Annotated in this window: 44 protein-coding genes; 13 read left to right on the forward strand and 31 right to left on the reverse strand. The window is 59.8% G+C overall.

Translation table 11 applies throughout. The features are described 5' to 3' along the window. Positions 1–138: 138 nt before the first annotated feature. The 16 genes from rfbB to JGZ97_RS17365 form a co-directional block, all read right to left on the reverse strand. On the reverse strand, positions 139–1,197 hold the full coding sequence (gene rfbB, locus JGZ97_RS17290; protein ID WP_207063956.1) for a dTDP-glucose 4,6-dehydratase: 1,059 nt from the start codon (positions 1,195–1,197) through the stop codon (positions 139–141). A 2-nt stretch (positions 1,198–1,199) separates the two neighbouring features. Then, positions 1,200–2,312, reverse strand: coding sequence for a DUF1972 domain-containing protein (locus tag JGZ97_RS17295; protein ID WP_207063957.1), 1,113 nt, complete (start codon positions 2,310–2,312; stop codon positions 1,200–1,202). After that, entirely contained in the window at positions 2,309–3,478 is a 1,170-nt protein-coding gene (locus JGZ97_RS17300; protein ID WP_207063958.1) for a glycosyltransferase, read from the reverse strand. The genes JGZ97_RS17295 and JGZ97_RS17300 overlap by 4 nt, the downstream gene beginning before the upstream one ends. A 6-nt stretch (positions 3,479–3,484) precedes the next feature. Continuing rightward, a complete protein-coding gene (locus JGZ97_RS17305; protein ID WP_207063959.1) occupies positions 3,485–4,165 on the reverse strand; it encodes a DapH/DapD/GlmU-related protein in 681 nt (226 codons plus the stop codon). Positions 4,166–4,174: 9 nt separating this feature from the next. Continuing rightward, the gene (locus tag JGZ97_RS17310) at positions 4,175–5,281 is read right to left on the reverse strand and encodes an EpsG family protein (RefSeq protein ID WP_207063960.1); all 1,107 of its coding nucleotides are present in this window, start codon (positions 5,279–5,281) and stop codon (positions 4,175–4,177) included. Next, positions 5,271–5,873: a sulfotransferase family 2 domain-containing protein gene (locus JGZ97_RS17315; RefSeq protein ID WP_207063961.1), complete on the reverse strand. Its 603-nt coding sequence runs from the start codon at positions 5,871–5,873 to the stop codon at positions 5,271–5,273. The genes JGZ97_RS17310 and JGZ97_RS17315 overlap by 11 nt, the downstream gene beginning before the upstream one ends. Before the next feature lie 137 nt (positions 5,874–6,010). Continuing rightward, the gene (gene cysD, locus JGZ97_RS17320) at positions 6,011–6,916 is read right to left on the reverse strand and encodes a sulfate adenylyltransferase subunit CysD (RefSeq protein ID WP_207063962.1); all 906 of its coding nucleotides are present in this window, start codon (positions 6,914–6,916) and stop codon (positions 6,011–6,013) included. A 44-nt stretch (positions 6,917–6,960) separates the two neighbouring features. Then, positions 6,961–8,367: a sulfate adenylyltransferase subunit CysN gene (gene cysN / locus JGZ97_RS17325; protein ID WP_207063963.1), complete on the reverse strand. Its 1,407-nt coding sequence runs from the start codon at positions 8,365–8,367 to the stop codon at positions 6,961–6,963. 41 nt (positions 8,368–8,408) lie between these two features. Beyond that, positions 8,409–9,377: a DHH family phosphoesterase gene (locus JGZ97_RS17330; RefSeq protein WP_207063964.1), complete on the reverse strand. Its 969-nt coding sequence runs from the start codon at positions 9,375–9,377 to the stop codon at positions 8,409–8,411. 3 nt (positions 9,378–9,380) lie between these two features. After that, positions 9,381–9,980 (reverse strand): adenylyl-sulfate kinase, encoded by a 600-nt coding sequence (gene cysC / locus JGZ97_RS17335; protein WP_207063965.1) that lies wholly within the window; start codon positions 9,978–9,980, stop codon positions 9,381–9,383. 230 nt (positions 9,981–10,210) lie between these two features. Further along, the gene (locus JGZ97_RS17340; RefSeq protein ID WP_207063966.1) at positions 10,211–11,293 is read right to left on the reverse strand and encodes an LPS O-antigen chain length determinant protein WzzB; all 1,083 of its coding nucleotides are present in this window, start codon (positions 11,291–11,293) and stop codon (positions 10,211–10,213) included. A gap of 32 nt (positions 11,294–11,325) precedes the next feature. After that, on the reverse strand, positions 11,326–11,949 hold the full coding sequence (locus JGZ97_RS17345; protein WP_207063967.1) for an L-threonylcarbamoyladenylate synthase: 624 nt from the start codon (positions 11,947–11,949) through the stop codon (positions 11,326–11,328). 184 nt (positions 11,950–12,133) lie between these two features. Beyond that, positions 12,134–13,885: an SLC13 family permease gene (locus tag JGZ97_RS17350; protein ID WP_207063968.1), complete on the reverse strand. Its 1,752-nt coding sequence runs from the start codon at positions 13,883–13,885 to the stop codon at positions 12,134–12,136. Positions 13,886–13,998: 113 nt separating this feature from the next. Continuing rightward, on the reverse strand, positions 13,999–14,967 hold the full coding sequence (locus JGZ97_RS17355) for a DHH family phosphoesterase (protein ID WP_207063969.1): 969 nt from the start codon (positions 14,965–14,967) through the stop codon (positions 13,999–14,001). Positions 14,968–14,971: 4 nt separating this feature from the next. Continuing rightward, on the reverse strand, positions 14,972–15,991 hold the full coding sequence (gene galE / locus JGZ97_RS17360; protein WP_207063970.1) for a UDP-glucose 4-epimerase GalE: 1,020 nt from the start codon (positions 15,989–15,991) through the stop codon (positions 14,972–14,974). Further along, on the reverse strand, positions 15,988–16,842 hold the full coding sequence (locus tag JGZ97_RS17365; RefSeq protein ID WP_207063971.1) for a PHP domain-containing protein: 855 nt from the start codon (positions 16,840–16,842) through the stop codon (positions 15,988–15,990). The genes galE and JGZ97_RS17365 overlap by 4 nt, the downstream gene beginning before the upstream one ends. Before the next feature lie 242 nt (positions 16,843–17,084). Here JGZ97_RS17365 and JGZ97_RS17370 point away from each other — a divergent pair, with 242 nt between their 5' ends. Continuing rightward, positions 17,085–17,636, forward strand: a complete 552-nt coding sequence (locus JGZ97_RS17370; RefSeq protein WP_207063972.1) for a septation protein A — start codon at positions 17,085–17,087, stop codon at positions 17,634–17,636. A gap of 6 nt (positions 17,637–17,642) precedes the next feature. Further along, positions 17,643–17,942, forward strand: coding sequence for a YciI family protein (locus tag JGZ97_RS17375; RefSeq protein WP_207063973.1), 300 nt, complete (start codon positions 17,643–17,645; stop codon positions 17,940–17,942). 115 nt (positions 17,943–18,057) lie between these two features. Here JGZ97_RS17375 and galU read toward each other — a convergent pair whose 3' ends face one another. Genes galU through pgi form a run of 3 tightly spaced genes read right to left on the reverse strand, consistent with a single transcriptional unit; the run spans position 18,058 to position 21,913 of the window. Then, positions 18,058–18,894 carry a UTP--glucose-1-phosphate uridylyltransferase GalU gene (galU, locus tag JGZ97_RS17380; RefSeq protein WP_207063974.1) on the reverse strand — a complete coding sequence of 279 codons (837 nt, stop codon included), beginning with the start codon at positions 18,892–18,894 and terminating at the stop codon, positions 18,058–18,060. A gap of 46 nt (positions 18,895–18,940) precedes the next feature. Then, positions 18,941–20,254, reverse strand: coding sequence for a UDP-glucose/GDP-mannose dehydrogenase family protein (locus JGZ97_RS17385; RefSeq protein WP_207063975.1), 1,314 nt, complete (start codon positions 20,252–20,254; stop codon positions 18,941–18,943). Positions 20,255–20,266: 12 nt separating this feature from the next. After that, positions 20,267–21,913, reverse strand: coding sequence for a glucose-6-phosphate isomerase (gene pgi / locus JGZ97_RS17390; protein ID WP_207063976.1), 1,647 nt, complete (start codon positions 21,911–21,913; stop codon positions 20,267–20,269). Positions 21,914–22,004: 91 nt separating this feature from the next. Here pgi and JGZ97_RS17395 point away from each other — a divergent pair, with 91 nt between their 5' ends. Beyond that, positions 22,005–22,583, forward strand: a complete 579-nt coding sequence (locus tag JGZ97_RS17395) for an acyloxyacyl hydrolase (protein WP_207063977.1) — start codon at positions 22,005–22,007, stop codon at positions 22,581–22,583. A 49-nt stretch (positions 22,584–22,632) separates the two neighbouring features. Here JGZ97_RS17395 and argS read toward each other — a convergent pair whose 3' ends face one another. Together argS and purL are read right to left on the reverse strand one after the other, a co-directional pair. Beyond that, positions 22,633–24,369, reverse strand: a complete 1,737-nt coding sequence (argS, locus tag JGZ97_RS17400; RefSeq protein ID WP_207063978.1) for an arginine--tRNA ligase — start codon at positions 24,367–24,369, stop codon at positions 22,633–22,635. Positions 24,370–24,584: 215 nt separating this feature from the next. Continuing rightward, positions 24,585–28,487 (reverse strand): phosphoribosylformylglycinamidine synthase, encoded by a 3,903-nt coding sequence (gene purL, locus JGZ97_RS17405; protein WP_207063979.1) that lies wholly within the window; start codon positions 28,485–28,487, stop codon positions 24,585–24,587. A gap of 127 nt (positions 28,488–28,614) precedes the next feature. On the opposite strand from purL, the gene mltF reads away from it, so the two are divergent. Continuing rightward, a complete protein-coding gene (mltF, locus tag JGZ97_RS17410) occupies positions 28,615–30,066 on the forward strand; it encodes a membrane-bound lytic murein transglycosylase MltF (protein ID WP_207063980.1) in 1,452 nt (483 codons plus the stop codon). Here the strand turns inward: mltF and tadA are convergent. After that, entirely contained in the window at positions 30,049–30,573 is a 525-nt protein-coding gene (gene tadA / locus JGZ97_RS17415) for a tRNA adenosine(34) deaminase TadA (protein ID WP_207063981.1), read from the reverse strand. The two genes, mltF and tadA, sit on opposite strands and share 18 nt — an antisense overlap. A 235-nt stretch (positions 30,574–30,808) precedes the next feature. On the opposite strand from tadA, the gene JGZ97_RS17420 reads away from it, so the two are divergent. The 4 genes from JGZ97_RS17420 (at position 30,809) to JGZ97_RS17435 (ending at position 35,526) form a co-directional block, all read left to right on the forward strand. After that, positions 30,809–32,050 (forward strand): HDOD domain-containing protein, encoded by a 1,242-nt coding sequence (locus tag JGZ97_RS17420; protein WP_207063982.1) that lies wholly within the window; start codon positions 30,809–30,811, stop codon positions 32,048–32,050. Between the two features lie 105 nt (positions 32,051–32,155). Beyond that, positions 32,156–33,469 (forward strand): CinA family nicotinamide mononucleotide deamidase-related protein, encoded by a 1,314-nt coding sequence (locus JGZ97_RS17425; RefSeq protein WP_207063983.1) that lies wholly within the window; start codon positions 32,156–32,158, stop codon positions 33,467–33,469. After that, entirely contained in the window at positions 33,466–33,780 is a 315-nt protein-coding gene (locus tag JGZ97_RS17430; RefSeq protein ID WP_207063984.1) for a hypothetical protein, read from the forward strand. The genes JGZ97_RS17425 and JGZ97_RS17430 overlap by 4 nt, the downstream gene beginning before the upstream one ends. Before the next feature lie 84 nt (positions 33,781–33,864). Then, complete coding sequence (locus JGZ97_RS17435; RefSeq protein WP_207063985.1) at positions 33,865–35,526, forward strand: ATP-binding protein; 1,662 nt, start codon at positions 33,865–33,867, stop codon at positions 35,524–35,526. Here JGZ97_RS17435 and JGZ97_RS17440 read toward each other — a convergent pair. After that, positions 35,518–36,102, reverse strand: coding sequence for a hypothetical protein (locus JGZ97_RS17440; protein ID WP_207063986.1), 585 nt, complete (start codon positions 36,100–36,102; stop codon positions 35,518–35,520). The two genes, JGZ97_RS17435 and JGZ97_RS17440, sit on opposite strands and share 9 nt — an antisense overlap. 290 nt (positions 36,103–36,392) lie before the next feature. Between JGZ97_RS17440 and JGZ97_RS17445 the strand changes: the two genes are divergently transcribed. After that, on the forward strand, positions 36,393–37,766 hold the full coding sequence (locus tag JGZ97_RS17445) for an L-serine ammonia-lyase (protein ID WP_207063987.1): 1,374 nt from the start codon (positions 36,393–36,395) through the stop codon (positions 37,764–37,766). On the opposite strand, the gene JGZ97_RS17450 is transcribed toward JGZ97_RS17445, so the two are convergent. Further along, on the reverse strand, positions 37,763–38,872 hold the full coding sequence (locus JGZ97_RS17450) for a hypothetical protein (RefSeq protein ID WP_207063988.1): 1,110 nt from the start codon (positions 38,870–38,872) through the stop codon (positions 37,763–37,765). The two genes, JGZ97_RS17445 and JGZ97_RS17450, sit on opposite strands and share 4 nt — an antisense overlap. Before the next feature lie 202 nt (positions 38,873–39,074). Further along, the gene (locus JGZ97_RS17455; protein WP_207063989.1) at positions 39,075–39,644 is read right to left on the reverse strand and encodes a helix-turn-helix domain-containing protein; all 570 of its coding nucleotides are present in this window, start codon (positions 39,642–39,644) and stop codon (positions 39,075–39,077) included. Positions 39,645–39,940: 296 nt separating this feature from the next. Here JGZ97_RS17455 and JGZ97_RS17460 point away from each other — a divergent pair, with 296 nt between their 5' ends. The 3 genes from JGZ97_RS17460 to JGZ97_RS17470 all read left to right on the forward strand — a co-directional run bounded on the left by JGZ97_RS17460 (position 39,941) and on the right by JGZ97_RS17470 (position 42,725). Further along, positions 39,941–40,369 (forward strand): Hsp20 family protein, encoded by a 429-nt coding sequence (locus tag JGZ97_RS17460; protein WP_207063990.1) that lies wholly within the window; start codon positions 39,941–39,943, stop codon positions 40,367–40,369. A 126-nt stretch (positions 40,370–40,495) separates the two neighbouring features. Further along, positions 40,496–41,836 carry a DegQ family serine endoprotease gene (locus tag JGZ97_RS17465; RefSeq protein ID WP_207063991.1) on the forward strand — a complete coding sequence of 447 codons (1,341 nt, stop codon included), beginning with the start codon at positions 40,496–40,498 and terminating at the stop codon, positions 41,834–41,836. A 10-nt stretch (positions 41,837–41,846) separates the two neighbouring features. Then, positions 41,847–42,725, forward strand: a complete 879-nt coding sequence (locus JGZ97_RS17470) for a zinc metalloprotease HtpX (RefSeq protein ID WP_207063992.1) — start codon at positions 41,847–41,849, stop codon at positions 42,723–42,725. Between the two features lie 157 nt (positions 42,726–42,882). On the opposite strand, the gene JGZ97_RS17475 is transcribed toward JGZ97_RS17470, so the two are convergent. From JGZ97_RS17475 to JGZ97_RS17495, 5 genes are all read right to left on the reverse strand, one after another. Next, the gene (locus JGZ97_RS17475) at positions 42,883–43,899 is read right to left on the reverse strand and encodes a TIGR01620 family protein (RefSeq protein ID WP_207063993.1); all 1,017 of its coding nucleotides are present in this window, start codon (positions 43,897–43,899) and stop codon (positions 42,883–42,885) included. Next, positions 43,896–45,338: a YcjX family protein gene (locus JGZ97_RS17480; protein WP_207063994.1), complete on the reverse strand. Its 1,443-nt coding sequence runs from the start codon at positions 45,336–45,338 to the stop codon at positions 43,896–43,898. The genes JGZ97_RS17475 and JGZ97_RS17480 overlap by 4 nt, the downstream gene beginning before the upstream one ends. Positions 45,339–45,454: 116 nt before the next feature. Continuing rightward, positions 45,455–46,054 (reverse strand): YiiX/YebB-like N1pC/P60 family cysteine hydrolase, encoded by a 600-nt coding sequence (locus JGZ97_RS17485; RefSeq protein WP_207063995.1) that lies wholly within the window; start codon positions 46,052–46,054, stop codon positions 45,455–45,457. 80 nt (positions 46,055–46,134) lie between these two features. After that, positions 46,135–46,818 carry an SH3 domain-containing protein gene (locus JGZ97_RS17490; RefSeq protein WP_207063996.1) on the reverse strand — a complete coding sequence of 228 codons (684 nt, stop codon included), beginning with the start codon at positions 46,816–46,818 and terminating at the stop codon, positions 46,135–46,137. Between the two features lie 56 nt (positions 46,819–46,874). Continuing rightward, the gene (locus JGZ97_RS17495) at positions 46,875–47,426 is read right to left on the reverse strand and encodes a hypothetical protein (protein WP_207063997.1); all 552 of its coding nucleotides are present in this window, start codon (positions 47,424–47,426) and stop codon (positions 46,875–46,877) included. Positions 47,427–47,891: 465 nt separating this feature from the next. On the opposite strand from JGZ97_RS17495, the gene JGZ97_RS17500 reads away from it, so the two are divergent. Further along, positions 47,892–49,694, forward strand: a complete 1,803-nt coding sequence (locus tag JGZ97_RS17500) for an amidohydrolase (protein ID WP_207063998.1) — start codon at positions 47,892–47,894, stop codon at positions 49,692–49,694. Between the two features lie 75 nt (positions 49,695–49,769). Here JGZ97_RS17500 and JGZ97_RS17505 read toward each other — a convergent pair whose 3' ends face one another. Continuing rightward, a complete protein-coding gene (locus JGZ97_RS17505) occupies positions 49,770–50,537 on the reverse strand; it encodes a hypothetical protein (protein WP_207063999.1) in 768 nt (255 codons plus the stop codon). Between the last annotated feature and the right edge of the window lie 111 nt (positions 50,538–50,648).

The raw sequence follows: 50,648 nt of genomic DNA on the forward strand, positions 1-50,648 counted from the left end.
GAGAAACTTCTCTTTGCGTGTCTGGCGACTCTTGCTGGTGAACTCGCTGTCAGCGAAGGAGAGTTGGTGATCCATGGATAGCCCTCAGCACATCAGAGCGCGGATTGTCTCATGCCAAGGGACTTAATCGCATGCTCCCTAGGCACCAATTCGTTTCAATTGGTACTCACCTGAGAGCACGCGCTGCCACCAACTCGCGTTATCCAAATACCACTGAACCGTCTTGCGGATACCACTCTCAAAGGTCTCTTCTGGGCGCCAGCCCAGTTCACGTTCTATCTTACCGGCATCGATGGCATAACGTAGATCGTGCCCTGGACGATCTCTAACAAAGGTGATCAGGTCCCGGTAACGCTCAACACCCTGAGGTTTTTCTGGCGCCAACTCTTCAAGCAGATCACAGATAGTTTCAACCACTGACAGGTTAGTCTTCTCGTTGTGGCCACCGATGTTGTAGGTTTCCCCGACCTTACCTTCGGTCACCACCTTGACCAGCGCCCGGGCATGATCCTCAACATAGAGCCAATCGCGGATCTGCTGACCATCACCATAAACAGGCAGCGGTTTACCGTGCAGGGCATTCAAGATCATATGGGGGATCAGTTTCTCAGGGAAATGATAGGGCCCATAGTTATTCGAACAGTTAGTTATCAGAACCGGTAAGCCGTAGGTGCGATACCACGCGCGAACCAAATGATCTGAACTCGCCTTACTGGCAGAATAAGGCGAGCTGGGCGCGTAGGGAGTATTCTCGGTAAAGAGGTCATCAGTACTCTCTAGATCGCCGTAGACTTCATCCGTGGAGATATGGTGAAAGCGGAAACCCAGTCTTCGTTCCGCGTCCAAACCTACCCAATACTCTTTGGCCGCCTGAAGCAGATTATAAGTACCGGTCACATTTGTTTGGATAAAAGCTCCTGGGCCATCGATAGAACGATCCACATGAGACTCTGCCGCTAGGTGCATTACCAGATCAGGCTGATGTTGTGTAAAAACCGCCCTTACCGCCTCCAGATCGCAGATATCTACACACTCGAACGCATAGCGAGCATTTCGGTCCGCGCCGAGTATCGATTCAAGATTGCCAGCGTAAGTCAGACTATCAAGATTCACAACTTGATGACCCGTGCGGCCTAATAGGTGCCGCACAACGGCGCTACCAATAAATCCAGCACCGCCGGTAACCAATATGTTCATCATCAATCCTTAGGCAACCACTTGAACAGCAGCGATTCGTACTGATCGAGTATGTTGCTCCACTGAAAATTCTGTTGAAAATTTGTCCGCGATTTCTGTCGCAGCGAATCAACCCATTCATCATCTACAAACAGCCGATCAAACAACGCAGAGGCGGTGTCGATGCAGTCAAAGTAAGCAGCGCCGTCTTTAGCTACCCAGCGGTTAAAGGGGTTATCATGAGCAAGCACTGCGTTACCCGCGCCAAGCGCCTCAACCAATGAAGGATTGGTACCGCCCACCTGATGGCCATGGACATACGCCCGAGCATAAAGCCTTAGCGCGCTGACTTTATCAGCATCATAAATAGCTCCAGGAAAAATAACCTCATCACTCGCGGCATCCATAACCGCCCTATGATAACTATTATTATTTGGATCATAATTGCCCAACACCACCAATTTTGCGTTCCTTTGTTTACACGCAAACGCCTTAACCGCTTCGAGGATGGAATTCTCTGGCTCGGCTCGCGCAATAAGAACGGCGTAGCGATTGGCCTCCAAGCGCAAGTCTTCAATAACTGCGGGGCTTGCCTGTGTGATTTCACGGGCCCCATAAGGAATCATGGTAATTTTCTGGCGAGATACCCGTGTTGCCAAATGGTCTTCTATACGCGGATGGTCTGCCACTAAGTGGTTCCCAAACCAACATCCAAAGCGCTCGTTAAGCCAAAACCAAACCTTTGCAGCTGTTCCCCATTTCCTTCGCTTCCACTCTATACCATCCATATTGATTATATTCTTCTTATTCTTAGCTCTTAGAATAATATTAAACATCGCGGTGTTATAACCTAAGGTAAGAAACACACCGGAATTTGACAGAGAGTGAACGACGGACTGCCAATCAAAAAAAACAGTCCCTAAGGGACCTGAATCATTCACATAGATATGAATTCTTTTTATACCATTCCATTCCGTCTCATATGTAGCACCAACGCCTTGTTCTTGGCAATAAACAGTGACTTTCCAGCCACGATTAACAAGAAATAAACACAAATACTCCGCAAATGTTTCAAACCCGCCATGCTGGGCCGGCAAACCTCTAATTCCAAGCAATACTAGATGTTTATTAATCAACTTACACCAACTCCGATGGCTTCAGACAATTTACAAATAAAAGAATCAACAGAGAACTTCTCTTGGAATCTAGATTTCGCGTTGTCCCCCAATTTGTTTCTGAAAGATGCATTTGCGCAAACTTGGTAAATAGCATCCGCCATCATCTCTTTATCACACGGAGGGACGATAATTCCAGAGTAATTATTTTCTATCATTTCACAAATTCCACCATGCCCATATCCTATTACCGGAGTTCCCTGCTGCATAGATTCAAGAACAATAGTCGGCAAAGGGTCTGGCTGAACTGACCCCATAATACTGACATCTGAGACAGAGAAAAGAGCGGCTGCGTCACGCCTGAAACCAAAAAAGTTAATACAAGAAGATATATTTAGACAATCAGCTTTTTGTTTCAATTCCTCCCATATACTTTCATACCCTGGGAACACATCCCCATAAAAAGCCACCTTGAATTTTAATCCATAGCGATCTTTAAGAATTTTAACCACATCTAAAAACTCCAACTGACCTTTCCAAAAGTGAAGCCTAGCGACGTACGCGATTAAAAATCCATCGTTGTTAACAAACGCATCTTCTATTGATGACAAAGTAAGCCTCCTGTCCATTTCACAAACATCAGAATCAGGCAGCCCGTTGTTAACAACAATGGCTTTACTCTTACCGAAAAATGACATATCTATAAAATTATTTCTAACGGAATCAGAGACACAAACTACGATGTCAGATAGAGCCCCAGAAAAACTATAGAGCAAGCTGCAAATAAATTTCGGAGATTGCTGAATTTCATGCAAATGGTGAACAACAGTAACTTTTTTCCCAATTGATGCAATAAGCGGAGAAATAACAGCCAAGGTGTTAACGTAAACAATATCTGGAGCGTAACTTGAAATCAAACTCCTAACCAGGATTACGCTTTTCCACAAATAAAACAAAAAAGCAAACAATGACTTTAGTGAGTTAACATTAACTCTTCTAACCACAGCCAACTGACTAACACAAACATCTTCTACACCTAGCTCATTAAGCTTGCCAATCAAAGGACCAGATGAATCAAGAATAACCTTAACCTGATTGTTTTTGGCTAAGTTACTAGCAACCAATGCTAGTATTTTATCGGACCCGTATTCATCTGCACCTTGATGAAAAAAAATAATTTTACTCATACAAATTTAGACCAATTCTTTTATTATTTTTGCCGGAACACCACCGACAATCACATTACAAGGAACATCCTTCACGACTACTGATCCAGCCGCAACAATTGAGTTACATCCTATTTCAACACCATCAAGGATTACAGAACGAGTACCAATCCATACGTTATCATTTATTACAATCCCTTTATTATTTACGCCCTGATCTTTAAACGGAACCGAAAGGTCAGAATAGATATGATTCTCTGCTATGATTGATATATTAGGCCCCATCATAACATTATCACCTACCACAACCTTCCCAGAGCAACCAATATAAGACCCTGCGCCAATAGATGAATTATTTCCTACAACCAACCCCCAACCAACATTACCACCCCAGTAGCCGCTAGGCCTTATTTTTGCCCCAGAACAAATCGTTACGTTATCACCAAAAATCAATCCTTTTCTACTAACTGAGTGAATTACTACATTATCCTCAACCTTGCACATTTTACCAAATGATATGAGGCGCTTGGGGCCTATAAAAACACACCCCCTCCCTACTGAAAGAAAGCCTTCAGATGAAGTATGTAGCACCTTACAGCACAACCCTCTTATAATAGTGGTTAGCGCATAAAACCATACAAAACGATTAAATTTATTGCTATCGCGATATCCGATTCTTCTAAAACAACCAACAAGATACTCAATCATAGCCCCCCCTTATAAAACACCATTCATATATGTCTTATACACAAACCAATTTGGAAATTGGATGTAGAATGTTTTCAACGAAAACATCAAAAAGGCAGTCACGCCTAAAACTACCGAGAACCTATCAACCTTAAACCAAACAAAAAACAACTTTACACAAATAACAACAACAAAGAAGAAAAATATATAAAAAACTCGATCTGCAACCATTTGATCAAAAGAAAACAAGAACAGCGATAAAAAACCAATAATTAAAACTCTTACACAGATATCAATAACTGGGTCACCGGAAAACCCGTTCTTCCCCCCCCTATACTTATACCAACACGCAGCAAAAAAGGCGCACAGAGTTAATACATACTGAATTTTGAAAGAGAAAGGTGTTGAGTATTCCCAAGAGGTGTAACGATAAAGCTTGTCAAATGCAAAATGATATGGGGCTAGAATAGAAGAAAGGTTTACTATTGGATTGTAAACCCAGAACACAACACAGCAACACAACGCAGCGACCGACAGCCGACCAATACGGACCTTTCTAAACAAAACTCTATCGACAAAACAAACCAAAAGAATTGCCGAAGCAGCATGAAAGAGTGAAGCCAAGAACAAAAACACAAAAGATGTCTTTAGGTTGCCTCGATATAAACTACTGATATACAAGAGACCAAAGGAGATAGACAGCCCTTGCCTTAATATATTCATATGCAAGTTATAATACAAAAACGTTATTGAAAATACGGAGTAGAACACCAAATACAAACGCTTATCAAAGCTTCTAAAAAAAATAATGATGTTGGCATTCATAATGACGTAACAAACAATAAAAAAAATAATTTGATCTTCAGTAAAAAGCCGAACAAAATATATAAGACCTTTAAAAAGAGGATCTATATCGAGTGGATAATAATCAAAATCCAAAGTTGAGAATATTTTCCCATAAGTTATAGTATCAATTCCTAAGGAATTATCTCTCAAACCAATAAAAACAACATACGCAAAAACAAAAATCAGGTTAAGAAGCTCTATTTCTTTTCTCCCGTACGCGGAAGCAACACCTAAAAACAGTAAAATAAGAGTTATAAAAAATGAACATAAAATGTATAAATCATGGCTCATAGCCATACCCGAAATAACTAAAATCACTTTTATAGATCGAGAAGATTTTAGCCTTCATCTCATCTGTAAAAAACACTTCGTTTTTTTCCAATGACTTGGTTATGTTATGACTTCCGAGCTCTCCTCCAAACCCAATACTCTCAACCACCTCCTTATACGACTCATCGATATTTTCATATTTTTTTACAATGACCTTTACATTGTCAAATTCTCCCACACCATCAATATAATCAACTTGTGGTTTGAAATGCATATAATCCATGATTGCCTTATTACCCAACCCTGACATCACGAAACTCTCAAAAGAATCGAAGTCGCGTAGATATTTCTTTGCAAACATAGCATCGACAGAGTTCATCCCTCCGCTCTTCAGAAAAAAATAGGCAGAAGCTAGTCGAGTGTATGGATTTCTAGCGAAGCAAATAACCGTTATATTTTTATTTTTCTCACCTACAGCCTTATATATACATTTTAACGTTGGATGACCTATCAACTTAACATTTTCGCCATACAAACTTTTTATAATCGATACACCAGCAGCTTTAGGTATATGAACAAAAATAGTTTTTGTATCTATAAAACGTCTCAGCACGCTATTTTTTTTAAATCTCATCGCGTAACAAGAAAAGAACATTCTCCATAGAAATGGAATCTTGGTATAATAAAAAAACCTAAGCCTACTCAAAAAACACTTGAACAACATATAAAACCACCAATACTTATTAAAAACTAAAAATATCCTTCCTGCTTTTTCTTCTCCATCGAAGCCGCTTGGTCATGATCAATAACCCTTCCCTGACGCTCGCTGGTCTTCGTCAGCAGCATTTCCTGAATAATTTCGGGTAACGTCATTGCAGCCGATTCAACAGCCCCAGTCAGCGGATAGCAGCCCAGAGTTCGGAATCGCACCGACTTTATTTCAGGCTGCTCACCGCCTTTCAGAGGCATACGCTCATCATCAACCATGATCAACGTACCATCCCGCTCAACCACCGGGCGCTCTGCTGCAAAGTACAAAGGAACAATTGGAATATTTTCCAAATGGATGTACTGCCAGATATCCAACTCAGTCCAGTTACTCAGAGGAAATACCCGAATACTTTCGCCCTTGTTTACCTTTCCGTTGTAAAGCTTACATAGCTCCGGCCGTTGGTTTTTTGGATCCCACCGATGGTTTTCATCGCGGAAGGAATAAACACGCTCCTTGGCACGTGATTTCTCTTCATCCCGACGCGCACCACCAAAGGCGGCATCGAAGCCATATTTATCCAATGCCTGCTTCAGCGCCTGAGTTTTCATCACATCGGTATGCTTGGCGCTTCCGTGGGTGAAGGGCCCGATCCCCTGTTTAACGCCCTCTTCGTTGATGTGGACAATCAGCTCCATTCCGACCTCTTTGGCCATCCGATCCCGAAATGTGATCATCTCCTTGAACTTCCAGGTGGTATCGACATGCATCAGCGGGAACGGTGGCTTACCCGGCAAAAAAGCCTTACGAGCCAGATGCAGCATCACCGCCGAGTCTTTACCGACCGAGTAGAGCATCACCGGATTCTCAAATTCGGCCGCCACTTCACGGATGATATGAATCGACTCGGTTTCCAGTTGTTTCAGGTGGGTCAAACGTTCAGACATAACTTATTGGCTCTTCACTATTCTCTGGTGACTCGTGTCGCTGATCAGATCTCTTTACAGCACCATTCGGGGAAGTGCTCACGCACATAGGCATTCAGTGCTCGCTCGGCCTCGGTATAATGTCGCCCTGCGTGCATGATTTCTTCGTCCGTTTTACCACGCAGCAAACCGGCTCCGACTGTTACGTTAGTCATGCGATCAATCACGATTAAACAACCGGTCTCACGCAGCGATGTGTAGGGATCAAAGATCAGCGCATCGTTAACGTTCAATACTCCACAACCGATCTCATTCAGCTCCAGCTGCTCGGACTGCATCTGCTCTAGCGTATTGACGTCAGTCTTGTAGCCCAACTTCTCAATGCGACCGGGTGTTACCAGAGTACCGCACTTGATCAGGTACTCTTTTCCTGGCACCAAAGGCTCGTCGGCCATCCAAACAAATTCCACCTCAACCCGCTTGGCGAGCAAAGGGTGTTCAGCCGCCACGATCATGTCGCCACGGGAGATATCAACTTCTTCTTCAGTGGTGAACATTACCGCTTGCTGGGTAGTCACCCGATCGACCTGATCTCCGGCCAGATAAAGCCCTTTGATTCTGGTTTTCTTACCGCTGGGCAGTACGGTAATCTCCTGCCCGGTCTTTAAACTGCCAGCTTCCAGCGTGCCGGCAAAGCCCCGGAAATCCAGATTCGGGCGCACCACGATCTGCACCGGCAGACGGGTAAACGCTTGTGGAAAGTCCGCATCGACATCGACCGCTTCCAGCCATTCAGTCAGGGTGGGGCCGTCGTACCACATCATCGCCTCACTGCGATTAACGACCATATCGCCCTTGAGCGCCGACATCGGAATAAATTCCATCGACTCGATCCCCAGCTGCTTGGCAAAGGCTCGGTACTCTTCGCAGATCTCTTGGTAACGTTTCTGCCGATACTCGACCAAGTCCATCTTGTTGATCGCCACCACCAGGTGACGAATTCCCAGCAGGTTACAGATATAGGAATGGCGACGGGTCTGCGTCTGTACGCCGTAACGGGCATCGATCAGGATCACTGCCGCCTGCGCCGTCGATGCGCCGGTGGCCATATTGCGGGTGTACTGCTCATGACCCGGGGTATCGGCGATGATGAACTTGCGCTTGTCGGTGGAGAAAAACCGGTAGGCGACATCGATGGTGATCCCCTGCTCACGCTCGGAGGCCAGGCCATCGACCAGCAGCGCCAGATCCAGTTCCCCCTCGCCGGCCTTACCCATGGTCTTGCTTTCCTGGGTAATCGCCGCCAGTTGATCTTCGAAGATCATCTTGGAGTCATGCAGCAACCGGCCGATCAGGGTCGACTTGCCGTCATCGACGCTGCCGCAGGTAATAAAGCGCAGAAGCCCCTTGTGTTCATGCTGATGGAGATAGGCTTCGATATCGTTACTGATCAAATCCGATGCGTGTGCCACTACTGATTCCTTCGGTGTAATACTTCAAGCAAAAAATACGATTAACGGGCCGACCACTGTTGGCGCATGCTGTCGACTAGCCGCTCAAATTCTGCCTTGGGCAATTTGTTGATACCCGCCGCCGCTTTACGCCCGCCTCCGGTTTCAAACTGACGTGCCACTTCATCGGCCCCGGAGCGGTTACTCAACGGTGCGCGCAGACTGACCAGATAGTGTTCAGCATCGATCTCGGTCAGCACCGCACAGGCGCTATCAGGGCGTGCATTGGCCAGTTCATTGCCCAGTACACCGCTGACTCGGCGCGCCCAGGGCTCATTGGGCAGGGCGATGCAATAGAGTCCTGATTCATCAACCAATGCCGGCGCATTCAGGCCCTTGGCCATATCGGCCTCATAGCCCTGGTGCAGTCGAGTCCAACAGGCGCCTTGCTCTTGGACTAGTTGCAGTGGATCTTCGTAGCCCTTCAACTGTTCAAACAGCTCGGCAGGATGGAACAGCAGATCCTCGATAGAGGCACCGTAACCGTTGTAGTTAAGACAGATGCCCAGCTGTTTCAGCGAACCGGTTTGCTCCTTTGAAAGTCCGGATTCTGCAGCCAGTTGATCCGCTACCGCGATCAGGTTATCGCCATAAGCGGCGGTAATGGCCCAGTTGCGGTAACGCCCATTCAATTGCTGATCGACCAGCAGACTGGTGCAGGTGAGCGGATCGGTATCGATGTGAGCTTTAAACTTCGGATGATCGGGCAGTTGCTCACCTGGAAAGTGGTGGTCGATGTAGCTGATTTCAGAGCCCGCCGCCAGCAACGCATCAACGGCATCACGATTCTTATCCAGACTGACATCCAACACAGTGACGGATGCGGGTTCATCGGCCGGCACTTGCTTCACCAGGGCGATATCACGTTTCACCCCGGTGATCAGCGTCGATTCACGCGGTTCGACCAACCGCAGTTGGATCAGCGCACAGAGACCATCGGCATCGCCATTAAACAGATCGTAATGACGCATGACTTACTTCGCACGGATGATCTTGTTGGCCACCAGGTAATCAACCAGTTTCTTGGCAGAGTCTTCCACGCTTAGAACGGAGGTATCGACTCTCAGCTCTGGGTTTTCCGGACGCTCATACTCAGAATCGATACCGGTAAAGTTGCGGATCTCACCGGCACGCGCTTTCTTGTAGAGCCCCTTAGGATCACGCTCTTCACAGGCAGACAGCGGCGTATCCAGATGCACCTCGATGAACTCGCCCGCTTCGACCAGCTCACGCACCATCCGGCGTTCTGCTTTAAACGGAGAGATAAAGGCGCTCAATACAATCATGCCGGCATCGACAAACAGCTTAGCCATCTCGCCGATGCGACGGATATTTTCGACTCGATCTGCATCGGTAAAGCCCAAGTCCTTGTTCAGCCCATGACGGACATTGTCACCGTCTAGCAGGTAGGAGTGGTGGCCACGATTAAACAGCTCCTGTTCCAGCGCGCCAGCCAGTGTCGATTTACCCGAGCCGCTCAGACCGGTGAACCAGATCAAGCAGGGCTTTTGCTGCTTCTGTTCAGCCCGCGCGGCCTTGGTAATTTGGTGATTATGCCAAACGATGTGGTTCATACCGACTTCCTGTACATGGTTTACACTCCCTGAACGGATCCAGTCGCGCGTCAAGAAGGCTACAAACACTGAAAATTTTCAGCACACCGACTCAGGTAACGAATGCGTGCTGAGACAAAAACTGTAACGAATGAGACTTCGTTCAAACCACCAGAAAACGCCAGAGGCCTTTAATAGCAAGGGATTAAGGATCTATCGCCCATATCTCTCCTCCCCAAAGAGAATAAAAGTCAACTATCAGCTTCCCGCCGTGCCGGCACCACCAGCGCAATAAAGAGCCCCAGCATGCCACCCAGCACCACCGCGGCGGCCAGAATCAACAGTTTCTTGGGTTTGATCGGCTTTTCAGGAGCTGTGGCTTCCAGATCAATACGCACCGGCTGAACTTGCTCAGCATCAACGCGGATAGCTTTGAGGTTTTTGATGTTTTCCTGCAGCCGTCGCAATCCGCCGATAAAGGCATCGTCGGATTTACGCGCTCTTAAAACCGCTATTTCCGCTCGAAGCGCATCAGCTCCGCGAGTAAAGAGGGTGTCGGTATTAAGGATATTGATACTCTGCTCGTTACCAATGCGCTCAGCGCTCTCGCCAAGCTTCTCCAGCCCCACGGCTTCGGCGATAGCCAGCGCTTCTTCCAGCACCTCGATACGGTCGAGGCGCATCTGCTCGGCCAGTTCGCGCTTGGTTTCGATCTCTTTTTCCAGAATCTCGAGCTTGCGGTCACGCTTGCTGTTCAAGCCTGCCACCAAGCGCTTGCTCACGACATCACGGGCACGTTGCGCATAATTGTTGGTCAACCTAGCCAGTTCGGGTGCGGAGAAGCCTTCCAAGGACAAACTGGTAAAAACAGCCTCCCCTCGACTTGGCACGTTAACACTCAGGCGTTTTTGAAATGCTTCAAATGCCTTTTGGGTGCTGCTGCCTTCCCCGCCGTAGACTTTTGCCAGATCATGCTCACGGAAAAACGCAAATTGCTGCTCACGCGAGCGGAGCTGGTTGAGGTACTGCCCGTAGGCCTCCTCCGGGGTCACCGCGTTTTCGAGCAGAGGGGTGCCGAAGGCCCCGCTGATGCTTAAATTAACGGCGCTGAGTTCAGACGCGGCGGGAGGCATCAGGTAAAGCTCGGCCTTGTAGACCGGCTTGGCAATCAGGATATAGAGCGAGGCCAGGGCGATCGCAACGACGGTGCAGGCCACCACCCACCACTTTCGCGACCAGACCTTGCAAGCCAGTTCCGCCAGGTCGATCTCATCATCTCGCAGCTGTTGCTGCTTCAGCCATTCGTTACGGTCGACTGAATACTGTTCCGTCATTGCACGGCTTCCTTAAAGATAAAAATGGTTTTCTATACCTGAAAGGGGCTCACGTCCCCCGCACCTTCACGTGTAACCACCGGCACGTCCTCCACCATGTTGATCACGGTGGTGGCTTCCATGCCGCAATAGCCGCCGTCGATCACCAGATCCACCTGGATCTGAAGGCTGTCGCGGATGTCGTAGGGATCGGTCAGGGGCTCGGTCTCACCGGGGAGGATCAAAGAGGTGCTCATGATCGGCTCACCCAGTTCCTCCATCAGCGCCAGGGCGATGGCATTGTCGGGCACGCGGATGCCGATGGTGCGTCGCTTGGGGTGCATCAGCCGGCGGGGCACTTCCGGGGTGCCCTTGAGGATGAAGGTGTAAGCGCCCGGGGTGTGCTGCTTGATCAGCCGAAAGCAGGTGTTGTCCACCTTGGCGTAGGTTGAGAGCTCGGAGAGATCACGGCAGACCAGCGTAAAGTTGTGTTTGTCATCCAGCTGGCGGATACGCTTGATCCGCTCCAGGGCCGATTTATCGCCGATATGGCAGCCCAGGGCGTAGGCACAATCCGTGGGGTAAACGATGACGCCGCCGTCGCGAATGATCTCAACGGCCTGTTTGATCAGTCGCGGTTGCGGAGTCTCTGGATGGATCTGGAAAAACTGGCTCACAGCTTCTATCCCTGACAAAAAATAAGCCGCCATTGTAGCGGGTTTTACCCGGTGTTTCAGGAGGGCAGCGGCGTTTTTCTGCGCGGGTATTTTCCTGCGAAGTGGGCGGCCGACCGGGGTTATCCAATGCCTTTCACGCCAAGGAGAGGTACCCAGGCAGATAATGGTTGGCGGCGAAAGACTATCAGAGATAAAGGAGCGGGATCAGGGTCAGCACGCAGGCCCCGTAAAGCAGGCTCACGGGAACCCCTAAACGCAGAAAATCGGTAAACCGGTAACCGCCGGCGCTGTAGACCATCAGGTTGGTTTGATACCCCAGGGGGGTGAGAAAACTAGCGCTGGCCCCGAAGGCCACCGCCAGGGTGAACGCCATGGGCTCCGCCCCGTAGTAGCCGGCGGTGGCATAACCCAGGGGAAACACCAGCGCGGCGGCCACGTTGTTGGTGACCAGCTCGGTCATCAGCCAGGTCAGCAGGTAAATCATGATCAGGCCGGTCACCGCACTGCCACCGTTCAGCCAGGGGCTGACCGCCCCGAGGGCGGCATCGATCATGCCCGAATGCAGCCACACCGTGGCGATGGTGAGGGCAAAACCGATGGTGAGAAACAGCCCCACGGGGAAGCGCTGGCGGATCTCGGTGGGGGTCAGCCAGCCGCGCCAGAGATAGAATGCCAACAGCAGAATCAACGCATCCATCAGGGGCATGATCCCCGCCCCCCCCAGCACTAGGCAGGCGCCAAAGCCGGCCAGCGCCCCGCCGGAGGCGCCGCGCTTGAGCGCCGGTCGCTTGAACTCCCCTTCGACTAGGTGCATATGCAGCTCTGGATGGCGCTGCTCAAAGTCGGGACCGGTGGCCAGGAACAGGCAATCACCGGCCTTGAGCCGAATATCGCCAATACGCCCGCTCAGCTTTTCGGCGCCTCGACAGACGGCGAGCAGGGCGGCGTCAAAACGACCGCGAAAGGCCGCTTCCTTGACCGTTTTACCCGCCAGGGATGAGGTGTGACTGAGTACCGCCTCGACCATGTTGGTGCGGGCGACGCCGGTGTGGTGATCGTTGAGGACCAGCCCGGGAAAGCCCTCGATTTGGGACACATCATTGATATCGCCACTGAACAGCAGCTGATCCCCCTCCTGCAACCGGGTGGTGGGCCGCACCGGGCTGATCAGCTCGTCACCGCGCACCACTTCGGCCAGAAACAGCCGGTCCAGTCGACGCAGACCGTTTTCTTCCACGGTTTTCCCCACCAGCGGAGAGTCGGGACGCAGGCGCGCCTCCAGCAGAAAATCCCGCTCGTCCACCTGGTTGATCCCCCGGTCCGGCAGTAGCCGGGCGGCCAAAAAACAGATGGCGGCGGCACAGACCAGTGCGGTGGGGAGGCCTACCGGGGCGAAGTCCAGAAGCTCCAGGGGCGCCATGTCGGTATCCAGCACGAAGCCGGCAACGATCAGGTTGGTAGAGGTGCCCACCAGAGTCAGGGTCCCCCCGAGAATCGCGCAGTAAGAAAGGGGGATTAGCAGCTTGGAAGGCGGATGATAGGGGTTGGAGGCGATCCGGTTCATCAGCGTCGCCACCACCGCGGTGTTGTTCAGCAGTGCCGAGAAGCCCAGGGTCAGCAGGGAGAGACGGGCCAGCGAGTGGCTGAAGCCTTTCCCGATCAGTCTCTCGGCAAGACGATGGACCAGCACGGTCTTTTCCAGCACCAAGGACGCCATCAGGAGCAGCATCAGGGTGATCAAGGCCGGATTGGTGAGATGCAGCAGCAAATCATCCATATCCAAAAGACCGAGGGCGTAATAGACCAGCACCCCGGCGCCGAACACCAGCGGCGGGCGCTGTTTGAAGGCCACCAACGCCACCAACATGGCGATAAAGACCAACAAGGCCCAGGTGCGCGGATCGCTCAGCAACTCCATGACGGTGCCGGCGCTCATCCTGCGGGTTGCTCTCCGAACTTAAGCCTCATCACCTTCCTTGTTGTTTCTCCAAGGGCGCCACGGCGACGCCCCCATGGCTTGCCGCTTTACAGCCGTGTAAAAATCGAAATCTAGGCGGTACGGTAAGTCTCACGAAATGCCGCGATAAACCCGTCCAGCGCTTCGGGCGGCAGGTGATTGATGCCCGCCGCGCCCTGGCGTCCGCCGCCGGTTGGAAACTGCCGGCAGAGTTCGTCGGCCTTCTCCTTGCGTACCGCCGGGGCGCGCACGCTGACCGTGTAACCGCCGTCACGGTTGTGGGTCAGCACCGCGTGGGCCCGCTCCGGGTGGGCGTTGGCGAGACGGTTGCCGAACACGCCGCTGATACGGCAGGCCCAGACCTCGTCCGGCAGCTCGAACACCGCGATATCCGGCTCGGCCAGCCTTGCCGCCACCGCACCCGCCCGGGCCATGTCTTCGCGATAACCGTCGAGCAGTTGCCGGTAGATCTCCGGCTCCCCCTCGATAAAAGCGAAGGGAGTGCCGTAGTGGTGGAGCTTTTCGTAGAGGAAGGCGGGGTCGAAATGAAGATCCTCCAGGGAGGTGCCGTAACCGTTGTAGTTCAGGCACACGCCCAGTTCCTTCAGGGTGGCGGTTTCGGCCTCGCTCAGGCCGACTTGCGCGGCCAGCTCTGTGGCGGGCCGGTTCATGTTATCCCCGAACGCCCCCACCACCGCCCAGTGGGCGAACTGCCCTTCCAGTCGCTGGTTGACCAAAAGGCTGGTGCAGGTATGCGGGTCGGGATCGATCAGCGCATCGAGCCCGCCTTCTGTCGGCAACTCACCGGCAAAGTGGTGATCGATGTAGGTGACAGAAACCCCTCGCCGCAACATCCCCTCAAGCGGCGCGCGGTTCTTATCCAGGGAGATATCCAGCACCAGCACCCGGTCGCCCGATACCGCTTCTACCCGTTTCAGCAGACTGATATCCCGCTTTACTCCGGTAACCGGAACCGCATCTTCCATAGGCTCGGCCAGGCGCATTTGAATCAGGGCGCAGAGGCCATCGGCATCACCATTGAATACGTCGTATTGCGTCATTGCATTAAAGCTCCGTGCTGTATCCGTTTGGATTGCTGGCCTGCCAGCGCCAGGCATCCTCCATCATTTCTTGCAACCCGCGCTCGGCCTGCCAGCCGAGAAGGGCCTTGGACTCGGCCGGGTCAGCGTAGCACTGGGCCACGTCCCCGGGGCGGCGTTCGACCACGCTGTAGGGCACGGGTCGCCCGGAAGCCGCTTCAAAGGCGCGCACCATTTCCAGCACCGAGTAACCGCGGCCGGTACCCAGGTTGCAGGTCAGCAGTCCACAGGGGCTGCGCAACGCTTCCAAAGCTTTGAGGTGCCCCAGCACCAGATCCACCACGTGAATATAGTCGCGAACGCCGGTTCCGTCCGGGGTCGGGTAGTCACCACCGAATACCTGCAGTTCGGCAAGACGCCCCACCGCCACCTGGGCGATGTAGGGCAGCAGGTTGTTGGGTATGCCGTTGGGGTCCTCGCCGATACGCCCGGAGGGGTGGGCCCCCACGGGGTTGAAGTAGCGCAGGCGGGCGATCCGCCACTCCGGATCCGCCGCCTGCAGGTCGGCCAGCAGCTCCTCAATCATCAGCTTGGAGCGCCCGTATGGGTTGGTGGCGCAGGTGGGAAAGTTCTCGCGAATCGGCACCGACGCCGGATCGCCGTAGACGGTGGCCGAGGAGCTGAATACCAGCCGCTTGACCCCGGCGGCCGCCATCGCCTCGCACAGCGTCAGGGTCCCGGCAACGTTGTTCTGGTAGTAGCGCAGCGGCTGCTGGCAGGATTCGCCCACCGCCTTGAGACCGGCGAAATGGATCACCGCTTCGATGGGGCGACGCTTGAACAGCAGGTCCAGCATGCTGCGGTCACGAATGTCACCGCGCACGAAGGTAAATTCCCGACCGCTGATCTCCCGCACCCGGGCCAGTGCCGTTTCATGGCTGTTGCTGAGATTATCCACTACCACCAGGTCGTAGCCCGCGTTCAGCAGCTCAACGCAGGCATGGCTGCCGATATAACCGGCACCGCCGGTTACCAAGATCGTCATGCTTGGGTTTCTCCTTCGATCCATCGACTCCAGACCGGGGTGCAGCTTCCGCTGAAAGGCGGGTATTTACCCAGGTCGGTCCAGGTATGTTCAGGCCGGTGGAAATCGCTGCCCACCGAGGCTTTGAGGCCAAGGCGATTGGCCAAGCGCACCAGCTCGTTGATGCGGTCGCGATTCTCACCTCCGTAGCTCACTTCCATGGCTTCACCGCCCACCTCGATAAAGTCCGCCACCAGGGCGCGTAACTTGCTCCAGGTAAGGCCGTACTTGCCCGGGTGCGCCAGCACCGCGACCCCGCCGGCGTCGCGAATCCAGCCGACCACGGTATGCAGGTCCGGCCAGTGGGCGCGGATATCCCCCGCCTTGCCGGCTCCGAGGTAGCGTTTGAAGGCATCCTGTTCATCCGCCACGTAGCCAAGCTCGACCATTGCCCGCGCCATGTGGGGTCGCCCCAGCAGGCTGGCTCCTGCGATCACCTGCGCCCGCTCGACCACGCCGTTCAGCCCCCGCTTACTCAAACGGGCCTCAATCGCCTCGGCACGCAGAGCCCTGGCCGTTCGCTGGTGACTGACCGCCGCCTGCATCGCCGGGTGCTCGGGGTCGATATCCAGCCCCACCACGTGCACCCCCGTCGGCCCCCAGGTGCTGGAGAGCTCGATGCCGTCGATCAGGGTCATGCCCAGAGCCGCCGCTTCAAGCCGCGCCTCGGCCAGGCCCGCGCAGGTGTCATGATCGGTGAGCGCCAGGCAGGTCACCTCTTTTTCGTGCGCAAGACGCACCAGGGCCTTGGGCGCCAGCCCGCCGTCGGAGGCGGTGCTGTGGGTATGCAGGTCGACGCGGGTGGCGGGCATTTAAATCTCAATCAGTTATAGGGACAGCAGGCTCTAATAGTAGCAAGGGGAAAGAGCCAAACACAGCGAGGCATGAAAATGGGGGATGGGGGATGGGGGATGGGGGATGGGGGATGGGATATTTTGCCGGCAAGGTACGCGCAAGGGATTCCTCGTCCCTCTTCCCTCCTTTCCCTTCGCCGGGTTTCGAAAGCGTGGAAGATCTCGATATACTGGTATCTTTTACCGTCCCGGACCTTTCCATGAAACTGCTTTTTGATTTTCTTCCCATCGCCATCTTCTTCGGCGTCTACAAGTACACCGGCGATATCATCATCGCCACCGCAGTACTGATCCCCGCCACCCTGGTGCAGATGATTTTCACCTGGGTGCGCACCCACAAGATCGAGAAGATGCAGCTGGTCACCCTGGTACTGGTGATCGTACTGGGAGGGCTCACCGTCCTCTTTCAGGACAAGACCTTTATTCAGTGGAAGCCCACCATCGTCAACTGGCTGTTCGCCCTAGCCTTTCTTGGCAGCCACTATATCGGCGCCAAACCCATCGTGCAGCGCATGATGGAGTCAAGCATCGAGCTGCCGGAGCCGGTGTGGGGCCGCCTCAGCTGGGCCTGGATCGGCTTTTTCGTCACCATGGGCGCGCTCAACCTCTTCGTCGCTTTCACCATGAGCGAAGAGACCTGGGTCAATTTCAAGTTGTTCGGCATGCTGGGGCTGACCCTGGTCTTTATTATCGCCCAAGGCGTCTACCTGAGCCGCCACCTCAGCCACAATGAAAACTCCACCAACGAGTAAGTAAGCATGTACTACGCCATCATCAGTGAAGATAAAGAGAACAGCCTGGAGAAGCGCCTCGCCGCCCGTCCCGACCATCTGGCCCGGCTGGAAGCCCTGAAGGACGGCGGCCGTCTGCTGGTCGCCGGCCCCCACCCCGCCATCGACAGCGAGGACCCGGGCCCCGCCGGCTTTACCGGCAGCCTGGTGATCGCCGAGTTCGACTCCCTGGAAGACGCCCAGGCCTGGGCAGACGCCGACCCCTACATCGCCGCCGGCGTCTATGCCAAGGTGGTGGTCAAGCCGTACAAGAAGGTACTGCCCTGAGGTAGAAGGGAGGAAGAGGGAACGGGAATGAGGAATGAGGGGGCCGCCCGGCACATCCCTCATCCCTCATCCCTCATCCCTCATCCCTCATCCCGAATTCCTGACCGCTAACTCCCTACCGATACAGATTCTCGTAGCAATACTGGGTCGCCTCCACGTAGCCGGCGACGCTACCGCAGTCAAAGCGCTGGCCCTGGAAGCGGTAGGCGATGACCTTGCCGGCCGCAGCCTGCTTCATCAATGCATCGGTGATCTGGATCTCACCGCCCTTGCCCGGCTCGGTCTGCCCGATCAGGGCGTAGATATCGGGGGTGAGGATGTAGCGACCGATGATCGCCAGGTTGCTGGGCGCCTCGCTGGGATCGGGCTTTTCCACCATGTGGCTGACCCGGTAAACGCCTGGCTCCTCCTCGGTGCCGGCGATGACGCCGTACTTGTCCACCTGGTCTTGCGGCACCTCTTCGATGGCCACGATGCTGCACTGGTAGCGCTGGTAAAGGTCGACCATCTGCTTGAGAACCGAGGGTCCGCCGGGGTTGACGCACAGGTCATCGGGCAGCACCACGGCGAAAGGGGCCGGCCCCACGGCGGGCTCGCTGCAGCCGATGGCGTGGCCCAGGCCCCGGGCCTCTAGCTGGCGGATGGAGCTGAACGTGCAGCGATCCATCAGGCGGTTGACGCCGTCCAGCAGTCCCTCCTTGGCGCTGCCGGCAATGGACTGCTCCAGCTCCACGTTGCGGTCGAAGTGGTTCTCGATGGCCTGCTTGTGGCGTCCGTTAACGAAGCAGATACGGCTCAGCCCCGCCGCTTCGGCCTCTTCCACTCCGTACTGAATCAGCGGTTTGTCCACCACCGGCAACATCTCCTTGGGTACCGCCTTGGTGGCGGGGAGAAAACGGGTGCCGAGGCCCGCAACGGGAAAGACGCAAGACTGCACAGGCTGTTGGGACATAAGTGATTAATTCCTCTTGAAAAAAGCAGTGTCGCTAAAAAAACGTTTATACGAAGGCGGTGGAGCGCCCCACCCCGAAATAGGTAAAGCCCAGCTCCTTCATGAATTCGGGGTTGTAAAGGTTGCGGCCATCAAAGATCAGCCGCGCCTTCATCAGCTCGCCCAAACGCTCGAAATCAGGGCTCCAGAACTCCTTCCACTCGGTGGCGATCATCAGGGCGTCGCTGCCCTCGGCGGCCTGGTAGAGAGAATCGCAGAGCACCAGGTCATCCCGGGGGCCGTAGTGGGCCTTAACCCGCTCCAGCGCCTTGGGGTCGTAGAGACGAACGGTGACGCCCTGGGCCCAGAGCGCTTCCATCAGCACCAGCGCGGGCGAGTTGTCGATGTGATCGGTGTTGGGCTTAAAGCTCGCCCCGAGCAGCGCCACGGTCTTGCCCCGCATGCGGGTTTGCCAGTGGGTCCAGGCCTTGCGAAACAGCACCTCTTTCTGCTGCTCGTTGGTGTCCAGCACGGTACGCAACAAAAAGGACTCCTCGACGTTCTCCTCCACGGTCGCGGCCAACTGCAACAGCTCCTCGGAAAACTTGAGCCCCCCGAAACCGCAGCCCGGGTAAATGTAGTCGTAGCCGATGCGCGGGTCGGAGCCCACCCCCTTGCGCACCTGCTCGATGTCCACCCCGATCTGATCGGCCAGGTTGGCCATCTCGTTCATAAAGCTGAGCTTGGTGGCGAGCATGCCGTTGATGGCGTACTTAGTAAACTCCGCCGCCTTGGTGGGCATGGTGAGTAGCCGCCCCTGATTGCGCAAAAAAGGCCGCAGCAGCTCCTGAACCAGTTGCAGTCCCCACTCCTCATCCGCTCCGAGCAGAATCCGCTGGGGTCGGGTAAAGCCCTGAATGGCTGCGCCTTCCTGTAAAAAGCTGGGCAGCACCAGCAGGTAGACATCGTTCAGATTCTCTTCGCCCTCGCGGGCGGCCAGCATCGCCTCCTTCAACCGCAACGCCGCCCCCATGGAAAAGGTACTCTGGTTGACCACGGTGATCGGATCGGGCCGGTGAGTGGCCAGGGCCACCAGCAGCTCCCGCCCCGTCTCGTAGTGATCCGACGTCACCGCCAGCATATGCACCTGGCCGTGCTCAAAACCCCGCTCGCGATCCGCCGCGATACGCAGCCGCCCCGCCGCGAGCTCGCGCTGCAGCCGCTCCTTCAGGCCAGGCTCCTCGAAGCTGATGTCCGCGGCCCGCAGTCGCTCGATATCTTCCCCTTCACAAGCCACCAGCACCACGTCGTTGCCCACGTCCGCCAGCGCCACCCCGGTCACCAGCCCGATCAGCCCGCACCCGTATACCGATACTCGCATTCGCCCGTCTCCTTAGCGCTGAACCCGCTGAATAAACGCCAGCAGGCCCCGGGTTGAACTGTCGTCGAAATCGCCCTCGCCCGCGGCGATGGCGCGGTGGGTCTCCTTGGCGATCTGCTTGCCCAGCTCCACCCCCCACTGGTCGAACGGGTTGATCTCCCAGATCACCGACTGCACGAACACCTTGTGCTCGTAAAGGGCCACCAGCCCACCCAGAGTCGCGGGCGTCAGCTCCTTGATCAGCAGGGTGGTGGAGCACTGATTGCCCTCGTAATGCTGATCACTGCGGCGCCCCTCGCGCTCCTCCACCGGCAGCGCCTGGTCGCCGAACATGAGTACCCGGGACTGGGCCAGGCAGTTGGCCAGGTTGAGCTGCTGCTGGGACTGGAGTTGGGCGCGGGTACCGGCGGCCGTACCGGCCCGGTAGCGACGCACCGGGGCGATAAAGTCGCAGCTGACCGGCTGGGTGCCCTGGTGCAGCAGCTGGTAGTAAGCATGCTGGGCGTTGGGCCCCACCTCGCCCCAGATGATGGGACAGGTGTCGTAGTCGACCCGCTCGCCGCCCCGGGTGACCGATTTGCCGTTGCTCTCCATTTCCAGCTGGGTCAAATAGTTAGGGAGAAACTTGAGGCGTCCATCGTAAGGCAGCACGGAGTGGCCCTTGACGCCGATAAAGTTCCCGGTCCAGACCCCCAACAGCGCCATGATCACCGGCAGGTTGCGCTCAAAGGGGGCTTCGCGAAAGTGCTGGTCGATAGCGTGGGCACCGGCCAGCAATTGGCGGAACCCGTCCATGCCAATCAGCAGGGCGATGGGCAGGCCAATGACCGACCAGAGAGAAAAGCGCCCGCCCACCCAGTCCCAGAACTGCAGTTGGTTACTGACGGGAATCCCCCATTCGCTCATCTTTTCAGGGCGTGCGGAGCAGCCGATAAAGTGCTGGCCGATCAGGATCGACTCATCGCTGATCTTCTGCGCTAGCCAGCCCTTGGCGGTTTCGGCATTGCTCAGGGTATCGATGGTGGTAAAGGACTTGGAGGAGAGCACGAACAGGGTGGTCTCGGGGTTGAGCCGCTTGAGCAGCTCCGCCAGCTGACTGCCGTCGATGGAGGAGACAAAATGCACCTGCAGGCCCCGGGCCCGCGGGTCCCGAAACTCCTCGAGGGCATGACAGGCCATAAAAGGCCCCAGGTCCGATCCGCCGACGCCCAGGTTGACCACATCGGTGATCGCCTTGCCGCTGTACCCGCGCCAGTGGCCCGAGTGAATCTGCGCCACCATCTCGCCCATGCGGGCGAGGTTGCCATGGATCGCCTCGGCGATCGCCTCTCCAGCGAGTCTCGGGGTTCGCTCGGCCGGGGCGCGAAGGGCGGTGTGCAGGGCCGAGCGCTGCTCGGAGCTGTTAACCGGCGCGCCTTCGAAGAGCCTGTCGATCCAGTCCCTCAGCTGCTGTTGTTCCGCCAGGCGCAGCAGCAGCTGGAAGCTTTGCTCGGTAATCCTGTGCTTGGAGAAATCGAGCAGGTAGTCCTGCTCGCTGACCGAGAAACGGTCGAAGCGGTCCGGGTCGGCGGAGAACAGCTGGTGCAGGTGCGCACCCTCGATCGCCTCCCGGTAGTGGCGCTCCAGCGCCTGCCAGGCCGGGCTCTGGCGTACCGACATACTCTATCCTTATCTCAGAGGGCTCAAAATCGCTCTATATTAGCACAGGCCTTGCCTGATCTGTGTCGCAAACAACGAGGAGAGAGGCTTGATGAGCAACCGTCCGGGACGCGTTTTGAGCGCCCTGCTGCTGGCCTGCCTGGGACTGGCGAGCGCGGGACCCGCCGATGCGTCCGGGGCGCTGCTCCACTTGGGCCAGAGCCTGGACCGGGACGCGAATTTCTACCGGCTGGCCTTTCGCCACCCCTGGGAGCGACGCTGGTTTACCGCCGGCAACTGGTTTCTGGCGGCCCGCTTCGAGCTTGCTTTTATTCATGTCGAAACCAACCACAAGGCGCTGCCCAGTCCCGGCTCGGCCGAACACCTGGAGGCGCTGGCCCTGACCCCGTTGCTGCGCTACCAGCGCCGCCCCTATGCCAACGGCCTGGCGCCCTTCGTGGAGCTGGGCATCGGCTTCAGCTACTTCAGCGAAGAACAGCTCGAGGACGATACCCATAGCGGGAAGAACTTCGGCGGCCATTTTCAGTTCGAAGACAAGCTGGCGGCGGGCGTGAGAGCCGGGAAGCACCTGGAGGCCGCCATCGGTTTTTTCCACTACTCCAACGCCGACACCAACCCACCCAACGAAGGCTTTGACGCCTGGAGCCTGAGCCTGGGTTACCGGTTTTAGGGAGAGGCACGCCACTACCTCCCCCCCGGCGCAGAATTAGCCCTGCGCCTTACATCCGCTCCATCACCTCGATGCCCAACAGATCCAACCCCTGGGCCAGGGTGCGGGCCACCGCCTGGCACAGCAGCAGCCGGCTCTCGCGCTGCAGCGGCTCGACGTCCGAGCGCAGAATCGGGCACGCCTCGTAGAACTTCATGTAGAGGCTGGCGAGCTCGTAGAGGTAGTTGCAGAGCAGGTGCGGATAAGCCTCCGCCGCTACCAGATCCACGGTCTCGTTGAACTGCAGCAGTTTCAGGGCCAGGGCTTTCTCCTGCTCGGCCTCCAGGCGAATGTCGCCCGCAAGCTCCGTGGGATCGACGCCCGCCTTGGCAAAAATGCTCTGAATCCGGGTGTAGGCGTATTGCAGGTAAGGGGCGGTATTGCCCTCAAAGCTCAGCATCGCCTCCCAGCTAAAGATGTAATCGTTGGTACGGGTCTTGGCCAGGTCCGCGTACTTGACCGCGCCAATACCGATCTTACGAGCCACCTCCGCCTGCTTGTCAGCGGACAGGTCGGAGCCCTTCTCCTGCAGCAGGCGCGCAGCGCGCTCCACCGCCTCGTCCAGCAGTTCGCTCAGTTTCACGGTGCCGCCGCTGCGGGTTTTGAACGGTTTGCCGTCCTCACCCATCATGGTGCCGAAGGGGTGGTGCTCAAGGGAGCAGTGCTCGGTGGCGAAGCCCGCGCGACGGCTGAGGGCGAAAACCTGCTTCATGTGCAGGGACTGGCGCGCATCAATAAAGTAGAGCACCCGGTCCGCGTGCAGATCATGGCAGCGATGGCGCACGGCGGCCAGGTCCGTGGTGGCGTAGAGGTACCCGCCGCCTGACTTCTGCACGATGATGGGGGTGACATTGCCCTTCTTGTCCGCCAGCTCGTCGAGGAACACCGCCTGGGCGCCCAGGTCTTCCACGGCCAGGTCCTGCTGCTGCAGGGACTCGACAATCCCGGGCAGATCCTCGTTGTAGGCGCTCTCGGCCTTGATGTCCTTGTGGCTCAGGGTGACGTTGAGCTTCTGATAAATCTCCTCGGAATGGGCCACGGAGATATCGATGAACTGCTGCCAGAGGGCGGTGCAGTGGGGGTCGCCCGACTGCAGCTTGACCACGTTGGCCCGGGCCCGGTCGGCAAACCCTTCTTCCTCGTCGAAGCGCTGCTTGGATTCGCGGTAGAACTGCTCCAAATCGCTCAGGGCCACCGCCGCATCGGTCTCTTCACGGCGGTCTTCCAGGTGGGTAATCAGCATCCCGAACTGGGTACCCCAGTCGCCCACGTGGTTCTGGCGGATAACATCGTGTTCCTGGGCTTCCAGCACCCGGGCCAGGGCGTCACCGATAATGGTGGAGCGCAGGTGCCCCACGTGCATCTCCTTGGCCAAGTTAGGCGAGGAGTAGTCCACCACCACGGTCTGTTTCTCGGGCGCCGGGTCCAGCAGACCGGAAGCCGCCACCACCGTCTCTTCCACCTGCCGTCCCAACCAGGTCGGATCAAGGTGAATATTGATAAAGCCGGGACCTGCAATCTCCAGCTTCTCGGCCACCCCGCCCAGCTCCAGCGCGTCGACGATCTTCGCCGCCAGCTCGCGGGGATTGGCTTTCAGCCGCTTGGCCGCGCCCATGGCGCAGTTGGCCTGATAGTCACCGAACTGGGGCCCCTTGCTGGGCGCCACCATGGGGGGCAGTTCCTCGGGCAGGCCCGCGGCGGTCATGGCCGCGCGGACGCGACCGGAAAGAAATTCACGAATTTTCATAGAGTCACGCTTGTCAGAAATAGTGTCACGCTGTTCAGAAACGGATACCCCGGCCTCGGCCGGGGTTGGATTAAATCTTCGAGTGGCGGCGGGGCTTACCACCCCCTCATCCCAACCTTCTCCCCCGAGGGGAGAAGGGGCAGAGCGTGCCGAACCGACCCATGCTCGCCCCCTCTCCCCTTGGGAGAGGGCTGGGGTGAGGGGCTAACTGAAGCCTACCCCACCCAGACCCGGGCGTTACGGAACATGCGCAGCCAGGCGCCGTCCTCCTGCCAGTCGGCGGGGGCCCAAGAGTTCTGCACCGCGCGGAACACCCGCTCCGGGTGCGGCATCATGATGGTGACGCGCCCGTCCGGGGTTGTGATCCCGGTGATCCCCGCCGGTGAGCCGTTGGGGTTGGCCGGATACGCCTCGGTCACCTGGCCGTGGTTGTCCACGTAACGCAGGGCCACGTTGCCGGTTCCCTGCAACTCGCTCAGGTGGTCAGCGCTCCTAAACTCGGCATGCCCTTCACCGTGTGCCACGGCGATGGGCATGCGCGAACCGGCCATGCCGCTGAGCAGGATAGAGGGGCTCTGCTGCACCTCCACCATGGCCACCCGCGCTTCGAACTGCTCGGAGCGATTGCGCACGAAATGAGGCCAGAGCTCGGCGCCGGGGATCAGCTCATGCAGGTTAGAGAGCATCTGACAGCCATTACACACGCCGAGGGCAAAGCTATCCTCGCGGTTAAAGAAGGCCTGAAACTGCTCCCGGGCGCGGGCGTTGAACAGAATCGACTTGGCCCAGCCCTCGCCGGCCCCCAGCACGTCGCCGTAGGAGAAGCCGCCGCAGGCCACCAGCCCCTTGAACCGGTCAAGATCGACGCGGCCGGCCAGGATGTCGCTCATGTGCACATCCACGGCAGCAAAGCCGGCGCGGTCAAAGGCCGCGGCCATCTCGATCTGACCGTTCACCCCCTGCTCGCGCAGCACCGCGATCTGCGGACGCACGCCGGTGGCGATCATGGGCGCCGCCACGTCCTCGTTGATATCGAAGGTCAACTCCGCGTGCAGGCCGGGGTTGTCGGCCTCCAGCAGGCCGTCAAATTCTTCCCTGGCGCAGTCGGCGTTGTCACGCAGCGCCTGGATCTCGTAACTGGTCTGGGCCCACCAGCGCTGCAGCTGGACCCGGGACTCGCTGTAGATCTCCTCGTCGTCGAAGCAGATATTGATGCGATCGTCATCGTTGAGGCTGCCGACCACCAGGGCGCAGTCGCCAAGGCCCGCCGCGTTCAACTCGGTCAACACCTGCTCGGTGTGCTCGCGCTTGACCTGGACCACTGCCCCCAGTTCCTCGCTGAACAGGGCGCCGGCGAACTCGCCGGGTGCGGTCGCCAGCAGATCGAGGTCGATATCGATACCGGTGCGCCCGGCAAAAGCCATTTCGGCCAGGGTGACGAACAGGCCGCCATCGCTACGGTCGTGGTAGGCCAGCAGCAGCTCCTGCTGGTTGAGCTCCTGAATGGCGGCAAAGAAGGTCTTGAGCTGGGCCGGGTCGTCGACGTCCGCCACGTCCTGCCCCACCTGGTTGTAAACCTGGGCCAGGGCGGAAAGGCCGAGGCGGTTCTTGCCGTTCCCCAGGTCCAGCAGGATCAGGTCGGTCTCGCCGGCATCAGTGCGCAGCTGCGGGGTCAGGGTCTTGCGGGCGTCCAGCACCGGAGCAAAGCCGGAGATGATCAGGGAGAGGGGCGCGGTGACGCTCTTCTCCTGGCCGTCATCCTGCCACACGGTACGCATGGACATGGAGTCCTTGCCCACGGGGATGGTGATGCCCAGCTCAGGACACAGCTCCATGCCCACCGCCTTGACGGTGTCGTAGAGTTTCTCGTCCTCGCCCGGGTGGCCGGCGGCGCACATCCAGTTGGCGGAGAGCTTGATATCGTGCAGCGCGCCGATACGGGCCGCGGCCAGGTTGGTGAGGGTTTCACCGATCGCCATGCGACCGGAGGCCGGCGCGTTCACCAAGGCGGTGGGCGTACGCTCGCCCATCGCCATGGCTTCACCCTTGTAGGTGTCGTAGGCGGCGGTGGTGACGGCGCAGTCGGCCACTGGCACCTGCCAGGGGCCGACCATCTGGTCGCGGGCCACTTGCCCTGTGATGGAGCGGTCGCCAATGGTGATCAGAAAGCTCTTGCTGGCGACGCTGGGCAGCTTCAGTACCCGCTCGGCGGCATCCCCCAGGTCAATCGCGGTGGCGTCGAATTCAGGCACCTCATAGCTGATGCGCTCAACGGAACGGTGCATTTTCGGCGGCTTGCCGAACAGCACGCTCATGGGCAGGTCCACGGGCTTGTTCTCGAAGAGGCGGTCGCCCAGGGTCAGGTGGTGCTCCTCGGTAGCGGTGCCCACCACGGCGTAGGGGCAGCGCTCGCGGGCGCAGATGTCCTCAAAGCGCGCCATGTCCGAGGGCTTGACCGCCAGCACGTAGCGTTCCTGGGCCTCGTTACACCAGATTTCCAGGGGCGACATGCCCGGCTCGTCGTTGTTCACTTCACGCAGTTCGAAGTCGCCGCCGCGGCCGCCGTCTTTGACCAGCTCGGGAAAGGCGTTGGAGAGGCCGCCGGCTCCGACATCGTGAATAAAGGCGATGGGGTTGGTCTCTCCCAGTTGCCAGCAGGCGTCAATCACCTCCTGGCAGCGGCGCTCCAGCTCGGGGTTGTCCCGCTGCACGGAGGCAAAATCCAGATCCGCCGAGGAGGCGCCGGAGGACATGGAAGAGGCGGCACCGCCGCCGAGGCCGATCAGCATGGCCGGGCCGCCCAGGCAGATCAGTTTGGCGCCCACCTCGATCTCGCCCTTCTGCACGTGGCTGTCGCGAATGTTGCCCATGCCGCCGGCGATCATGATCGGCTTGTGGTAGCCGCGCACCTCTTCGCCGTTGGCGCCGTTGACCGGCTGCTCAAAGGTACGGAAGTAGCCGGTCAGGTTGGGGCGGCCGAATTCGTTGTTGAAGGCGGCGCCACCGATGGGCCCCTCGATCATGATGTCCAGGGCGGAGACGATGCGCCCGGGTTTGCCGTAGTCGGACTCCCAGGGCTGTTCAAAGCCGGGAATCTTGAGATCGGAGACGGTAAAGCCGGTCAGGCCCGCCTTGGGCTTGCCCCCGCGCCCGGTCGCGCCTTCGTCGCGGATCTCGCCGCCGGAGCCGGTAGCCGCCCCGGAATGGGGGGCGATGGCGGTCGGGTGGTTGTGGGTCTCCACCTTCATCAGGATCTGGATCGCTTCCTGGCTGTAGCCGTACTCGCGGCTATCGGGGTCGGGGAAGAAACGTCCGGCCTCGCTGCCCTCGACCACCGCGGCGTTGTCGGCGTAAGCCGAGAGCACGTTTTCACCGCCCAGCTGGTGGGTGTTCTTGATCATCGCAAACAGCGACTTCTCCTGGGCTTCGCCGTCGATGTCCCAGGAGGCGTTGAAGATCTTGTGGCGACAGTGTTCGGAGTTGGCCTGGGCGAACATCATCAGCTCGACATCGGCGGGGTTGCGTCCCAGCTCGGTGAAGCTCTGCACCAGGTAGTCGATCTCGTCCTCGGCCAGGGCCAGGCCCAGTTCCCGGTTGGCGGTTTCCAGGGCCGCGCGCCCCCCGCCCAGAATATCCACCCGCTGCATCGGCCGGGGCTCGGCGTGGCTGAACAGCTGCGCCGCCGCGTCCATCTCCGGGAACACAGCCTCCACCATGCGATCGTGCAGCAGCGCCTGCACCGCCTCTCGGTCCGCCTCGCTCAGTTCGCTCGACGCCTTGACGTAGTAGGCGATGCCCCGCTCCAGCCGCACGATATCCGCCAGGCCGCAATTATGGGCAATATCGGTCGCCTTACTAGACCAGGGGGAAATGGTACCGGGGCGCGGCACCACCAGGAAAAGCTCCCCGTCGAGGGGCTCCACTGCCGCCTTGGGACCGTACTTGAGAATCGTTTCCAGTACCGATTGATCCTGATCAGGGAAGGGTTCGCGGACCTCAGCAAAGTGCATGTATTCAGCATATAATGCCGAAACTGCAGGGACCCGGGAGCGGAGTTTCTGCAGTAGTTTTTGGCGACGGAAGGGGGACAGGGCAGGAGCGCCACGCAACTTGAGCATGTGGTTATCGGGCCTCTCGAAAGCAGTACCGGAGTATGGGATCGGGCTTGAAAAAAGAAAGCGCAAATTGTACTGGAATCAGCTCGGGGTTACCACGCCCCCAGCGCCTTGATTGGCGGGGCGGCCGATGCTGAGCCACCGCCCCTTCCAGCCCAAGGACAGCCTCTTCCTGCTCACCGGCCTAGTGCTGTTCTGCATACCGATCCTGGCCAGCTATAACGCCAGCTCCCAGCTGGACGTGATTCGCCAGCAAGGCGAGCTGCGGATCGTAACGCGGCTGAGTCCGGCCAGCTACTTCCTCACCGACCAGGGACCCGGTGGCTTTGAGTACGAGCTGAGCAAAGCCTACGCCGACCACCTCGGGGTAAACATCGCCATCACCCTGGCCGATGATATGGAGCAGATCTACAAGGAGCTGCGGCTGCACAACAGCCACCTGGCTGCGGCAGGACTAACACCCACCCCGGAACGCCGCCAACATTTCACCTTCAGCGACAACTACCTGCAGAGCCGTCCACTGCTGATCTACCGCACCGGCGATGGCGGCCCGGTACCACGCTCGCTGGCCGAAGTGAATCTGGAACGGCTGGCGGTCATTGCCGGCAGCAGCCACGAAGAACAGCTGAAGGCCCTGCTGCCGGACGATAACGCCTGGCAATCGGTCAACAACCTTGAAATGGTGGACCTGCTTGAGCAGGTACACAGTGGCGAGCTGGACTACACCCTGGTGGATTCAACCGAGTTCGACGCCAACCGAGCCTTTTTCCCCCGCCTGCAGGTGGCCTTTCCCCTGACCGAAACCCAACCGTTGGCCTGGATGCTGAAAAAGAGTGGTGACGGCAGCCTCAAAAACAGCATCAACCGTTTTCTCGCCCTGCCGGAAACCCAGGCGCTGATCGCCCGCCTCGCAAAGACCTACTACGAGCAGGACCGGCGCCTGAACCTGGTGGACAACCTGACCTTTCGTCAGCACTTGCGCACCCGCCTGCCCGAATTGCGGCCCTGGTTTGAAGAGGCGGAAGCGGAGACCGGCATCGACTGGAAACTGCTGGCGGCGATCGGTTACCAGGAATCCCACTGGAACCCGCGGGCGGTATCCCCCACCGGAGTGCGCGGCGTGATGATGCTGACCCGGCACACCGCCCGGGAGATGGGGGTAAAAAAGCGCACCGACGCCGAACAGAGCATCCTGGGCGGCGCCCGCTATTTCAAAAAATTACATTCGCGCCTGCCAGAACGGATCGAGGAGCCTGATCGCACCTGGCTGGCGCTGGCCGCTTACAACGTGGGTCGAGGCCACCTGGAGGACGCCCGCATACTGACCCAGCGGACCGGCCAGGACCCGGACCGCTGGGCAGACGTGGCAGAGCAACTGCCCAAACTGAGCCAGGCCAAGTGGTACAAGACGGTTCGCCACGGTTATGCCCGCGGCCGGGAACCGGTGGTCTACGTACGTAATATACGGCGCTACCTTGAACAGCTGGCCTGGGAGAGCCGTTTCCAGGCGGTCCAGAATACCCCCGTACCGCAAGCCAGCGAGGCGGTCGGGCCGCCGGCACGCCTACCCGATACCCTCTGAACCGGACTCGGAACGCGCCTGTTGGGCAAGGCGACGTTCCAGCTGGCGACGCTCACGCTTGTGGCGAAAGAAGCGGCTGATCTGCTCGCTGCAGCGCTCGCTTAACACGCCCCCCTGGTAATCAATGCGATGGTTGCTCCAGCCGGCCTCCAGGACATTACTGGCGCTGCCCACCGCACCGGCCTTGGGCTCGCTGGCACCGAACACCAGGCGTTGAACGCGGGCATGGATCAGCGCCCCGGCGCACATGGTGCACGGTTCAATGGTGACATAGAGGGTGGCCCCCACCAGCCGGTAGTTATCCACCCGCTGGGCCGCGTCACGAAGCGCCACTATCTCCGCGTGAGCGCAGGGGTCCCGGCCGCTGATCGGCTGGTTCCAGCCCTCCCCGACCACCTGCCCGTCCACCACCACCACGGCGCCCACCGGCACCTCGCCCAAGGCTTCGGCACGCTGCGCTAACCCCATGGCATGGGCCATCCAGTACTCGTCGTCACTCTGCTGCATAGGAGGAAATGAGGGATCCGTGAAATCACCGGTTAGAGGAGCCACGCATTCTACCAGCCCGCCTGCGCGGGCCAAAATCCGCCCCGCCGCCAACCACGGTTGATCTATATCAACCTGACTGCAAATCGCCGCTAAATATTTCTCCCTTTAGCGATCAAATCAAAGGCGTCTGCGGTCGATAACTTATAATAAGACCGAACCCACTCAACCCTTTGCCAATAACGAGCCAAAATTCATGAACACCGCCGCTCAACGCCCACCCATTCGAGTGTTAATGCTCGACACCCACGGTGAATATTTTGCCTGGGCCTCCACCCTGCGCCAGCAGGGGCATCACTGGGACCTGTTGCGAGTGGACAGCAGCGCGGCGCTGATCTCCTACCTGAAAGAGAACCGTTATCACGCGGTGGTGATCGCCCCTTCGGCCAAGCCCCATGCCGACCTCGACTGCCTTTCCAAAGCCACCCAGCTGCAGCCCAACGCGGTGCGGGTCATGCTGCCCGGCATGGTCGGCAGCCCGCCGCTGATGAGCCGCATGCTGGAACTCAGCCACCGCCTCTACGAATACACCGACAGCAGCGAGCAGATCGCCCGCTCCATCGAGCAGCAGATCCAATTCCGACGCCTGATCACCAAGCCCCGGACCCGTGCGTTCTTCAGCAGCGCCGGCCCGCTGCCGTCACCGCCGCGGGTCTACCAGGAGCTCTCCCGGGCGCTGCGCTCAGAGGTGAGCGATGCCCAGAAAATCGCCGAGATCATCGAGCAGGATCCGGCCCTGGTGGCCCGGGTGCTAAAAATGGTCAACTCGGCGTTTTTCGGCCTCAAGCGCCAGATCAGCAGCGTGCAACAGGCCGTCTCCCTGCTAGGGCTGCGCACCCTCAGGGGGCTTGCCCTTTCAGGCCACCTAGCCAGCCTGTACCCGCCGAACAAGAACTGGTCCAGTTTCTCCTTTGAGCGAATGAACCAGCGGGCGCTGCTGGTCGCGCGCCTGGCTCAGAACATCTGTAAAGACCTGAAGCTGAACCCGTCTCTGCAGGAGCAGGCGTTCCTCGCCGGCCTGCTGCACGATATCGGGATCCTCTACAGCGCCTCCTGTGACCCGGTGCGTTACCAGCGGGTCATGCAGGACGCCGCCGACAACAACGTACACCTCTGCACCCAGGAAAAGCGCTCCTTAGGCTTCTTCCACGGTGAGACCGGGGCCTACCTGCTGGCGCTCTGGAACATCCCCCCCCTGGTGGTGGAGGCGGTGCTGCTGCACCACACCCCCCACCTAAGCCCCGACGATGCCGTTACCCCTCTGACCGCGGTGCATATTGCCGACGCACTGATCCCGCCGGTCCGCAACGCCATGGACACCGACCTTTCCAACCGCCTGTCGCGCAGCTACCTTGAGCGCACCGGAGTCATCAAGGACCTGCCCCGCTGGCAGATGCGCGCCAACTCGCTACACCGCTCGGTGCTGGAGCCCAGCTGACCGGACGTTGGCCGCTCGCCGGCAAAGCCGTTAAGATAACTCGTTTGGCCGCCCACCCGGCGGCCAACGGCATGATCGGTTCCGTCCAGGGAGGTGCGGCGAACGATGAATATTCAGCTACTGCTCACCGGCAACGAGCTGATGAGCGGCGACACCGTCGACTCCAACTCGGCCTGGATCGGCACCCGGCTGCGCGAGCTGGGCCTTACGATCACCCGCAAAGTCACCTTGGGAGACAGCCTGGAACAGCTGGTCAGCGAGCTCGAAAAGCTCTGCGCCGATGCGGATGTCGTCCTGGTCAACGGCGGCCTCGGCCCAACCCGTGACGACCTTACGGCCCAGGCCCTGGCCGAACTCAGCAACCGCCCCCTCGAGGAACATGCCGGCGCTCGCGCCCACCTCCAGGCCTGGGCCGAAGGGCGCGGTATTGAACTCAACGCCGCCAATCTGAAGCAGGCCTGGCTACCAGCAGGCGCCGACCTGATCCCCAACCCACGCGGATCAGCGGTGGGCATCCAGCTGCGCCATCGCAACTGTGAGCTTCTCTGCACCCCGGGCGTTCCCAGCGAAATGCGCACCATGCTGGATGAGACGGTGCTACCCTGGCTGGCCGAGCGTGCCGCCCCCGAGCAGCGAACTCAGACCCTGCGCTGGCACACCTTCGGGCTGGGCGAATCCACCGTGCAGCAGCGCATCGACGACGAAATCGATAACTGGCCCGATGGCGTCGAACTGGGCTTTCGCGCCGGGGCACCGACGCTGGAAGTCAAACTGTCGGCGCCGGCGGCCGAGCACAAGGCGCTGGCCCGAACCCGGGAGCGCCTGCACCAGCTGATCGGCGATTACATCGTCGCCGAAGGTCAGGGCACCCTGGCCGCTACCCTGATCCAGGCGCTGGCCCGCCGGGGCCAGACCCTGGCCGTCGCCGAGTCCTGCACGGGGGGGCTGATCGCCGCGCAGATGACCGCCGAGGCCGGTGCCTCCGAGGTGTTTGAGTGCGGCGTGGTGGCCTACGCCAATGCCATCAAGGAGCGCGTACTCAAGGTTTCACCGCAAACCCTGGTGCAGGACGGGGCCGTCAGCGAGTCCGTCGTGCAGCAAATGACCCAAGGCGTGCTGGCGCTCAGCGGCGCCGATTACGCGGTGGCGGTATCAGGCATCGCCGGCCCCAGCGGTGGTACCGAGCAAAAACCCGTGGGCACCCTGTGGATCGCCTGGGGCGACCGCAACCACATCGAAACTGCCTGCCTGCGCCTGCCGCCTCCGCGCAAACTGTTTCAGACACTGGCCGCCGGCACCGCCCTGGATCTGGTTCGACGGCGGGTGGAAGGAATCACCTCCGCGCCCGCCTACCTGACCCAGCGGCAAGGCCCCGAGCGCGGCAGCGCCCAACGCCGCATGGAAGGCTCAACTCCATGAAACGGGGACCGACCAAAGCGGAACTGCGCGATGAGATCGCCCGCCAGGTGCGGGACTACCTGGGAGAGGGCGGCGAAATCGACGAAGTGGAACGCGGGGCCAGCGGACTCGACAAAACCGAGCTCCCGCCGCGTCCGGAGTTCACCCAACCCCGACAGTCCCGAACCCCGGTACCGGAGGTGGTGGCTGCCATCGAAGCCCGCAAGCGCCCACCCCAGCGCCCAAAGCGACCGTCTCGCAAGCAACCCCGAAAAAAAGCGATCTACGACGATTTTGGTGAGCCGATCCGCTGGATCTGGGCGGAGGATTAACCTCACGCGGCAAACACCGGGGCTATACTGACAGCCGGATTCTGGATCCAGACTCAAGTACGCCATGGAGGCCCCACCGCAAACATGTCCTTACCGGATTTCACCACCCGGGGAGTCGCCGAAACCCGAAAGCAGGTGGTCGCAACGCTTGCCGCAGGCCCCGGCATAATCCTCGTTGAAGGATCGACCGGCAGCGGAAAAAGCCACCTCAAACAGCAGCTGATTCGCGGCCTCACGGGCGATTTCACCGTGGTCGACCTTGCCTACAGCCGCCTCGACCCGGATGAGTTCTGCACGGCCCTCGGCGCTCAGCCAGTGGCAGCCGCCGCTGACAGCGCAGCGGAACCTCAGCCCGCACCTCCACTGGACCGTCTGCGTCAACGCACCCGGCACCTGGCAGAGCAAAACCGTCCCCTGCTGGTATGCATCGACGACGCCCAGTTTCTCCCCACCGCGACCCGTGAGTTGCTGCTTGCCCTGATCACGGGATCAAACGCCCCCGCCAGCCCCCTTTACGCCGTGCTGTTCGCCGATAGCAGCGCGGACTTCAGCCTTGTCGGAGGCGCCGACCCTGAGCAGGGACTGCGCAGCCGGATGGTTCTGAATCCACCTTCAGAAACGGACCTTTCCAGGCTTATCGACCTCATCCTGGTGCTGGGTGGAACCAACAGCAGCGCCCTGTCCAAGGAAGAGCGCAACGAAATTCTCGCCAGCGCAGACGGCAGCCTGCGCCAGACGCGCCACTTGACCGAACAGGCCCTGCTTCAACGAGCTTCCGACGACGCTGATAACGCGGGGACGCAACAATCCCCCCCCTCCAGCGCCGGCCAGTTCGCTTTTGGCCTGCTGCGTAACGATGACGACTTCGGGCCGGCCACGGTGCCTGTTGGGCGCCAAAACGAACTGGCGCGCCTGGGCGGCTCGCCGGGGAGCCTGCCCGCCACCTCATACGAGACGCAACTGGAGTACCGCGAAGCCCCGGCCAGCGACTCTCCCCCGCCGGTTTCGCTGAGCGCCCTTCAGCGCCGCCATCCGCTGTTGCTGGCGGCCGGCCTGCTGGCCTGCCTGGGCATCGTGGGGCTGATCGTCGTGGATAACGGCCAAGGGCCTGCACCAGGCTACCTCGAGGAGCCGCGCCCCGGCGACGGTACCCGCGCGGCCCGGTCGGACACGGCGATGACCGGCGCCCCGGCCCCGACGGCTGATCAAGTCGCGGCACCAGGTTCAACCACGGACTTAGCGGCCCTCTCCGCACCAGAGGAAACGTCAAGCAGCGGGCTGGTCCGCCGTGCGGTCAGCCCCGACGCGGTATCGGTGGCACAGGCAACCCGCCAGCCGGAGGATACAAACGAAGGGAGGTCAGCCCCTCTGGTTGATAAGAGAACGCGCAGCGCGGTCGCCGCAACGCTCCCTCCCTCGCCACCGCCCAGTGAGCCGCTCAAACAGCTGCTGACGCGCTGGCTGGCCGAAGCCCAAGCCCATGAAGCGGCCTATCGCCTGACCCTTCCCGCCCAGGCGAATGCCGTACAGAGTTATCGCAAAATCCTGGCCGCGGACGCCAACCACCCGGAGGCCCGTTTAGGCCTGGAGCGGATTCGCGAACTTTACCGAAAGCGGGCAGAACAGGCGCTCGCGCAGGAGCAGTGGGATAAGGCCCGGCACAATTTCAACCGCATACTCTGGATCGACGACGAGGATAAGCAAGCCCTGGCGGAACTCGCCCGCCTACCCGCTCAATCAGAGTAACCCCAGGCCGAGGCCGACCATCAACGCCGCAAAAACCACACCCAGCAGGGTGCGAGCAAGCCGCGGCGCCGTACGCCCGGTCTCAATTTGCAAGGTTTTGCAGTGGGGGCAATAGCGTTTCCAGGCGCCCTGTCCGCGGTACAGAAACCCCGCACGCCGCTTGACCTGCCTGGGCACCCCGAGCCGGTGGCAGGCTTGGCAGCGTATATAGGGCGAAGCGCCCGGCGCCTCGCTTGATCCCGCCTTGATTGCCGGCTTTTTGGCTACCGGCCGGTCGCCGGGCTTAGAGTTGAGGTCCCGCGCCACGCTGCGGCTATCCCGGGGCCTGCGGTGAAAGTCGATAAACTGGGGGTTGCTGGCCAGCACCACTTTTCGGGCCAGCAATCGATTGTTCAGTATTTGCGAAGAAAACTCGACCGTTTCTCCTATCGAAGGCGGCTCGGTGCCAACGATATCGGTCAGTTGAAACTGGTAATCCGAGCCGCCGGAAAGGATAAAACCCTCCATCGTCTCGCTACAATAAAGATGGATCACGCCTTGGTGGCGCTCACCCTGCACCGGTGCTGCCGTGGTCATACCTGATCTCCCTGTACTGCGCCTGCTGGCAAGCGATCTCCACGATAACTAGTGTAAGCCGTTCAAACTCCCTCGATAAGCAGCAAAAAGCCCTTTATGCATGCTAAATATCTTCAAAAACAAACGCGCTGACAAGCTCAAGCATAGCCGGTCTCACGGCCAACGGAAACAATCACGTTTGTACCTCACCGCCACCCCCGGAATAAGACGATGCCAGAGGGAAAAATCGAGCGAATCACCAGGCAATGGGTTCTAAACTGGCAGTAAGTACTTTTAAGCGGGCAACGCCCATGACCATCAGCGTATTCGACCTGTTCAAAATCGGAATAGGCCCCTCCAGTTCCCATACCCTGGGCCCGCTCAAGGCCGCCCATCAATTTGTTGAAACTCTGGGCGAAGAGCAGGGGCTCTCCGGGGTGCAACGGATCCAGATCGAGCTCTTCGGCTCGCTTGCCGCCACCGGCGTCGGTCATGGGACGGATCGCGCGGTGTGCTGGGGCCTGATGGGCGAGACCGCGGAGACGATCGATCCCTACCAAGCGGGTAAACGGCTTGAGGCGTCGCTGCAACAAAAAACCCTGCCCCTCCTCGGCGGCCACCCCCTGGCCTTCGACCCGCGCCAAGACCTGAAAATGACGCTCACACCGCACCCCCAGCACCCCAATGCCGTCACTTTCACCGCATTTGGCGATGCCAGGCGCGTACTGCTCGAGCGCACCTACCTCTCCATCGGTGGCGGTTTTATCCTCCAGGCCGGCGAGCACGCCCCGCCCGAAGCCGGTGGGCCGCCTGCCCCCTACCCCTTTACCAGTGCCGCCGATCTGCTGGAGCACTGCCGCCAAAACAGCCTGTCGATCAGCGAACTGATGCTGCGCAACGAAGAGGTCAACCGCCCCCGGGCGGACATTTTCGACGGGTTGGCCAAAATCGGCGAGGAGATGAAGGCCGTCATCAAGCGCGGCCTGCACGGCCAGGGCGAGCTGCCCGGGGGGCTGGGGGTCAAACGCCGGGCTCCGGGCCTTCACCGGGCGCTGAAAAGTAAAGACGAGGCCAACCTGATCACGGCCAGCCTGGAAGCGATGGACTGGGTAAACCTTTACGCGCTGGCTACCAACGAAGAGAACGCTGCCGGCGGGCGTATCGTCACGGCCCCCACCAACGGCGCGGCGGGGATTATTCCCGCCGTGCTCTTCTACTACCGGCGCTTCAGCCCGCAGGTCAACGAGGAGCAGGTCGCCCGCTTCCTGCTCACTGCCGGCGCCATCGGCATCCTATGCAAGGAGAACGCCTCAATTTCCGGTGCCGAAGTAGGTTGCCAGGGAGAGGTGGGCTCGGCCTGCGCCATGGCCGCGGCGGGGCTTACCGAACTGCTGGGGGGCAGCCCCGAGCAGGTTGAGAATGCCGCAGAGATAGGGCTTGAGCACAACCTGGGCTTAACCTGCGACCCGGTGGCCGGGCTGGTGCAGGTGCCCTGCATCGAACGCAACGCCATCGCCGCCATGAAAGCGATCAACGCCGCTCAGATCGCCCTGCGCGGGGATGGCGAGCACTTTGTCTCCCTGGACAAGGTGATCAAGACCATGAAAGAGACCGGGGCCGACATGCAGGCCAAGTACAAAGAGACCTCCACCGGCGGGCTGGCGGTCAATGTCCCAGAGTGCTAGCCCGACCTCAGGGTGGGGGACACGTCCACCATTCCCAGCAGGGAATCCAGCCAGGACGGCAAAGCGGCACGCCCCTCGTCCAGCATGACCACCCCGGCGACCAGCGCCACCACCACGAGCAACAGAATCAGCAACCAGGGCAACCAGCGTCGACGACGCGGTGCCGGTATGGCATCGGGCGCCAGGGGCGCGACCTCGCGGGGACCGGGTTTGTTGGGCTGGGTACGGAAGCGGTCGCGCTCAGGCCAGACGCTTTCGGTCGCCCCGGGGGCCTGCGCCCGGGCCTGCTTGGCCTGCACCAGGTTACCGATATCATTGATTTTACGGGCCAGCTCCTGCTCCACCGGCACCAGGTCCAGTGAGCGAATGATGTGGGCGTAGGTGGCAAAGGCATCGCTGTCACCGGGCTTGACCGGGTTGCCAAAGAAGTAATGAGCACGAAAGCGCAACGCTTCCAGTCGCAGCCCCATGAGCGCCTCGACGCTCTGCTCCGAAGAGGCCGAAAGGCGGTTGATCTGCAATCCGAATTGATAGTGATAAGCCTGGGCCAGGGCAAAGAAGATAATCGCCCGGGTGAAGTCATCCTCGTTCTTGCCGCCGAAGATAAACCCCTGGTCATGGTTCATCAGCCAGTAGTCCTGGGCATCCATGCGCGGCAGCAGGTCCGGGTCGGCGTTAAGCTCACCGCTGAAACTCTCCAGCATGTGCACGAATTCCTGCCGCTGAACCCCCTTGGAAAGCCAGAGCGCGCGATATTGATAATCCACCAGGTGAAAGCGCTCGCTGCCCACGTTCAGCACCTGCGCCAGTTGTTGCCGGCTGCTGTTGATCAGCTGGCTCCTGGTAGCATTCCCCAGGTCACGTACCACCACCATGATGTCGGTGGTGTAGGGCTTTTTAAACAGGCTGAGAGCGTAGGCAGTGCTGTCGGGAAAATTAAGTTTGGAGAAGTTGCACGCCTGACTGAGGCTGTCATAGAAAGGGGCGACTTTCTGTACCGGCACCTGCTTTCCATAATTTTCGGGCACGCGCGCCTTGGAACTGTCGAGCAGGAAAAACAGAGCGACCTTGGCGACCATGATGTTGTCCTTTTTCGCTTGCCCCACACGTGCCTGCTATGGAGGGTTGGGATTCGGCACGGTGGGCGGTCCGACAGAGCGCCGGAACCGAGTGTGTGCCGGCATTGAATACTCTAGTCGGAAAATTCACGGAAAAATAACCGAGCCGGGAAAGAGAGACCAGCCCGGCCTCTTTCAAACGGTCGTTTTATTGATCTTTCTCAAGGCTTTGCGGTCTTGCTGGGGGCGTTCACAGGTGCCGCTGCAATACCAGGAAGGCGCGGGCGGGAGCCTGCCCGGGGTTGAAGATGCAGTGATGGACATCGGCGGGATAACGTAAGGTCGCATCGGTCTCCACTGAGCGCTCGAGCCGGTTGTCCAGCCGCACGCACAGGATCCCTTCGATCACCGAGAGGTGCTCCACGGTGCCCAGCGCATGGGGCTCGGAATCCAACCGGGCCTCGGGGCCGAAACGCAGCTCGTACCACTCGAACTCGGTGGCCGAGGAGAGCGGATTGAGCGCGCGCAGCTCGCAGCCCCCGTCGTCACTCACCATTCGGGGCGTCTGCTGCGCGCTCAACGCCTCGATAAAATCCGCCGGACTCTCCTGGCAGCGGGCGGCCAGCTCATCGATGGAGACCCCCAGCGCCTGGGTCACGTTCCAGAGGGTGGTGAACGTGGGGTTGGCATTGCCGCGCTCGATCTCGGACAACATGGACCGGGAGACGCCGGAGGATTCCGCCAGCTGGGCCAGGTTCAGCCCCTGGCGTTTGCGCTCCTGCTTGAGGGCGCCCCCGAGATTGGGCGTGATGCGATTCATTGAGTCGGCCTTGCTCCAAACGCCGGCGCGAGATCAACACCGGCGGCTACCTAGATGCCGGGACGACGCTTGCCCCGGAACGACAAGCCGCTAGTTTAACGGCAGCGCTGAATCCTGAAAACCTCGTGTGGGTTTAGAGGGGGAGGCAAAGGCGACGTGAAAAAAGTTTCCCGACGACTCTTGGATTTACGCCGACAGCCCCTATCTGTAATACCAGCGGCCGCCGATTGGGGCCGTTTCATCAACCCGCCCGTTCCGGCAGGAAGGGCCTTTACACATATTGCTCAGCGGAGGATATGAGAATGCACGTCGACTTTTCCCCCCTTTACCGTTCGTCCATCGGCTTCGACCGCCTGGCCAGCCAGCTTGAAAGCGCCAGCGACAGCAACAGCCAGGGGGGCTACCCGCCCTACAATATCGAGCTGCTGGACGAAAACAGCTACCGGATCACCATGGCCGTAGCCGGTTTCTCGCGCACCGACCTGGATATTCAGAGCCACGCCAACGCCCTCCTGATCAAGGGCAACAAGCCTGCGGAACGAGAGGATCGCCAGTTCCTCTACCAGGGCATCGCCGAACGCGGCTTTGAACGCCGCTTTCAGTTGGCCGATCACGTTAAGGTCACCGGCGCCACCCTGGAAAACGGCTTGCTCCACGTAGACCTGGTGCGGGAAATCCCCGAAGCCATGAAGCCGCGCAACATCGAGATCCAGAGCGGCGCCTAGCGGCTCCCCCCGCGGGCCTGTTACCGGCCCGCCGAGGCAAGCAGGAGCCCGAACCGGGCTCCTTGCCCCCCATGTCCCTGCCATGAAACCCATCGGGCGGGCTATGCTGATGGGAGGAGGTTTCCGGTGCAAACAGCAAAACTGATCCTGTTCAGCCTTTTGTGCTGGGCGTCCCCCCTCTGGGCCGCACTGCCCCCGGCAGATGCCCAGGGGCGCGAGCTACCCTCCCTGGCCCCCCTGCTGGAAGAGATCACCCCGGCGGTGGTCAACATCGCCACGTACACCCACCGAAGAACGCAGAACCCCCTACTTCAAGACCCGTTCTTCAGACGCTTTTTCAATGTTCCGGAACCCCGGCAACGGCGCTCGAGCAGCGCCGGTTCCGGGGTCATCATTGACGCCGAGCGCGGCTGGGTGATCACCAACCATCATGTAATCGACCACGCCGACGAGATCGAGGTCTCCCTCACCGACGGCCGCCAGTTGAGCGCACGGCTGCTGGGCGCCGACCCGGAGGTTGATCTGGCCCTGCTGGAGGTGTCGGCCGACAACCTCAGCGCCCTGCCGCTGGCCGACTCCGATCAGCTGCGGGTCGGCGATTTCGTGATCGCCATCGGCAACCCCTTCGGCCTTGGCCAAACCGTCACCACCGGGATTGTCAGCGCCCTGGGCCGCACCGGGCTGGGTATCGAGGGCTACGAGAACTTTATCCAGACCGACGCCTCCATCAACCCGGGCAACTCCGGCGGGGCGCTGGTCAACCTCAAGGGGGAACTGGTGGGGGTCAACACCGCCATCATCGCCCCGGGGGGCGGCAACGTGGGAATCGGCTTCGCAATCCCGGCCAACATGGCCTCAGCAATTACCCCGCACCTGGCGCGGGAGGGGCAGGTGCGGCGGGGGCGCCTGGGGATCCTGATGCAGAACCTCTCACCGGACCTTGCCGAAGCCTTCGGCTTGGGCAGTGACCAGGGCGGCGTGCTGATCAACCAGGTGGTGCCGGGATCTGCGGCGGAGCAGGCCGGCTTGCGCGCCGGCGACGTCATCCTCGCCATTGACGGGCGCCCGGTGGCCGACCCCGCTGTCCTGCGGACCCGCCTGGGCATGCTCGCAGTGGGCGACACATTACAACTGGAGCTACTGCGCGACGGCACTCCCCTCTCGCTAACCGCACGGATGGGCTCGCCCTACGGCGCCAGGGCCCAGGGCACTCGGCTCTCCCCTTACCTGGATGGGGCCGAGCTGGCCGAGACCCTTGAGCGCTCGACCGTGATGGTCGCCGGTGTCGAACCGGGCAGCCTCGCCGCCCGGGGAGGCCTGCGCCCCGGCGACCGCATTCTGGCCGCCAACCGCATCGCCGTAGAAACCCTTGCAGCCCTGGCGAGGGCAGCAAGCGCAGGACGCGGCGGCTTGCTGTTGCTGATCGAGCGGCAGGGAGAAACCCTCTACCTGGCCCTGTCGGGCTGACGGGGGCGCCATGCACCGAGAGGCCCTGGAGAGCAGCCGCCGCTTAAACCGGTGGCACTCCTGGGTGCTGCTGCTGGCGATGGGCAGCTTGCTGGCGCTGATCGCCTGGCTGCTCGCCGGGCCCTACACCGCCCTCGGCGCCTTCCTGGTACTGGTCCTCGCCCACCAGCTAAACCGCCATCTGCCCCCGCGCCTGCTGATGCGGCTCTACCGGGCCCGTCCCCTCGCTTATCAAGAAGCGCCGGACCTGCACCGGGCCCTCAAGGAGCTGAGCCGACGGGCAGGTCTGCCCCGCGAACCGGTGCTCTACTACATCGACAGTCCCCAGCCCAACGCCATCGCCGTGGGTACGCGCAAGGACTCCGCCATCGCGATCTCCGACGGCCTGGTGCGCCAACTGGACTGGCAGCCGCTGCTGGGGGTCATCGCCCACGAGCTTGCCCACATTCGCCACCAGGATGTGCAACTGCTCACCTTTGCGGAGCTGATCGGACGCCTGGTCAATTACCTGGTGTTGGTGGGGCTGGTACTGATCGGCGTCTCCTTGCCGCTGGTGCTGCTCACCGACCTTAAAATCAACTGGCTAGCGCCGATACTGCTGCTGCTCGCCCCCCTGCTCTGTCGGCGCCTGCAACTGAGCCTGTCGCAAACTCGCGAGTTCGAGGCCGACCGCGGCAGCGCCGAACTGCTGGGCACCCCGCTACCCCTGATCAACGCTCTGCGCCTGCTGGAATATGCCCCCGACGGCCCCTTGCACCGCTTCTTTCTACCCCACCGGCGCCGTCCCCGCCCCGCCGACGTCGGCACCCATCCCTCGACCGAGGCCCGGATTCAACGCCTGAAGGCACTGGAGCCGGACCGGGGCTGGCGGGTCCCACTTCCCCCTTAAAGCCTTAAAGCCCTAAAACCCTGCGGCCCTGCGGCCCTACGCACCCGATGCTCCGTGCCGGTCAGGGATACAAACGACTTCACGGCCCCCGTCGTCGGCCTCCCCGCTACCCCTTTCCCCGGACACGCTTCCTTGCGTAAAACCCCCACCGCCTCACTCACCCCTTACGTGAGGCCAGCACGGCCTCTCCCACCTCTTTAACAAAGCCTCCCATGCCCCGCTGGCGGCCCTTTTCAAAGGGCACCGGCCGGCAGGCGCGCATGGTCAGCAGGCCGATGCGCACGGAGATCAACGCCACCCCCAGCCCCTGGCCGACACCACCGGCCACCTTGGGCAGCACGGTACTGGCGCTCTGGGCCGTGACGTAGTCGCTGGCCATCTGGGTCGCCCCGGCAAAGGCCATGTTCTTGAGTACAAACAACAGGATACGCAGCCGGTTGTCAAAGCCCGGGCGTACGCCATAGGTTTTCGCCACCGCCTCCACCAGGCGGGCATTGCGCCAGAGGGTCAGGGCCATGTCCAGCAACGGCCACAGGCTGAGCCCCACCGCCACCCCGGCATGGGCGCTGTAGCGGGTGATCTGGCGGTAGGCCTGCTGGTCCAGGGGTTTCAGAAACACCTGTTCAACGTGGGCCACCGTCTCGCCGTCATCGACGTAATCCGGCAGTCCGTCCACAGCACGAGCCAGCGCTGCCGCCTGGGGCTTTTCCGCGTAGAAATCACCGAGGGCCGCCAGCCACCCCCCCGCTTGCCCTTGGGATCGCGCTGCCCGCAGCTGCTGCGCCTGCCCCTGCAGCCGAATGACCCCCTTCAGGCTGTCTCCTCCCCTGAGCCAGGAAGCAGCCACCACCAGCGCGGCCACCACCAATCCCAGGAGCAGCGCCGCCACCAGCCCGCCCCAGATCCAGTGGGTGGACCAGGCCCGATGCACCAGGCCGTAGCCGTCCACCCCCAACGCGACCACCAGGTAGATGGCCAGCAGCCCCAGCAGCCACTTGAGTCCACGAACCGGGCGGGCATCGAGGGGCCGGTCGGCGTAATCAACGCCTGTCGCGGCCGGATCGCCACTGATCGTTTCCGGCGGGCCGGCCAGGGTCTGCTCCTGCCCGGGGACGAAGGTGCGCGCCGTTCGCTGGTGGGGGGCGGTTTGTGTGTTGTTCTCCTGTTCGCTCATCGGCACAGATCTCCGATCAACATTTCCAAAACCGTATCCATCCGAATATGGGGAATGGCGGGCCCTCCCGACTCCCGAATGCCCGGTGGCGGCTGCAGGGGAGGAATTTTCCAGTCGCGAAATTCGCCGTAGTCCGCTTCGGTGTGCAGCTGTTCGGGCACCGGCGGATGCACGTAGGCCAGGTTGCCATCCGGCCCCCGCCCGGCCAGGGCGTCGTCCCCCTGATCCTGAATATTGATGGAGGAGCGAATGGAGGCGATCGCCTCCACAGCGGGAGTGACCCCCTCGTAGGCGGCGTTGCGAATCGCCTGGCTGACAATGGAGCCGAGCAGGCGCCGCGCCGGCTCATGGTCCCGGGACACCACCTGGTCGACCTTGGTGGCGGCAAAGACCACCTTCTCGATACGCGAGCTGAACAACCGCGCCAGCAGGCTGCGGCGCCCGTAGGAGAAGCTGTCGCTGATGCGGCCAAGGGCGTCGCGCAGATCCTCCACGTAGGCCGGGCCGCCGTTGAGGGCGTTGACCAGGTCAACCAGCACGATCTGGCGCTGTACCGGACGGAAAAACTCTTGGTAAAAAGGCGTTACATGCTCGCTGATGTAAGCCTGATAGCGGGATTCGAACACCTTGAAGTAGCTTTGCGGGTCCGCGTCCTGAAGCGCCCGGGAACTCAATTCCTGCCCCAGCAAAGGCAGAAAGTGCAGCGGGGGACCATCGGGGCCGGGGATCAGAAACCGGCCCGGCTGAATCAAACTCAGTCGGTGCTCCGAGCCTTTGCAGCGACGCAGAAACGTCAGATAGCGCTGATGCAGGGCGTGGGCCTGCCCCTCATCGTAAGGGGCGCTCGGGTCGAGACCGGCCAGTGTCTCCCCCAGTTCGCCCAGCAGCGAGGCACGCGGCTCACGGACGTAGAGCTCCTTGCACTGCCCACACCACTGGGCGTAATCAAGCCCCATCATCGGCAGGTCCAGCAGCCACTCCCCCGGGTAATCGCGAATCTCGACGAACAGGGTACGTCGAGCGCCGCGCAACGCGCCCAGGGGGCCGCGGCCGCGCCTGAGCTTCAGCGCCAGCAGGCAGCCGCTGAGCTCCTCGGTCGGCTGCGGCCATTGCGGAGGCGTCGCCGCCAGCGCCGCCATCGCCCCGCTGTAGGGAAAGGGCCGCAGCCGCCGATCCTCCAACGGGCGTACGCGGCACCCCAGCAGTTGCCCCCCCAGCGCCGGAGAGAAGCCGCTGAGGTTGGCCTGATCGTAGTGGGTGAGTTGATTAATCAGGCTGGTGACAAAGGTCGTCTTGCCGCTTCGACTCAGACCGGTAATCCCGATGCAGACCCGATCCTCGGTCAATCGCCGCACCTGCTGGCGGGTCGCATCAAAGCCCCGCTCGGCACGATCGCTCAGGTGACGGTAGGTCTTGCGCAGGCGTTTGGATGCGGGCAACGGAGCCTCCCCGTATTACTCCACTCGTTGCCGGAAAGCATAGCGGCGGGACGAACAACGTGCCGATACGGCCCCTCATGCAGCCCCGCTGGCGCCTCCCCGGCAGGCGCTTAAGCTCAGATAGTGACCGCTATTTCCTTGCTGAGCGAGGCCCCCTGCGCCAGCTCCAGCTTTTTCTCCTCGGTAAAATCCTTGGGGGTGAACTCATTGGATGAGAGCTTGCTCGAAATCAGCCCCAGGCATTGATAGGCCTCCGCCACCAGCTCACTGCAGAACAGGCTGGAAAGGTCCTCTTCGTTGTGTCCCCAGGGGCCGTCGTAGGCCGATTTGATCAACTCAATTTCGTTTTTCTCGTAGGGCTTGTTCCTGAGGGAGGCCCTGAGCGCCATCAACTTCTCGTAGTTTTTTTCATCCACCACGTACCCCTGCAGATGACGGATCGACACCTCACCGCTGTAGGTTCTGATCCGGTCGCTCAGGAGGATCAGTTGCACGCCCTTTTTCTTCTTCCCGTCAATGACATCGGCCAGGTTCGAAAGCGTGGTGGACTCCCAAATGAACACCGTATCGGTGTCGGGGAGTTTAATGACCATCCCCACGTGGGACCACTTACTGAGGGTAAACAGCTTAATGCCGTGACTGATCGCCCCTTTTCCGGAAAACAGCACGATATCGCCGGTTTTCAGTTTGCTCCTGATCGTTTCATACTTTGCCATCGTCTATCCCCTTCCTTGGCGTAATTTATTGGGCATCTAAGCAATACCGCTACCCGGGCTCACCCGCAGCGCCGCTTTGTTTAGGTGCCGTAGTGAATTTTTGCCCAGATGTAACCGCTGCTCAGCCACTCCTTTACCTCGACGATTTCGACCTGACTCCCGGGCTTTAAAGCGCCGATAACCGGTTTGAAGCTGCCGCCCAGGTTAGGCATGCCCTCGCGCACGTTCAAAGCCCCGGTTTGTGCTCGGACCGTCAAGCGTTGTCCAACCAGAGAAGCGGGCTGAATGGCTTCGTTGATATCGAAGTAACGGGTTTTCCAGCGTCCGCTCGAATCCACGTAATGGCCAACGTAAGCCCACCCTTCTCGCTCGCGCGTGGGTGAGGAGACCACGGCCTCCGGGACTTTGTCCTGGCCCGCCGGGGTGGCCGTGCGCATGATCTGATCGGCCGCGGCTTCCGTCCCCTCCGAGGGCGAGAGCTGCGCAAACTTGGTCGCAAACTCGGGACTGCCGAGCGATGTGATGGCCAGCAAGGCGATTTTTTTGGTCTCTTCATCGCCGGAGAGGTGCGGAATAAACTTCTCGACAGTCTGCATCTCGAGGACCCGGGTCTGGTGGATTTGCGCCTGGAAATCCCTGGCCCCCTGCCGTTCATTGTAGGAATGGGTGAAATAGAGGCCTAAAGCGGCGATCACCACCGTCGACAGGAACGTCGAGATGGCGCCGAACCGGTCCCAGACGTCTTTTTTGCTATTCTCCGGCATCGCTATTTAGCTCTCATGCAAAGACATGTTTGTTCTCAAACTCTCAGAGACGCGCCTTACAAGGCGCCTCTTTTTGCCAGTTCCGCCTCAAGCGCCCCCGGAAACCCCTCGGGAAAAGGCGCAGCCCAGGCCAATTGAGCGTCGTTATCGATGTAGGACTGGACCGCCGACCAACGGTTGACCCACTCCTGGGCGTGGGCCCGGAACTTGGTGGATTCGGTTTTGAAGTCATCGGTAAGCGTATAACCGGCGTATTTGGTCAGCAGCGTCATGATCCGTTTGTTGTTCTCAACCAGCACCACGATATCGGCCGTCATCAGGCGGTTCTCCTCCGGGCTGGTGCCGCGCTGCATCCGGACCACGTAGGACTCCAGAATGCCCCAGCCCCCTTCCCGGTATTTTTCGTAGATCCGGTTCTTGATCGCTAAGTTGTCCGACAGCAACGCCTCGATGGGGGCCAGGTAGTCCACCACCAGTTGCTGGTTCTTCTCCTGTGCGCTGGATTCCGCTTCCAGGTAGTACTTGATCCAGCCCCCGCCCGCGACCAGCGACAAAATCGAAATGACGATCGGAATCCAGGGGTTGGGCTTTTTGTCCACGCCTGCCATACGCCGCTCCCTGTGCAGTACCCTCGCGTTAAAGTCGTCCTTGCCTGCTGCCCGCGTCCTGGCCCCTTTGCCTTGCTAGGGGTCAAAAAGCACGGCACCTGCGCGGGCCCAAACGCCCGGTCCCTGCAAACCCGAAGAGCCCGCCTGCCAGAAAAGAACGCAGGACGTCCCATCCATGGCGAACAACCGACCTCCCTGATCCACAAAGCGCACAGTACCGGGCACCGCGACGCGCCCCCGCAACCGGGCGTATTCAAATATAGCGCAGCAATCGTCCGGGTTGACCTGGCCTGGCTAACGGGGCCGAGGGGCAGTTCCTCTCGCTCAGCGACGGTCAGCCCGCGCCCGCAGCCGTCTCGCGGATTCATCTATTATGCTCTTACTGGCCACCATCCCCGCCCGATAGCCGAAGCCGGCCAAAGCGACGTGGCTGTCCCCGACTCACCGCCTCGAGGAGAATAGACAATGTCCCGGCGAGTTCTAACTGCCCTTGTGCTCATGATCGCCACCGGGCTGGTCAGCGGCTGCGCGTTTATGCGCCCGCCCGCCATCGCCGACTCCATCTACACCGGCGGCACCATCATTACCGTGAATGATGCCCAGCCCAGCGCCGAGGCGGTGGCGGTAAAAGACGGCAAGATTCTGGCAGTAGGCCCGCTTGGTTCGATCGAACAGGCGCACAAGGGGGAGACGACCCGAATCATCGATCTTGATGGCAATACCCTGCTGCCGGGGTTCGTCGATTCCCACAGCCACGCCTATATGATCGGGCTCCAGGCCTCCACGGCCAACCTGCTGCCCCCACCCGACGGCGGGGGCAAAAACATTGAAAGCCTGCTGGACTTGCTGGAAGAGTGGGCCGACAACAGCGAAAGCGCGGTGAGAAAAGTGGGCTGGATCGCAGGCTTTGGTTATGACGACTCCCAGCTCGCCGAGCAACGCCACCCCACCCGCGACGACCTGGATAAAATATCCACCAAGCTGCCGGTGATCATCATTCACCAGTCCGGTCACCTCGGGGTGGCCAACAGCAAAGCCCTGGAGCTGGCCGGCGTGACGGCTGCCACCCCCGATCCGGAGGGCGGCGTGTTCCGACGCCGGGAGGGCTCTAAGGAGCCCAACGGCGTGGCGGAGGAATATGCCTTCTTCTATCTCATGAGCAAGCTGGCCGCCAATTTCGATGACGGGGTCAATGACACCCTGGTGGAAGAAGGCACCAAGCTGCTGGCCTCGTTCGGCTACACCACCGGCCAGGAAGGGCGGGCGATGGGGGCGGCGCTGGCGGCCATGCAGCGGACTGCCGATGCCGGCAAGCTGGCCATCGACCTGGTGGCCTACCCCGATGTGCTGGAAGTAGAAAACCCGCAACCCTCACCGGTTTACAAAAACCGCTATCGAATCGGCGGCGTCAAGCTGACCATCGACGGTTCGCCCCAGGGTAAAACCGCCTGGTTGACCAAGCCCTACCGCGTACCCCCCGATGGGCAGCGGCCCGACTACCGGGGTTACCCGGCCATCGACGCGCAGACCACGATCGACGCGGTGGAGAAAGCGTTCGCCCGGGGCTGGCAGATTCTCGTCCACGCCAATGGGGATGCCGCCAGCGACCGTTTCATCGAGGCGGTGCGGCTGGCAAAAGAGAAATACCCGCGGGTGAACAACCGCCCGGTGCTCATTCACGGCCAGGTGCTACGTAGAGATCAGGTCGAAGAACTGCGCGAACTCGACATTTTTCCCTCCCTCTTTCCCATGCACACCTTCTACTGGGGTGACTGGCATCGCCGCTCGGTACTGGGTCCGGAGCGGGCCGAGAACATCTCCCCCACCGGCTGGGTGCTGAAACAGGGCATGCGCTTTGGCACGCACCACGACGCTCCGGTGGCGCTGCCCGACTCGATGCGGGTGCTTTCCGCCACCGTTACCCGCAAAACCCGCAGCGGACGGGTACTGGGCCCCGAACACCGGGTGCCGGTAGCCACGGCGCTCAAAGCCATGACCCTCTGGCCCGCCTGGCAGCACTTCGAAGAAGAGACCAAGGGGTCGATCGAAGTGGGCAAGCTGGCGGATTTCGTGATTCTTTCCGAAAACCCGCTGTCTATCGCAGAGGACCGGCTGGCCGGCATCAAAGTGCTGGAGGCCATCAAGGAAGATCAGTCCATTTACCGACGGCAGGCCGAGGAGGCCCCCCTTTCAGGCCCCTCCATGGTTGCGAACACGCGCTTTGCCATGCAGGCGCCAAAGAACCGATCCCAGGTCTCACTCCCGTAGCCGGCAACCGGGTAGTTCAGCCCGGCATCGAACCGCCTGGCCGGCAAACGCGATCAGGACCGGGGGACGGAACGGTTAAGGCTGCCCAGGGCGGATGACCACGGCGCCGCTTGGGTCAAAATAGCCATGGCGGATCACCGCGTTGTTCAGACTGATCGTGGCCATATCCGCATCGCCCTCCTGGTAGCAGCGCTCATCAAACTCGAGCAGCGACAGGCTTTCAGGCTCAGCCTTACCGCCAAACAGCCGCTTCAGCACACTGTTTTGCTTGTGCTGCTGTTCGACAGCCCGGTTGTACTTGTCCAGCTGCTGCGCGAGCGGGCTTTCCGCCGTATCGACGATAATGACCTTCAGGTTGCGTTGCACCGGCTCCTCGCCCTTCACAAATAACGAGAAGGTCAAGTCATGGGCCAGAAAGCGATGGTAGGGCACCTTCAATTGGTGATAATCCATCACTCCAGCCTCCTTCTCTAACGAAAGGGGATAGGCATCGTTAAAGGTAAATCCATCCTGAACCACCAGGGCTTCCCCCGGGCCTACAGCGCCGATGGATAGCAAGGCGGTCTGGTGATCCTGGGAGTCAATGCAGTGATATGTGATTCTGTCTGCAACCTCGGGAGACTGCCGCGCCAGGAAATCATTTTCAATTCGATTCAGCCACTTGTGCCGTCGAGTGACAAGCTCAATTCCCTCCGCTTTTTCGCCGCCGCTGTTTCGAATCTCCACCGGCAGGGGCAGAAACGAAGGGGCTTCACGCTTTATCGGCCCGGCAATTATCAGATAGTCCGCAAATCCGCTGTCACGCGGATTACCTAAGGAGCATGCGATTAAGTCCCTTGGCATGAGACAATCCGCGCTCTGATGTGCTGAGGGCTATCCATGGATCACCAACTCTCCTTCGCTGACAGCGAGTTCACCAGCAAGAGTCGCCAGACACGCAAAGAGAAGTTTCTC

Origin of the sequence: Motiliproteus sp. SC1-56, from assembly GCF_017309075.1 — a bacterium.
GTDB lineage: Bacteria > Pseudomonadota > Gammaproteobacteria > Pseudomonadales > Balneatricaceae > Motiliproteus.

Excerpts from the sequence above, each read along its gene's own strand:
- JGZ97_RS17435 (WP_207063985.1), top strand. The coding sequence starts at position 33,865 with ATGTCCTTACCGGATTTCACCACCCGGGGAGTCGCCGAAACCCGAAAG.
- JGZ97_RS17470 (WP_207063992.1), top strand. The coding sequence starts at position 41,847 with ATGCACCGAGAGGCCCTGGAGAGCAGCCGCCGCTTAAACCGGTGGCAC.
- JGZ97_RS17430 (WP_207063984.1), top strand. The coding sequence starts at position 33,466 with ATGAAACGGGGACCGACCAAAGCGGAACTGCGCGATGAGATCGCCCGC.
- galE (WP_207063970.1), bottom strand. The coding sequence starts at position 15,991 with ATGACGATCTTGGTAACCGGCGGTGCCGGTTATATCGGCAGCCATGCC.
- JGZ97_RS17340 (WP_207063966.1), bottom strand. The coding sequence starts at position 11,293 with ATGACGGAACAGTATTCAGTCGACCGTAACGAATGGCTGAAGCAGCAA.
- JGZ97_RS17475 (WP_207063993.1), bottom strand. The coding sequence starts at position 43,899 with ATGAGCGAACAGGAGAACAACACACAAACCGCCCCCCACCAGCGAACG.
- JGZ97_RS17385 (WP_207063975.1), bottom strand. The coding sequence starts at position 20,254 with ATGCGAGTATCGGTATACGGGTGCGGGCTGATCGGGCTGGTGACCGGG.
- rfbB (WP_207063956.1), bottom strand. The coding sequence starts at position 1,197 with ATGAACATATTGGTTACCGGCGGTGCTGGATTTATTGGTAGCGCCGTT.
- cysC (WP_207063965.1), bottom strand. The coding sequence starts at position 9,980 with ATGAACCACATCGTTTGGCATAATCACCAAATTACCAAGGCCGCGCGG.
- JGZ97_RS17505 (WP_207063999.1), bottom strand. The coding sequence starts at position 50,537 with ATGCCAAGGGACTTAATCGCATGCTCCTTAGGTAATCCGCGTGACAGC.
- JGZ97_RS17440 (WP_207063986.1), bottom strand. The coding sequence starts at position 36,102 with ATGACCACGGCAGCACCGGTGCAGGGTGAGCGCCACCAAGGCGTGATC.
- JGZ97_RS17495 (WP_207063997.1), bottom strand. The coding sequence starts at position 47,426 with ATGGCAGGCGTGGACAAAAAGCCCAACCCCTGGATTCCGATCGTCATT.
- pgi (WP_207063976.1), bottom strand. The coding sequence starts at position 21,913 with ATGTCGGTACGCCAGAGCCCGGCCTGGCAGGCGCTGGAGCGCCACTAC.
- JGZ97_RS17460 (WP_207063990.1), top strand. The coding sequence starts at position 39,941 with ATGAGAATGCACGTCGACTTTTCCCCCCTTTACCGTTCGTCCATCGGC.
- JGZ97_RS17455 (WP_207063989.1), bottom strand. The coding sequence starts at position 39,644 with ATGAATCGCATCACGCCCAATCTCGGGGGCGCCCTCAAGCAGGAGCGC.
- galU (WP_207063974.1), bottom strand. The coding sequence starts at position 18,894 with ATGTCCCAACAGCCTGTGCAGTCTTGCGTCTTTCCCGTTGCGGGCCTC.
- JGZ97_RS17500 (WP_207063998.1), top strand. The coding sequence starts at position 47,892 with ATGTCCCGGCGAGTTCTAACTGCCCTTGTGCTCATGATCGCCACCGGG.
- JGZ97_RS17355 (WP_207063969.1), bottom strand. The coding sequence starts at position 14,967 with ATGACGCAATACGACGTATTCAATGGTGATGCCGATGGCCTCTGCGCC.
- purL (WP_207063979.1), bottom strand. The coding sequence starts at position 28,487 with ATGCTCAAGTTGCGTGGCGCTCCTGCCCTGTCCCCCTTCCGTCGCCAA.
- JGZ97_RS17420 (WP_207063982.1), top strand. The coding sequence starts at position 30,809 with ATGAACACCGCCGCTCAACGCCCACCCATTCGAGTGTTAATGCTCGAC.
- JGZ97_RS17395 (WP_207063977.1), top strand. The coding sequence starts at position 22,005 with ATGAGCAACCGTCCGGGACGCGTTTTGAGCGCCCTGCTGCTGGCCTGC.
- JGZ97_RS17310 (WP_207063960.1), bottom strand. The coding sequence starts at position 5,281 with ATGAGCCATGATTTATACATTTTATGTTCATTTTTTATAACTCTTATT.
- mltF (WP_207063980.1), top strand. The coding sequence starts at position 28,615 with ATGCTGAGCCACCGCCCCTTCCAGCCCAAGGACAGCCTCTTCCTGCTC.
- JGZ97_RS17485 (WP_207063995.1), bottom strand. The coding sequence starts at position 46,054 with ATGGCAAAGTATGAAACGATCAGGAGCAAACTGAAAACCGGCGATATC.
- JGZ97_RS17330 (WP_207063964.1), bottom strand. The coding sequence starts at position 9,377 with ATGCGTCATTACGATCTGTTTAATGGCGATGCCGATGGTCTCTGTGCG.
- cysD (WP_207063962.1), bottom strand. The coding sequence starts at position 6,916 with ATGTCTGAACGTTTGACCCACCTGAAACAACTGGAAACCGAGTCGATT.
- JGZ97_RS17425 (WP_207063983.1), top strand. The coding sequence starts at position 32,156 with ATGAATATTCAGCTACTGCTCACCGGCAACGAGCTGATGAGCGGCGAC.
- JGZ97_RS17305 (WP_207063959.1), bottom strand. The coding sequence starts at position 4,165 with ATGATTGAGTATCTTGTTGGTTGTTTTAGAAGAATCGGATATCGCGAT.
- JGZ97_RS17445 (WP_207063987.1), top strand. The coding sequence starts at position 36,393 with ATGACCATCAGCGTATTCGACCTGTTCAAAATCGGAATAGGCCCCTCC.
- JGZ97_RS17300 (WP_207063958.1), bottom strand. The coding sequence starts at position 3,478 with ATGAGTAAAATTATTTTTTTTCATCAAGGTGCAGATGAATACGGGTCC.
- JGZ97_RS17365 (WP_207063971.1), bottom strand. The coding sequence starts at position 16,842 with ATGCCCGCCACCCGCGTCGACCTGCATACCCACAGCACCGCCTCCGAC.
- JGZ97_RS17490 (WP_207063996.1), bottom strand. The coding sequence starts at position 46,818 with ATGCCGGAGAATAGCAAAAAAGACGTCTGGGACCGGTTCGGCGCCATC.
- JGZ97_RS17375 (WP_207063973.1), top strand. The coding sequence starts at position 17,643 with ATGTACTACGCCATCATCAGTGAAGATAAAGAGAACAGCCTGGAGAAG.
- JGZ97_RS17370 (WP_207063972.1), top strand. The coding sequence starts at position 17,085 with ATGAAACTGCTTTTTGATTTTCTTCCCATCGCCATCTTCTTCGGCGTC.
- JGZ97_RS17350 (WP_207063968.1), bottom strand. The coding sequence starts at position 13,885 with ATGAGCGCCGGCACCGTCATGGAGTTGCTGAGCGATCCGCGCACCTGG.
- tadA (WP_207063981.1), bottom strand. The coding sequence starts at position 30,573 with ATGCAGCAGAGTGACGACGAGTACTGGATGGCCCATGCCATGGGGTTA.
- argS (WP_207063978.1), bottom strand. The coding sequence starts at position 24,369 with ATGAAAATTCGTGAATTTCTTTCCGGTCGCGTCCGCGCGGCCATGACC.